The organism is Serratia sp. C2(1) (assembly GCF_036352655.1).
GTDB classification, from domain to species: domain Bacteria; phylum Pseudomonadota; class Gammaproteobacteria; order Enterobacterales; family Enterobacteriaceae; genus Serratia; species Serratia inhibens.
In genome coordinates this window covers 402,159-459,829 of the sequence record NZ_JAZFBA010000002.1, presented here as the reverse complement: position 1 = coordinate 459,829, position 57,671 = coordinate 402,159, and the positions used below count along the sequence as shown (strand labels likewise).

Genomic DNA, 57,671 nt, shown 5'->3' with positions numbered 1-57,671 from the left:
ATATCGGGTTGCCCAGCGCCGACCAGCAGCCAATCAGGGTTTCGCCCTGCAACAGGGACTGGCGGAAGCGGTTGGGGAGAAGGCTAGTCTTCATGGCGTTTCCTTGGGTTAAGATTGAAATGTTATGCACCGGGGCCTTAACGCACCAGGCATGGGCGCTTGGGATCAAAGACCCAGCCCGGCACCAGATATTGCATGCCCTGAGCATCGTCTCGGGCGCCCAATCCGTTGGCCTTGTACAGCTCATGGGCCTTCATCAACCGATCGCGATCCAGTTCTATGCCCAGCCCCGGTTTCTTCGGCACCTCAATGCGGCCGCCGACAATCTGCAAGGGTTCGCGGGTCAGGCGCTGATCGCCCTCCTGCCAGATCCAATGGGTATCGATAGCGGTGATTTTGCCCGGCGCGGCGGCGGCGACATGAGTAAACATCGCCAGCGAAATATCAAAGTGATTATTGGAGTGAGAACCCCAGGTCAGCCCGAACTCGTGGCACATTTGCGCCACCCTCACCGAGCCTTGCATCGTCCAAAAATGCGGGTCCGCCAGCGGAATGTCCACCGACTGCAATTGCAGCGTATGGCCCATCTGCCGCCAGTCGGTCGCGATCATGTTGGTGGCGGTCGGCAAGCCGGTGGCGCGGCGAAACTCCGCCATCACCTCGCGGCCGGAGAACCCTTGCTCGGCGCCGCAGGGATCTTCTGCATAAGCCAGCACGTTGCGCAGCTGCCTGCCAAGGGAAACCGCTTCGTCCAGCGACCAGGCACCGTTGGGATCAAGGGTAATGCGCGCCTGCGGAAAACGCTCGGCCAGCGCGGTCGCCGCCTCGGCTTCTTCTTCCCCGGCCAGCACCCCGCCCTTGAGCTTGAAATCGTTGAAACCGTATTTTTCATAGGCCGCCTCTGCCAGCCGCACCACACTCGCCGGCGTCAGCGCCTCTTCATGCCGCAGTCGGTACCAGTCGCAGCGCTCATCCGGTTGGCTGCGATATGCCAGCGGCGTCTTGTTGCGATCACCGAGGTAGAACAGATAGCCGAGCATTTCCACCGAGTCGCGCTGCTGGCCGTCCCCGAGCAGCGCCGCTACCGGCACGTCGAGAAACTGCCCGAGCAAATCCAGCATCGCCGCCTCAATGCCGGTCACCACGTGAATGGTGGTACGCAGATCGAAGGTTTGCAGACCACGCCCACCGGCATCACGCTCGGCAAAGCGGCTGCGTACCGCCGCCATCACGTTTTTGTATTCCCCCAAGGTTTTGCCCACCACCAACGACCGGGCCTCTTCCAGCGTGTGGCGGATTTTCTCGCCACCCGGCACTTCGCCCACGCCGGTGTGGCCGGCATTATCCTGCAGGATCACGATGTTACGCGTAAAAAATGGCGCATGAGCGCCGCTCAGGTTTAGCAGCATGCTGTCATGGCCGGCGACCGGCACGATCTGCATGGCGGTTATTTTGGCTGCGGTACTGAGTGAAATCATAAGGTTATCCTTTAAGAAAAATCAGCGGCCAAAGGCCGGGCGTTTGGCATCGAACTGCCAGCCCGGAACCAGGTACTGCATGGCAACCGCGTCGTTGCGAGCGCCTGACGGAAGTTGCTGGTGCAACCGATGCGCCTGTTCCAGCGCGGCCCAATCCAGATCAACCCCCAGCCCCGGTCGATCCGGCACGGCAATGCGGCCGTTGACGATCTGCAGCGGGTTTTTCGTCAGGTGCTGGCCTTCCTGCCAGATCCAATGGGTGTCGATGGCGGTGGGATTACCGGGTGCGGCGGCGCCGACATGGGTAAACATCGCCAGCGAAATATCGAAGTGATTATTGGAATGGCAGCCCCAGGTCAGCCCCCAATCGTTGCACAGCTGGGCTACCCGCACCGCGCCGTGCAGGGTCCAGAAATGCGGATCCGCCAGGGGAATATCCACCGCTTGCAGCATCACCGCATGGCACATCTCGCGCCAGTTGGTGGCGATCATGTTAGTGGCGACCGGCAAGCCGGTGGCGCGGCGGAACTCCGCCATCACTTCACGACCGGAGAACCCCTGTTCGGCACCGCAAGGATCCTCGGCATAGCTCAGAATGCCCTGCATGCCCTTGCACAAGGCGATAGCCTCGTCGAGCAGCCAGGCGCCATTGGGATCAACGGTAATGCGGGCATCCGGGAAATGCTTCGCCAGGGCGCACACCGCGTCAATTTCCCGTTCGCCCGGCAACACGCCGCCTTTCAGCTTGAAATCCCGGAAACCGTAACGATCCCTGGCTGCCGCGGCCAGTTCGACGATCGCCGGCGTATCCATTGCCTGCTGATGTCGCAGTTGGTACCAGGGGTGCCGGCCGCGTTGAGCGGGTTGATAGGGCAAATCCGTTTTCCCGGCGTCGCCGATATAAAACAGGTAACCAAGCACCGCCACCTCGTCACGCTGCTTGCCGGGGCCGAGCAACTCCGCCACCGGCACGCCGAGGAACTGGCCGAGCAGATCGAGCAGCGCGGCCTCCAAAGCCGCCACCGCGTTCACCCGCAGTTCAAAGGTCCAGGCCCCCTGGCCGAAGGCGTTAAAATCGGCTTCCTGATTGCCGCTGTGAATGTCGTGTATCAACCGGTTCATGCGCGCAACCTGCTGGCCGATGACCCGGGGAATAACCCCCATCAGCGTGCGATAAATCACTTCGCCGCCCGGTGCCTCCCCTACGCCGGTATGGCCTGCGCTGTCGGTCAGCACCACGATGTTGCGGGTGAAACAGGCTCCGTGCGCGCCACCGATATTCAGCAGCATGCTGTCGTACCCGGCCACCGGGATCACGCGCATTTCGGTGATCACCGGCGTGCTTTGCGTGTTGCTCATGCTCATTTCCTCACCCGTGCAAGGGTTTCAATTCGATGCGTTTGATTTCGCCGACAATGAACAGGTAGCTCGCCACCGCCAGCAGGGCGTGGATACCGACATACACCAGCGCACCGTTAAAGGATCCCGTGGTGCCGATGATGTAGCCGATAGCGATCGGCGTGACGATGCCGGAGACGTTGCCGAACATATTGAACAGCCCGCCGCTCAGGCCACTGATCTCTTTTGGCGCGGTATCCGCCATAACCGCCCAGCCGAGCGCCCCCACCCCTTTGCCGAAGAACGCCAGCGCCATGATGCCGACCACCATCCATTCGGTGTCGACGTAGTTGCAAAACACCATCGACATCGACAGCAGCATCCCCAGCACAATCGGTGCCTTGCGGGCGAAGGTCAGTGACTGCGTGCGGCGCATCAGGTAATCGGAGATCACGCCGCCGAGCACGCCGCCGACAAAACCGCAGATGGCCGGCACCGAAGCCACCATCCCGGCCTTAAGGATCGACATGCCGCGCGCCTGCACCAGATAGACCGGGAACCAGGTGATGAAAAAATAGGTCAGTGCGTTAATGCAGTATTGGCCGATATACACCCCGACCATCATGCGCGACTGCAACAGCTGTTTGATCTGGTGCCACTTCTCGCCCTTCGCCTTCACCTGCTGCGACCGCGGTTGATCCATGTTGATCAGCGCGCCGCCGGCCTCGATATAGTCCAGCTCGGCCTGGTTTACGCCGGGATGCTCTTTGGGATTATGGAGCACTTTCAGCCAGATAAAGCTGAGCACGATGCCAAGCCCGCCCATAAAGAAGAACACGTGCGACCAGCCCACAGCGTGGGTCAGCCAACCCATGATCGGCGCGAAGATCACCGTGGCGAAATATTGCGCCGAGTTAAAGATCGACACCGCCGTACCGCGCTCGTGCGCCGGAAACCAGGCGGCTACAATGCGGCTGTTGCCGGGGAAGGACGGCGCTTCCGCCAGCCCTACCAGGAAACGCAGGGCGAACAGCGCCACCACGATGCCAAAGCCGCTGAAGATATCCACGAATCCCTGCAACAGGGTGAACAGCGACCAAATGAAGATGCTCCAGAAATAGACGCGCTTCGATCCGAAGCGGTCGAGCAACCAGCCGCCGGGGATCTGGCCGATGACGTAAGCCCATGAGAAAGCCGAGAAGATATAGCCCATCCCAACGGGATCCAGACCGATATCCTTGGCCATCGACGAGCCGGCGATCGACAGGGTGGCGCGATCGCCGTAGTTGAACGAGGTAACGATAAACAGCATCACCACGATCCAGTAACGCGCATGGGTTCTTTTAATCGAACTCGTTGCGGAGCTGATGGTAGACATTGTGTTCTCCTGAATGATAGCGGCTTGCTATATTCATCCTGAACCACAGATATATCCCCTATGGATTTCAAGTGGCCGCCAATCGGCCATTCGCACATTTCATGCAATTGAAATACAACGGGCATGTAAATATCTCAGAACGAAATCGATTAAATTAGATTGCGCCAACAATGAGCGGTGCGGTTAATACGCCAGCGACAATATTTAAATCCAATGAATTTCACTACGCAGAAAAGTATATGCGCCGTAAATTCATATCTCATCAGGCAATACAACAAGGATTACGGGGATATCGCGGGTAATTTATGGCATTTGCCCAATGCAGTGGCGACTGGCTCACGAAACGCCGCCCATGAAGCTTTCCTGCCCTCTGGCGTTCAATCTGCAACCCGGCCGCCGCCTGGAAGTGAAGGGGTATCCGTGAGCCGCCTCACAGCAGACTGGTCCGATGCCAAAGAATCCATGCCGAATGCCCGCTAATCCCGGTCATTTGCATAATGCCCCTCGGCCGTACCGCACATATACTGTTTAATGAGCAACCGTGCCGGTTATTACCTACAGCCTACCCAAAATAAATCGACTCAGGATAATAAGCATGTCCGATATAAACGAGAGGCCGCTTTATATTAAGGTTCACGACTCGGATAATGTCGCCATCGTGGTAAACGATCGCGGCTTGCCGAAAGGCGCATTATTTCCCTGCGGGCTGCAATTGCTGGAACATGTACCGCAGGGGCACAAGGTAGCGCTGAAAAACATTGCCGCCGGCGGCGAGATTGTCCGCTACGGCGAGATCATCGGTCATGCGCAACGTGCCATTTTGCGCGGCTGCTGGATCGACGAATCGCTGGTATCGCTGCCGGAGGCCCCCGAGCTGCAGCGCCTGCCACTGGCCAATAAGGTTCCCGCCCCGCTACCGCCACTCGAGGGTTACCGCTTCGAGGGCTACCGCAACGCCGACGGCAGCGTCGGCACCAAAAACTTGCTCGGCATTACCACCAGCGTGCAGTGTGTCGCCGGCGTGGTTGACTACGTGGTGAAAATCATTGAACGCGATCTGCTGCCGCGCTACCCCAATGTGGATGGCGTGGTCGGCCTCAACCATCTTTACGGTTGCGGCGTGGCGATCAACGCACCGGCGGCGGTGGTGCCGATCCGCACTATCCACAATCTGGCGCTGAATCCCAATTTTGGCGGCGAGGTGATGGTGGTCGGCCTGGGCTGTGAAAAACTGCAGCCGGAGCGCCTGTTGCAGGGCACACCGGACGTGCAGGCGATCTCGCTCGACGAGGGCCAGATTGTCCGTTTGCAAGACGAAAAGCATCGGGGTTTCAGATCGATGGTTGACGACATCCTGACGCTCGCCGAGCGCCACCTTCAACGCCTGAATCGCCGCCAGCGCGAAAGCTGCGCAGCCTCAGAATTGGTGGTCGGCATGCAGTGCGGCGGCAGCGATGCGTTTTCCGGCGTGACGGCCAACCCGGCGGTAGGTTTCGCTTCCGATCTGCTGGTACGTTGCGGCGCGACGGTGATGTTCTCTGAAGTCACTGAAGTGCGCGATGCGGTGCATCTGCTGACGCCGAGAGTGGCGGATGAACAGGTTGGCAAGCGCTTGCTGGAGGAGATGGCCTGGTACGATGCCTATCTCGAGGCCGGGCAAAGCGATCGCAGCGCCAATCCGTCTCCGGGCAATAAAAAAGGCGGGTTGGCCAACGTGGTGGAAAAAGCATTGGGGTCGATCGCCAAATCAGGTACCAGCGCTATTGTAGAGGTACTGTCCCCCGGCCAGCGCCCCACCAAGCGCGGCCTGATCTACGCCGCCACGCCCGCCAGCGACTTTGTCTGCGGCACCCAGCAGTTGGCCTCCGGCATCACTATCCAGGTCTTCACCACCGGACGCGGTACGCCCTACGGCCTGACCGCCGTGCCGGTGATTAAAATGGCGACCCGCAGCGCGCTGGCGGATCGCTGGTACGATTTAATGGACATCAACGCCGGCACTATCGCTACCGGCGAAGCCACTATTGAACAGGTGGGCTGGCAACTGTTTGAACTGATTCTGGATATCGCCAGCGGGCGCAAGAAAACCTGGTCGGATCAATGGGGGCTGCATAACGCGCTGGCGGTATTTAATCCGGCACCGGTGACCTAGATCAGGCGTCAGCATCCAGTTGCAACCCGATATACAACAGCAGACGATCGTCAAAACTGGCGAGGTTCAACCCGGTCAGTTCTGCAATGCGGTTGAGCCGATACTCCAGCGTATTACGATGAATATACAGTGCCTTGGCGGTGACGGTCGGTTGTACGTTATGCAGGAACCAGGCAGCCAGCGTACGGCGCAGCAGGCCGTTGCCGTCCATCGCCTTGAGCTTCATCAACGGGCGGGCCAGCTCATCTGCCTGCCAGCCGCCGCGCAGGCTATCCAGCAATACCGGCAACATCAGATCCTGATAGTAATAAGTGCGTTGATCCCCCATCCTCTGCTTGCCGACCATCATGGTGGTGCGCGCGGTGCGATAGGAGCGGGCGATGCTGCCCGGTCCGGTGAAGTAATTGCCGAGTGCGATGCGCACCCGCAGCCGGCTGCTCTCATTCATCCTCGACAACAGGTTATCCACCCGTCGCCGGTGATCTTCCGCATCCCAGCGCCCATGGCCATTGAGCGCAGGTTTCAGCACCACCATTTCGCTCAACGAAACGATGGCGATCAGGTTGTCGCGCTCCGGCATGGTCAGCAGCGTCTGCAATTGCTGCAGTTCGGCCATTGCACTGTCTACGCCAAGCTGGCCGCTGTCCACCTCCACCACCGCCGCGACCCGCGGCTGGTTGGGATCGATCCCCAGCCGCTTCGCCCACTCCATCAGCGCCGGAGTGAGTTCGTCGGTACGGATCAGGTTCAGCACCAATTCTTCCCGCAGCCGGCTGTCCTGCGCCAGCATATGCAACAGCCGAGCCTGCTCCAGCATCATTTCGGCGGTCATGCAGACCAGCTCGCCATACTGCCGCAGCTGGCCAGGATTGCCGGTCAGGCCGATAACCCCGACGATGCGCCCGTCAATGCGCAGCGGCAGGTTAACGCCGGGGCGCACGCCATGCAGGTGACGCGCCACCGCTTCGTCAATATCCACCACCCGCGCCTGTGACAGCACCAGCAGCGCACCTTCGTGCAGTTCCCCCACCCGCTCACGATCGCCGCTGCCGATAATCTTGCCGCGCGCGTCCATGACATTGACATTGCTGTCGATGATCTGCATGGTGCGCGCAACGATCTCTTGCGCCAGTTTGCCATCGAGATGGTATTCCGACATGCCGTTTTCTCCTGCCCGGAAAGGTGCCAATTCTTCAGCATACCGACGGCGATCCTCTGGCACATTGTGCAGTTGCACAAAGCTTGGTGACCATTGCTGAAGTTGCGGCAAGGTTCACAGTTTTCATGACATAAAAAAGGCACGCCGTGGCGTGCCTTGAGAGCGGAGACCGGGAAGAAATTACTGCATCAACAGATACAGCTGGGTATCGCCGCGTTGGATGTTCAACGCCAGCACTGATGGCTTGCTGTCGAGAATTTTGCGCAGTTCGCCCAGGTTCTGGATAGGCTGCTGGTTAACCCCGAGGATAATATCGCCTTTTTTCAGGCCGATGCGCGCAGCGGCACTGCCGGCTTTGACGTTATCCACCTTCACGCCTTTCTGGCTGCCGACCTGGGCATTGCTCAGTTCGGCCCCTTCAATGCCGGTGTAGATATTGCCGGACTCAACCTGAGTCTGGGCGCTTTGCTCCAGCGTGACGTCCACGGTGACCGGTTTGCCGTCGCGGATGATGCCCAGCGACATTTTGCTGCCGACCGGCAGCGTACCGATTTCCGCACGGAACGAGGCAAAGCTGGAGATGGCTTTACCGTTCATGGTGACGATAACGTCACCGGCCTTGATGCCCGCCTTGGCGGCGGAGGATTTCGGCATCACCTGGCTGACAAAGGCACCGCGCTGGGCGTCCACCTTCATCGCTTTCGCCAGTTCAGAGTTCAACTCGGTGCCCATAATGCCCAGCTCGCCGCGTTTCACCTGGCCGAACTCAACCATTTGCGCCGTCAGGTTTTTCACCATGTTGCTCGGGATGGCGAAACCAATGCCGATGTTGCCGCCGTCCGGCGCCAGGATCGCGGTGTTAATGCCGATCAGTTCACCGTTCAGGTTAACCAGCGCGCCACCGGAGTTACCGCGGTTAATCGCCGCATCGGTCTGGATAAAGTTTTCGTAGTTTTCGATATTCAACCCGCTGCGGCCCAGGGCGGAAACGATACCGGAAGTCGCGGTTTCGCCTAATCCGTACGGGTTGCCGATCGCCACGGTGTAATCGCCGACGCGCAGTTGCTCGGAATCCGCCATCTTGATTGCCGTCAGGTTTTTAAAGTCTTTCAGTTGGATCAACGCGATATCGGAACGCGGATCCTTGCCTATCACCTTGGCGTCAAACTTGCGGCCGTCGCTCAGTTGCACCTGAATTTTGTTGGCATTATCTACCACGTGGTTATTGGTCACCACATAGCCCTTGGCGGCATCAATCACCACCCCGGCGCCCAGCGCCTGGAATTTTTCCTGGCTGCCTTGGCCAGGCGCCCCCGGCCCACCGCCCTGACACATCGGCGAAGCCTGGAACGGCGAACCGTCCTGGCAGAAAGGCGAATCTTCGCCGAAGAACTGTTGGAACTGCGGCGGCATCTTCTGCGCATTGACGGTGGTGCTGCCTTCAACGTTAATGCTCACCACGGAGGGCATCACTTTTTCCAGCATCGGCGCCAGGCTGGGCAGTTGTTGGGTGCTTGAAGAGGCGGTTTCTGCGGCGCCGGCCGTCATCGGGCCCATTGCCATACCAATACTGAAAGCCAGGGCGCTAAGAACTAATGCGGTTTTTTTCATCTGTGTGTCTCTTATAAAGTCGTTCAGAAAGTATTGCGTTCTTTGTGCATAGTCAGAGCTTATTAATAGCCCGAAGTTCCGGCGCAGGTTATTGGTAATAGTAAACAAATATTGTCCGTCTTTACAAAACTCGAAATATTCACTGTGACCTGCAACGCAAGCGTTCAAATAATATTTATTAACTGAATGAATTATTCAGCTGCCATTAATTTTCTATATTCGTCGTAGGCATAAAGATCGGTCATGCCGCTGATATAATCTTGCAGCAAACGTGCGCGGAAATAGTATTCCCGGATCGCCTGTTGCTCCGGCGACAGGTGCTGCAACCCTTCAACCGCTTCGACATACGCCAACCGATGTTTGGTGGAGAGCTTGTGGAACAGCCGCGTTTCGATCGGGTAAGCGCGATGGCTGTCTTCCTGCACCAGCTGGGTAAAATCCGCCAGCGACATCGCCAGCAAGGGGCTGTAGATGTCCAGCAAGCCGCTGATCACCCGGTAACCCTGCAGCTCAAGCTGCTCCACTTCGGGGTGGTTGAACACGTGCTTGAAGGCCACATTCTTGAAGATCTTCAGCAGTTGATACGCCGGGCTGGAGTCTTCCAGCAACGCCTGATTAAAGTTGCCCTGATAAACCGCATCCAGATTATCAATAAAACGCTGCGCCGCATGCGGCACCAGCCGCGCCACGGTGAACACCCGCAAATACATGAAGAACTGATCTTCGCTGCTGCGCCGCGCGCCGCCGCGATCGATCTTGCGAAAAGCGCTGGCCACGGTTTTATCAAACAAATCGCCCGGCGATACCTCGCCCCATTCCTGGGTTAAATGCTGATAAAGTTGTTCAACGGTGAAAATGTTTTTTTCCACCGCGTCTTCCAGATCGGCGACGCAGTAAGAAATATCGTCCGCCGCCTCCATGATATAAGTCAGCGGGAAACGATCGAACTCGCCCATATTCAGCTCGCGCCGCAAGCGATCGACAAATGCCTCTTCCGCCAGATAAAAGCCCGGTTTTTTCATCAGGTAGCTGTGGCTGGCGGGGATCTCGCTGGCCCAATACGCCGGACGGGTATATTTCAGAATGCAGCCCACCTGCGCATAGGTCAGGTTGAGCTTCAGTAACGTATGCACCAGCCTAATCGCCTGGGCATTGCCCTCGAAATGGCTGAGATCGTGGCGGATGCGACTGCGCAGGCGGTTGAGATCGCCTTCGCCTTCATGCAGGCGCAGCACGCCGATCTGGCAACGATCGTTGCTGGCGGGCTCGATTCCGCAGCTGGCGGGATCGAGCCGCTGGGCAAACCAGTCGTTAATCGCCGACTCGCCGAAGTGCCCAAACGGCGGGTTGCCGATGTCATGCATCAGGCAGGACATTTCAACTATGCTTTCAAAAGGATCGAGTAATTTGGTCAGACCGAGCGCGTCGATCCGCCGTTCCTGTTTGAAACGGTTGAGGATCTCTTTGGCAATATGCCGCCCGACCTGCTGCACCTCCATCGAGTGCGTCAGACGGCTGCGCACCGCGGCGTTGCGCTCCAGAGGGAACACCTGGGTTTTTTGCTGCAGACGGCGAATGGCGGCCGAATTGACAATACGCCCGCGATCGCTCTCAAACTGCCGCACGATGTCATATTCTTCCTCAGCTTCAATAGGCTTGCTGAAAGGCCGCTGGAAACTGATTTTTTGCTTAAAGTCGATCCCGGACATCTGTTTCTCCTCCGTTGCGCCCAGCCCCCGTGATAACAATTCCCGACGGCATATGCAACGGATTATCTCTCTATGAGAGCCATGATAGACTATGACGCAATTCCCACACCCAATCAGCGAGTGTTATTTATGAAAGTAGGCATCATCGGCGCCATGGAGCAGGAAGTTACCCTGCTGCGCGAACAAATTGAAAACCGTCAGGCCATTCAACGCGCGGGTTGTGAAATTTATACCGGCCAAATCGGCGGCGTTGACGTGGCACTGCTGAAATCCGGTATCGGTAAAGTTTCTGCGGCACTGGGCACCACCCTGCTGCTGGAACACTGCAAGCCGGATCTGGTGATCAACACCGGTTCCGCCGGTGGCCTGGCCGCCACGCTGAAAGTGGGCGATATCGTGGTTTCCGAAGAGGTGCGCTATCACGACGCCGACGTCACCGCCTTTGGTTACGAGCCAGGCCAGATGGCCGGCTGCCCGGCGGCGTTCGTGGCGGACGAAGCGCTGATCGCGCTGGCGGAAAGCTGCATCAAGCAGTTGGATCTGAACGCGGTGCGCGGCCTGATCTGCAGCGGCGACGCCTTCATTAACGGCGCAGAACCGCTGGAACGCATCCGTACCACTTTCCCAAGCGTTGCCGCGGTTGAAATGGAAGCCGCCGCCGTCGGCCACGTTTGCCACCTGTTCGGCACGCCGTTTGTGGTGGTGCGCGCCATCTCTGACGTTGCCGACAGTGAATCGCACATGAGCTTTGACGAGTTCCTTGTCGTGGCCGCCAAGCAATCAACGCTGATGGTCAACGCGATGCTGCAAACCCTGGCCAAGCGCGGTTGATGTGAAACCCTGCTTTTCAGCCCTGCTGTGGCTGCTGACATTTTGGGTGGCGCTGCCTGCCGGTGCCGCTCAACGCGTGATCAGCCTGGCGCCCAATACCACCGAACTTGCCTATGCCGCCGGCATGGGCGATACCCTGCTGGCGGTGAGCGCCTTCTCCGATTACCCGCCGGCGGCCAAGAAGCTGGAACAGGTAGCGTCCTGGCAGGGGATCAACCTGGAGCGGGTGCTGGCGCTGAAGCCGGATCTGATCCTCGCCTGGCGCGGCGGCAATCCGCAGCGGGTACTGGATCAGCTCGCCGCCTTCGGCATCCCGATTTTTTATGCGGATGCCACCACGCTCGATGACATCGCCCAGTCGCTGGATGACCTGGCCAAATACAGCCCGCATCCGGAGCAGGCACACCAGGCTGCGGGCACCCTGCGCCGACAGATCGCCGCGCTGAAAGCCAAATACCCGCGCAACCAGCCGCGCCGGGTCTTGTTGCAGTTTGGCACCCAGCCGCTGTTCACCAGCTCCGGCGCCACCCTGCAAAGCCAGGTGCTGTCGCTGTGCGGAGCGGAGAATATCTTTGCCGACAGCCGCATGCCATGGCCGCAAATCAGCCGTGAGCAGGTGCTGGCCCGCCAACCTCAGGCCATAGTGATTACCGGCGAGGCAAAAGAGATTGCCAGCGTGAAGGCCTTTTGGGCGCCACAGCTGCAAGTGCCGGTGGTTGCGCTGAACGGCGACTGGTTCAACCGCGCCGGCCCGCGCATCATGCTGGCCGCACAGCAACTGTGCAGCCAACTGGCGGAACTCCGCTGATGTTGGTGTTTTGGCTGGATATTCTCGGTACCGCAGTATTTGCTATTTCCGGCGTCTTGCTGGCCGGCAAGCTGCGCATGGATCCGTTCGGCGTGTTGGTGCTCGGCGTGGTCACGGCGGTCGGCGGCGGCACTATCCGCGATATGGCGCTGGCCAATGGCCCGGTATTTTGGGTGAAAGACCCGACCGATCTGGTGGTGGCGATGATAACCTGCGTGCTGACGCTGCTGCTGGTACGCCAGCCGCGACGCCTGCCGAAATGGATCCTGCCGGTGCTGGATGCCGTCGGGCTGGCGGTGTTCGTCGGCATCGGCGTCAATAAAGCCTTCGCCGCCGATACCGGCCCGCTGGTGGCGGTCTGCATGGGCGTCATTACCGGGGTTGGGGGCGGTATTATCCGGGACGTCCTGGCGCGGGAAATTCCGATGATCCTGCGAACCGAAGTTTACGCCACCGCCTGTATTGTCGGCGGTATCGTCCACGTTACCGCTTTCGCCACCTTCGGTATGCCGCTGCAGCAGGCGATGATGCTTGGCATGAGCATCACGCTGGCGATCCGGCTGGCGGCCATCCGCTGGCACCTGAAGCTGCCGGCGTTTATCCTCGAACAGTAACGATTGCCGGCCGCAATCGAAACGATGCAGATCCGGTTCGGGCCAGAGTGAAATGGCGACCATAAAAAAACCCGCAAACCGGTGAGGTTGGCGGGTTTTATGCTGCTGCAGGCGGGATCAGACGCTGAACGAAGAACCGCAGCCGCAGGTGGTTTTGGCGTTAGGGTTGGTTACCACGAAACGTGAACCTTCCAGCCCTTCGGTATAATCGACCGAACCGCCCACCAGATATTGCAGGCTCATCGGGTCAACCACCAGCGCAACGCCCTGCTTCTCGATGGTCATATCGCCGTCGTTGACCTTGTCGTCAAAAGTGAAGCCGTACTGGAATCCGCTGCAGCCGCCACCGGTAATGTAAACCCGCAACTTCAGATTCGGATTTTCTTCGTCAGCAATCAGGACCTTAACCTTGCTTGCTGCTGCCTCGGTAAATTGCAGGGGCAGTGCTGTTTCATCACTCATACTCTTTACTCCCAACATTGTTCTGCATCAGGCCGCTACAATGGCAGCCTGATTAATGTTTTGATTATCCAATACCTGAGTGCTGCGTTCAAGTATTCACCGCATTTGTTGTATTTTCTTTACCTGTTTTATCTGCCGCCTCACGCGCCTGCAACGCTTCCTGCCGTCGCAACGTACGGGCCAATATCGACGAATACAACGGCTTACCCCCGAGAAACTGCGCCACCAGCGTAGCACCAAAGCAGGTAATGATCATTGGCAGTATGCGCTGATAATTATCGCTCATCTCCAACACCGGTACGATCCCGGTCAAGGGTGCCGGCGACATAGCGGCAAAGGTGTGCCATCCCAAAATAGGTATCTGACTGTGATCGTTTCATATCGGCGAACACTTCACTAGAATAGCGCGGTCAAATCATTCAAAAGAGAATCCAGGAGCCGATTTATGAGCTTACACAGCAAGTCCGAAAGTCTGTATGCCCAGGCACAACAGGTTATCCCAGGTGGGGTTAACTCTCCGGTGCGCGCATTCAGCGGCGTTGGCGGTGTGCCGCTGTTTATCGAGCGGGCAGACGGGGCTTACCTGTTCGACGTCGACGGCAAAGCCTATATCGACTACGTCGGTTCCTGGGGCCCAATGGTGCTGGGTCACAACCACCCGGCGATCCGCAACGCGGTCATCGAAGCCGCACAGCGCGGCCTGAGTTTTGGCGCCCCCACCGAGATGGAAGTCAAAATGGCGGAGCTGGTAACCGAACTGGTGCCGACCATGGATATGGTGCGAATGGTGAATTCCGGCACCGAAGCCACCATGAGCGCCATTCGCCTGGCACGCGGCTATACCAACCGCGATAAAATCATCAAGTTCGAAGGCTGCTACCACGGGCATGCAGACTGCCTGCTGGTAAAAGCCGGTTCCGGCGCGCTGACCCTGGGTCAGCCGAACTCGCCGGGCGTGCCGGCCGATTTCGCCAAGCACACGCTGACCTGCACCTACAACGATCTGGAGTCGGTCCGCACCGCTTTCGAGCAGTACCCTTCCGAGATCGCCTGCATCATCGTCGAGCCGGTTGCCGGCAACATGAATTGCGTGCCGCCGCTGCCGGAATTCCTGCCCGGCCTGCGTGCGCTGTGCGACAAATACGGCGCATTGCTGATTATCGATGAAGTGATGACCGGCTTCCGCGTCGCGCTGGCCGGGGCGCAAGCCTATTACGATGTGAAACCCGACCTCACCTGTCTGGGCAAAATCATCGGCGGCGGCATGCCTGTCGGCGCGTTCGGCGGCCGTCGCGAAGTGATGGCGGCATTGGCGCCAACCGGCCCGGTCTATCAGGCGGGGACGCTGTCCGGTAACCCGATTGCGATGGCGGCCGGTTATGCCTGCCTGACCGAGGTTTCGCAGGTCGGTATCCATCAGACGCTGACCGAGTTGACCGATATGCTGGCGGCAGGCCTGCTGGACGCAGCCAAAGAAGAAAACGTCCCGTTGGTCGTCAACCACGTCGGCGGCATGTTCGGCCTGTTCTTTACCGATGCACCGGCGGTGACCTGCTACCAGGACGTGATGCAGTGCGATGTGGAACGCTTTAAGCGCTTCTTCCACCTGATGCTGGATGAGGGGGTTTATCTGGCGCCTTCCGCCTTTGAAGCCGGCTTTATGTCCGTTGCGCACAGCAAGGAAGACATTCAACGCACCATCGATGCTGCACGCCGCTGCTTCGCCAAACTGTAATAGTTCGCGGCCAAACAAAAACGGGCGCCAGTGTGAACTGAGCGCCCGTTTTTATTTTCATCATTAAAATTAGAGCAAGGTACCGTAAATCGTCAACAGCGCCACTACCACTACAATAATCATCGTCACCTTACGCGCCAGAGTGACCGCCGCACGTGGAGTTTGCACCGGGTCCCGATGCGGCTCACGCGCCAGAGAGAATTGTGCCAGGCGAGTCAGTACCTGATATTGCGAGGTATGGCGATCGCCCAACGACGCAAACCATGCCGGCAAGGCTTTTTCACCGTGCCCCAGCAGCGCGTAGGCCACGCCTGCCAGGCGCACCGGGATCCAATCCAGCCAGTGCAACAGATGATCGATGCCGGACTGCGAACGCTCCAGCGGGGTATTGTGGCGCGCCAGCCAGGTTTGATAAGCACGCAGGAAAGCATAACCCGCCAGTGCGATTGGCCCGTATGGCCCACACACCACAAACCAAAACAGCGGTGCCAGATAATAACGGAAGTTAATCCACAGCAGCGCATTTTGCAGTTCGCGCAGGCGCAACTCTTCGCTGCAATCCACCGGCAAACCGTGGATCAGCGCCAGCTCCTCCGCCATCTGGTCGCTGGCATGAGCATCTCCCTGCCGTGCAGCCTTAAGGTAGGCACGATAGTGTTTGCGCTTGATACCGGCGCCTACACACAGCAAATCAATAATAATCCACAGCAGCAGCGTCAACACGCCGAAAAACAGCCCGTTAGCCAACCACAGAATGCCCCACACCACCACCATCCAGGCAACGGTCAGCAGCAGCGTCTGCGCCAGCGAAACTCGATGCAGCCGATGGAAGACCACTTCCAGGCGATGATCCAGCTGCCAGTGTTCCCCCAGCTTGAATAAACGTTCCCACGCCAGAACCAGTAACAGCGTAAACAGCGTCATTAGCGACTCCTCTCCCTTTCCATTTTCCCAAGCATAGCGCCATCGGGCTCGCCGGGTTGTTCCAGAGATGCCAGATAAAAACCCCAGTCAAACGCCGGGCCTGGATCGGTTTTGCGGCCAGGGGCAATGTCACTGTGCCCGGTAATGCTCGCCGCCGACATCGGATAATACCTGATTAGCAGCGCGGTCACCGCTTGCAGGCTCTGATATTGCTGTGGCGTGAACGGCAGTTGGTCGGTACCTTCCAGTTCAATGCCAATCGAAAAATCGTTGCAGCGTTCGCGCCCCTGATACTCGGAAACGCCGGCGTGCCAGGCGCGCTTGTCGAACGGCACATACTGAATGATTTCACCCTCGCGACGGATCAGACAATGCGCCGAAACCCGAAGCTGATGGATACCGGAAAAATAAGGGTGTTCTGCGGGATCGAGCGTGCCGGTAAACAGCCGATCGATATAGGGGCCGCCAAACTCGCCGGGCGGCAGGCTGATATTGTGGATCACCAACAGCGAAGGGGCTTCATCATTCGGGCGAAGATCGCAATGCGGCGAAACAACCCGTTTCACCCCCACAATCCAGCCATGTTCTAACTGCATCAGACACCTCTCTGCGGTGGTACTTATCACGGCAACAGAGTAGCATGTTCCCCCTACGATCTTACCGTCCATTTCGGAGTTTTCCATGCCGACACGCCGCTACGATGCCGACAGTCGCCGCACCGAGCTTCTTGAACGAATTGAAAGCGATATCCCCTATGCCGTTGCCCAGGCGCTGCGCGAAGACCTGGGAGGCGAAGTCGATGCCGACCGCGATATTACCGCACAATTGTTACCGGCCGACAAGCAGGCAGAAGCCACCATTATCACCCGTGAACCCGGCGTATTTTGCGGCCGACGCTGGTTGAGCGAGGTCTTCATCCAACTGGGCAACCAGGTGAAGGTGGAATGGCTGGTGGCGGATGGCGATAGCCTGGTGCCTGACCAGCCGCTGTGCAAGCTGAGCGGTCCGGCGCGGGTGCTGCTGACCGGCGAGCGCACCGCGCTGAACTTTGTGCAGACGCTTTCCGGCGTAGCGACCGAAGTCCGCCGTTATGTGGCGCTGTTGCAGGGGACGCAAACCCGCCTGCTGGATACTCGCAAGACGCTGCCAGGGCTGCGCACCGCGCTGAAATATGCGGTGTTGTGCGGCGGCGGCAGCAACCACCGGTTGGGGCTATCCGATGCCTTCCTGATCAAGGAAAACCACATCATCGCCTCCGGTTCGATCAAAAATGCGGTCGAGAAAGCGTTTTGGCTGCATGCCGATGTGCCGGTCGAGGTGGAGGTTGAATCCCTCGAGGAGTTGCAGCAGGCGCTGGACGCCGGCGCCGATATCGTCATGCTGGATAACTTCAGCGTCGAGATGATGCGTGCCGCCGTGGCGCAAACCCAAGGCCGCGCACAGCTGGAAGTCTCCGGCAACGTGACCAGCGAAACCCTGCGCACCTTCGCCGAAACCGGCGTGGACTACATCTCCGTTGGCGCGCTGACCAAACATGTCACCGCGCTCGATCTGTCAATGCGCTTCAAATAATCTCTGCCATTCACACCGCCCTGGCAAACTGGGGCGGTGCTTTTGCGTCAACATTGCGAACCCCGCCGCAACTATTTTCATGCCGCTGCAAACTGAACAACTTGCCATGGAAGCGTGCCGCAGAGCGCTGACTCCCCGCTAGAAGCCCGCCGCCTGAGCCGCTACCGTTACCTCCACATTCACAAGGAGGTAATAACAAATGGAAACACAGCGCGGTTTTACTCTGATCGAACTGATGGTGGTGATCGCCATTATCGCGATATTGAGCGCCATAGGCATACCTGCCTACCAACGCTATATCCAGAAAGCGGCGATGACTGACATGCTGCAAGTCATGACGCCTTACAAGCTGGCCGTGGAGCTGTGCGTGCTTGATGGCGGCGCACCAGCGGGTTGTAATGCCGGCAGTAAAGGCATTCCTGCCGGTGGCACCTCACGTTACGTCAGCGCCGTTAAGGTCAGCCAGGGCGTGATCACACTGACCGGCACGCAAACGCTGCAAGGGCTGACAGTAGCGCTAACCCCCACCCAAAACGCCAGCGGCCTGACGCGCTGGACACGCCAGTGCACCAGCGAGAACGTCAATCTGCAGGAGACCTGCCAGGAAGTCTTCCGCTTTGACGATACGGCGAAGGGGGCGTAGCAATGAGCATCGGTATCAGCGATGAAATTCACGCCCTGTGCCAACGCTACCAAGCACTGGCACTCAGCGAAGACGACGACAGCCTGACCGTGGCTCTGAGCGCTGACGTACCGCAGGGGCTGCTGCCGGCCCTGCGTTTCGCCACCGGCAAACGCATTCATCTTGAGCAGTGGCCTGCGGCCCGGTTGGAGCTGGAACTGAACCGCCGGCAGATGCAGGGCGACCGGCTTGGGCAAAACACGCAGGAGGCCAAACCGGACGCGCCCTCGTTGAATGACGACAACGACGCACCCGTGGTGCAGTTTATCAACCAGACGCTGCGCATCGCCCTGCAACGACGCGCCTCGGACATTCATTTCGAACCTTATCAGCAGACACTGCGTATCCGGCTACGTATCGACGGCGTGTTGCAGGCCGTAGCTTCACCGCCTTTCCCGCTTGCCGCCCCCCTTGTCGCCCGGCTGAAGATCATGGGGCAGTTGGATATCGCCGAGCGCCGCCTGCCGCAGGATGGGCAGCTCAGCGTGCAACTGGATAACGCCGGTTACTCGATGCGCATCGCCACCCTGCCGACGCTGCACGGTGAGAAAGTGGTGCTGAGGATCCTGCAAACCGAACGCCAGGAGCTGCCGTTGGATCAATTGGGTATGAGCCAAACGGCGCTGGCGCAGTATGCTGAGGCTCTGTCTTGTCCGCAGGGCATGATCCTGGTCACTGGCCCGACCGGCAGCGGTAAAACCGTCACGCTGTACAGCGGCCTGCGGCAATTGAATGACGCGCAAAGCAATTTATGCAGCGTCGAGGACCCGATTGAAATCCCGCTGTTCGGTGTTAATCAAACCCAGATAAACCCCAAGACTGAGTTGGATTTTTCTCGCGTATTGCGCGCCTTGCTGCGCCAGGATCCGGACGTCATCATGATCGGTGAGATCCGCGACCGGGAAACGGCGGAAATCGCAGTGAAAGCCGCTCAGACCGGTCATTTGGTCCTCTCGACGCTGCACACCAATTCCACCAGCGAAACCCTGACGCGCCTGACCCATATGGGCATTCCGGGTTATCTGATCGCCGCCTGTCTGAAGCTGGTTATCGCCCAGCGACTGGTACGCAAACTGTGCAGCCACTGTCGTTATCAACAGAACCAGCCAGTGCACTTTCCCGCCGCCATTTGGGCCACTCCCCTGATCCCCTGGCAGGCTGACGGATGCGAGCACTGTTTTAGCGGTTACTATGGCCGTACAGGGGTTTATGAACTGCTGATGATCACACCGGAAGTGCAAGCCGGTCTGTTGCAGGGCGCAGCTCCCGATCGACTGGCCGATATCGCCCGACAACAAGGGCAGATAACGCTACTGCAAGCTGGATTAACGCTGGTTTCTCAAGGCCTCACTTCGCTGGAAGAGGTATATCGCATTGTCGGCTTCTCCGCCGAAAGCGGAGCCGCACCGTGAAAACACAACGCCTTTTCCTTTGGCAAGCCGTCGATCCGCACGGCCAGTTGCGCCTGGGTGAACGGATGAGCGACGAAAAACAACGGGTCAGCCAGTGGCTTATTGAACAGGGATTGCAGCCCTGCCAGATCAATAGCGGGAAACGCATTTCCCCCGCCCACTGGCGTGGCGAACCCATGATCCAATTCACCCGCCAGCTCGCCACCCTGCTGCAAGCCGGGTTACCGCTGGTCAACGGATTACAACTGCTGGCGGAGGAACATCCGTCTGCCGCCTGGCGCTGCCTGCTGCGCGAGATAACCGAACAGGTACGGCAGGGGCAACCCTTCTCCGACGTTATCGCCGGACAACATGCCATTTTCCCGCTCATCTACCGCCAGTTGATCGCCATCGGGGAACTGACCGGCAATCTTGACGCTTGTTGCCTGCAACTGGCCCAACAACAAGAGGCGCAACAAAAACTGCAAAAAAAGGTGATTAAGGCGCTGCGTTACCCGCTGTTTATCTGCGCAGTAGCACTGTTGGTGAGTATTCTGATGCTGGTGATGGTGCTCCCGGAGTTTGCCGGCGTTTACCAGTCGTTCGATGCGCCATTGCCCTGGTTTACCCAGGGGCTATTGAACCTGTCCGCGATCTTGATCCGCAGCGGGCCATGGTTGGCGTTGATAATGGCCGGCGCGGTGCTTTCTTATTTCCGTTGGCTGCACCCACAGCCACAGTGGCGAAGGCGCGAACAGGCGACCCTGTTGCGCTTGCCGCTGATCGCGCAGCTGATCAAGGGTGGCTGCCTGAGCCAAATATTCCGTATCCTGGCCATGACGCAGCAGGCGGGGCTAACGCTGGTTGAGGGGCTGAACGCCGCAGCGCTGTCGGTAGACAGCCTGTTTTACCGCCAGGCGATTGAGACAGTTAGGCAACAGATTGCACAGGGGCATACCTTCTACAGCGCCCTGGGCCAACAGGTGCTCTTTCCCCCATTATGCCAACAGTTGGTGCGGGTGGGCGAAGAGTCCGGCTCGCTTGACACCTTGCTGGGCAAGCTGGCGCTGTGGCATGAGCAGCAAACCTTTGAACTGGCCGATACGCTGGCGCAAACGCTGGAGCCGATATTGATGTTGGTGGTGGGCGCAATAGTCGGGACGCTGGTGATCGCCATGTATCTGCCGATCTTTCAATTGGGGAATGTTTTGGGATAAGCAGAGCGGTCTGGAGCACAGCAAAATATGAACTGTGCCCCAGGAAGTAACTCCCCTACAGGTTACTTAGCGCCAAATACGCGGTTTTCCTGCTCCGCTACGCGGATGAAGGTGGTGCGCTTGGTCAGCTCTTTCAGGCGTTCTGCGCCAACATAGGTGCAGGCGGAGCGCAAGCCACCGAGGATATCACGCACGGTAAACTCAACCTCACCGCGCAGGGGCAACTTGACGGTTTTTCCCTCGGCGGCACGGTATTCGGCAACGCCGCCCACGTGGCGCTTCATCGCCGACTCGGAGCTCATGCCGTAGAACAGCATGAATTTTTCGCCGTTCTCTTCCACTACTGTGCCTTCACATTCGTCATGCCCGGCCAACATACCGCCCAGCATGACAAAATCAGCACCGCCACCAAAGGCTTTGGCCACGTCGCCCGGCACAGAACAGCCTCCATCGCTGACGATTTGACCACCGAGACCGTGTGCCGCATCGGCGCACTCAATCACAGCAGACAACTGCGGATAACCTACACCGGTTTTTACCCGAGTGGTGCAAACCGACCCCGGGCCAATGCCGACTTTTACGATATCGGCGCCGGACAGGATCAGTTCTTCCACCATTTCGCCAGTGACCACGTTACCGGCGCAGATCACATGGTTCGGGCAAGCTTCGCGCGCTTTCTGCAAGAAGGCGACAAAATGCTCCGAGTAACCGTTGGCCACGTCGATGCAGATAAACTTCAGATCCGGTGACAGTGCCAGAATCTGCTTCATCTTCACAAAGTCGGCTTCTGAGGTGCCGGTTGAAACCATAACATGGCGCAGCAACGATGTCGGTACGCGCTGCACGAATGCGGCCCATTGTTCAACGGTGTAGTGTTTGTGTACGGCGGTGAGAACATCGAAGGAAGCCAGGGCTTCTGCCATGCTGAAGGTGCCGACCGTGTCCATGTTGGCGGCAATAATCGGCACACCGGACCAGTTCCAGCCAGAATGTTTGAAGGTAAACTGACGCTCCAGTTCAACCTCAGAACGGCTTTTCAACGTGGAACGCTTTGGGCGAATCAGCACATCTTTAAAGCCTAACTTCAAATCTTCTTCAATACGCATGACTTATGATTTCCTGGTTTTTGGCGACGGATCGCAAGAACGCAATGGCTTGAAAAGCGACGGGGTATACCCTAAATAATTCGAGTTGCAGGAAGGCGACAAGAGTGAGAGTCCCGATGAGCTTACTCACGTAAGTGATTCGGGTGAACACTCGCAGTCAACACACCTGCAACTTGAAGAATGACGGGTATAGATTAATGCCAGTTCCAGTGACGCTATCATACGCGGGAAAAATCACCGGACAAGACTGCGAATTCACCTTTATTTACGTTACAATCCGACAAATTTACCTACGAACATGCGGTGTGATTTATCACTCATTTTCCTGTCCCTGTCGCGTTTTTTATCACCATACAATGCAACCTGCCAGGCTAGCGCTCCCTACCGACTTGCACTTCTGCACGATCGCTTTATGATTCGTCTATTATTTTTTTATGAATATCGGATGCATTTTATACCATGGCCTACATTGTAGCGTTGACAGGGGGTATCGGCAGCGGTAAGTCCACCGTAGCAGACGCCTTTGCCCGCCACGGCGTGGAGATTGTCGACGCTGACGTCATTGCACGGCAGGTGGTCGAACCCGGCACCCCGGCTTTAGCCGCTATCGCCGAACGTTTTGGTAATGAAATGTTGCTGGCTGACGGCACGCTTAACCGTTCCGCACTGCGTCAACGTATATTCAGCAACCCGGATGAAAAACGCTGGCTGAATCAATTGCTGCATCCGCTGATTCATCAGGAAACCCAACGCCGGTTGGCGCAGGTCGCCAGCCCCTACGCGCTGTGGGTAGTGCCGCTGCTGGTGGAAAATAACCTGCAAGCGCGTGCAGATCGCGTGCTGGTAGTCGATGTCGACAGCGAAACGCAATTGGCAAGAACCGTCACTCGCGACGGAATCAACCGCCAACAGGCGCAAAACATCATGTCTGCACAGGCCACGCGTGACCAGCGCCTGGCCGTTGCAGACGACATAATCGATAATAGCGGTACCGCTCAGGGGATAGAGCCATTTGTTGCCGCACTGCATCGCCGCTACCTTGAACTGGCGGTATCAGCGACCCGACAGGATTAAACTGAATGAATGATGTTTTCCCAAGCGTTCTTTTTGAACATCCGTTGAATGAAAAAATGCGCACCTGGCTGCGTATCGAGTTTTTACTGCAACAATTGCATGGCCAGCGGGCATTGAGCGAAACCGCCATTGCGCTGACCTTCTTCCGCACCGTTTCGGACCTGCTGGACGTATTGGAACGCGGCGAAGTGCGCACCGAGCTGCTGAAAGAGCTGGAGCGTCAACAGCAGAAGCTGTTGGCATGGGCCGATGTGCCGGGCGTCGATATGTCCGTGATGGATCAGCTGCGCGGCCAACTGAAGGAACGCGCTGCGGCGCTGATGTCCGCGCCGCGTCTCGGGCAGGCGCTGCGCGAAGATCGGCTGATTAGCCTGGTGCGCCAACGTCTGAGCATCCCCGGCGGTTGCTGCAGCTTTGACTTGCCCACGTTGCACATGTGGATGCATGCGCCGCAGCAAGAGCGAGATACCGACGTCACTGATTGGCTGCTGACCCTGGAGCCGTTGAATCTGGCGCTGACGATGGTGCTGGATCTGATCCGTCAGGCCGGGCCATTCCGCAACCAAATCAGCTTGAACGGCTTCTTCCAGGATAACGCTGAAGGCGCCGATCTGTTGCGTTTGCGCATTAACCTGGCACACCAGCTTTATCCGCAGATTTCCGGCCATAAAACACGTTATGCGATCCGTTTCCTGCCGTTGGACAGCGAGCTTGGCGTAGTGCCGGAACGGTTAACCTTTGAGTTGGCCTGTTGCTAACCCAATGATATAAAACCTTTCACGCGTGGAAGGGAGTAAGGAACAGAAGATGACTACCGTAGTGAAATGCCCAACCTGTGGCAAAGGCGTGGTATGGGGTGAAGTGAGCCCGTTCCGCCCATTTTGCAGCAAACGCTGCCAGTTAATCGATCTCGGCGAATGGGCCGATGAAGAGAAGCGCATTCCCAGTAACAGCGATCTGTCGGAAAGCGAAGAATGGAGTGAAAAGGACGATCTCTGATCGTCCCTGCGGGCCCGGCACCCGCCGGGCCTTTGGTCTTATTGCGCTGCGGTGGCCTGCTGCACCAGCAGTTTGATAATGCTGATATTGGCTTCGGGGAACTCTTCCTCACGCAAATCCGCCTGCTTCACCCAGCGCATGGGCTGGCCTTCCCGGCCAAACGGCTCGCCCTGCCAACTTTCTACCAGATAGAAGTTCAGCGTGACGATGCGGTCGCTAAAGCGGTGTTCCAGCACTTCCAGCAGCGCTGCGCGTTCGGTTTCAATACCGGTTTCTTCGCGTAATTCGCGGCTCAGCGCCTGTTCTGGGGTTTCCCCTTGCTCAATTTTACCGCCGGGAAACTCCCAGAAACCGGCCATATGCGAATCGGCAGCCCGACGGGTGATAAAAATTTCCTGCCGGGCATTGCGAATGATACCGACGGCGATGTTCAGATGCTTCATCGCATCCTCCTGATTGATTCATAAGGGCGCGGGCTTTGGCCCTAAAAAACAGGGGCTCAGCATGCTGAACCCCTGGGTTTGAGTCGTTAAAGGCTACCGGGCTTACTTCTGCAGGCGGCCGTGGCACTGTTTGTATTTTTTACCTGAACCGCACGGGCAAAGATCGTTACGGCCTACCTTGCGCTCCGCGCTTGCAGGCGCATTAGGATCCTCGGTGACCAACGAATTTTCTTCGTAGTGGCTCAACTGTTGCTGTGCCGCCAGGCGCTCCGCTTCTTCACGGCGCTGCAGCTCCATTGCCTCAACCTCTTCCGGCATCCGCACCTGCACTTTGCTCAATACGCTGATCACTTCGTATTTCAGCGATTCCAACATGGTCGCAAACATGTTGAAGGATTCACGCTTGTACTCTTGCTTCGGGTCTTTCTGCGCATAGCCACGCAGGTGGATGCCCTGACGCAGGTAGTCCATTGCCGCCAGATGCTCCTTCCACAGAGAATCCAGCGTCTGCAGCATCACGCCCTTCTCGAAGTTGCGCATCATATCCGTGCCAACCACTTCTTCTTTGCGCAGATACTCTTCCTTGGCCTTTTCCAGAATACGCTCACGCAGCGTTTCCTCGTGCAGATCCGGCTCTTTATCCAGCCATTCGGCGATAGGCATATCCAGGTCGAAATCGTTTTTCAGGCGCTCTTCCAAACCCTGAATATCCCACTCTTCTTCCAGCGACTGCGGCGTAATGTAGCTGTCAATGGTGGTCTTGAAGACGTCTTCGCGGATGCTGGCAATGGTTTCGCTCACGTCGGACACGTCCAGCAGCTCATTACGCTGGCTGTAGATAGCGCGACGCTGATCGCTGGCCACATCATCGTATTCCAGCAGTTGCTTACGAATATCGAAGTTACGGCTTTCCACTTTACGCTGTGCGTTGGCAATCGCCTTGGTGACCCACGGGTGCTCAATGGCCTCACCCTCTTTCATGCCCAGTTTACGCATCATGCCGGAAACGCGATCCGAGGCGAAAATACGCATCAGAGCATCTTCCATCGACAGGTAGAAGCGAGATGAACCGGCGTCACCCTGACGACCGGAACGGCCGCGCAGCTGGTTATCGATACGGCGCGATTCATGGCGCTCGGTACCGATGATGTGCAAACCACCCGCCTTCAATACCGCTTCATGGCGGATTTTCCAGGCTTCTTTAATCGCCGCGATTTGCTCTTCGGTTGGCTCTTCCAACTGGGCAATCTCTGCCTGCCAGCTGCCGCCCAACACGATATCGGTACCACGGCCCGCCATGTTGGTGGCGATAGTCACCGCACCTGTCTGGCCAGCCTGCGCCACGATGTCCGCTTCCATGGCGTGGAATTTGGCGTTCAGTACCTTGTGGTCGATGCCGGCCTTCGCCAGTTCGCGGGAAACGACTTCGGATTTTTCGATCGAGATAGTCCCCACCAGTACCGGCTGGCCGTTGGCGGTACGCTCGCGGATATCTTCAATGATGGCGCCAATCTTCTCCAGCTCGGTCATATAGACCAGATCCGGCATGTCTTTACGCAGCATCGGGCGATTGGTCGGCACCACGATGGTATCCAGCTTGTAGATGGAGCTGAATTCGAACGCTTCGGTGTCGGCAGTACCGGTCATGCCGGCCAGCTTCTCGTACAGACGGAAGTAGTTCTGGAAGGTGATGGAGGCCAGCGTCTGGTTCTCGTTCTGGATTTCTACGCCTTCTTTGGCTTCCACCGCCTGATGCAGACCATCGGACCAACGGCGGCCCTGCATGGTTCGGCCGGTATGTTCGTCAACGATGATCACTTCACCGTCTTTCACGATGTAGTCAACGTCGCGGGTGAACAGCACGTGCGCGCGCAAAGCGGCGGTCACATGGTGCATCAACATGATGTTGGTCGGTGAGTACAGTGACTCGCCTTCTTCCATAATGCCGGCTTCCACCAGCATTTCTTCGATCAGGATCAGGCCGCGTTCGGTCAGGTGCACCTGGCGCGCTTTCTCGTCTACCGAGAAGTGGCCTTCGCCCTGGAAGGAGTCTGAATCCTCTTTTTCCTGACGGATAAGTTTTGGAATCAGCTTGTTAACCTTGATGTACATTTCTGAGCTGTCTTCGGCCGGGCCGGAGATGATCAGCGGAGTACGGGCTTCATCGATCAGGATGGAGTCAACCTCATCCACCAGCGCATAGTGCAGCTTGCGTTGAACGCGCTCTTCCGGGCTGAACGCCATGTTGTCGCGCAGATAGTCGAAACCGTATTCGTTGTTGGTGCCGTAGGTAATATCGGCGGCATAGGCTTCGCGCTTGGCCGGCGCAGGCATGCCCGGCAGGTTGATACCGATGCTCAGGCCAAGGAACTCGAACAGCGGGCGGTTGTTTTCGGCGTCACGCTGTGCCAAATAGTCATTGACGGTCACTACGTGCACACCGCGGCCGCTCAGGGCGTTCAGGTAGGCAGGCAGAGTTGCGGTCAGCGTTTTACCTTCACCGGTACGCATTTCCGCGATGCAGCGATCGTTCAATACCATACCGCCGAGCAGTTGCACGTCGAAATGGCGCATCCCGAATACGCGCTTGCTCGCCTCGCGTACCACGGCGAAAGCTTCCGGGAGCAGATTTTCCAGCACTTCGCCCTTTTCCAGGCGCGCACGGAACTCGTTGGTCTTGGCTTTCAGTTCGTCATCGGACAGCTTTTCCATGTCCGGTTCCATGCGGTTGATAAGTTCAACCGACTTGCGCATGCGACGCAGTGTACGATCGTTACGGCTACCAAAAACTTTGGTCAATAATTTCACTAACATGATGTTTAATATCTCTGTCATGACGGCCAACACAGGCAGTCAACTTGCTGTTATTTTTAGGTTTTTTGTCGCCCAGAGGGCAAAGAATCAGCTTGACGCCATCGGCCCGGCGCGGATGCCCCGCACCTGCGCGAGCCACAAGCCGGTCTGATGCTGCGCAAAAGCGGGCAGCACGGCATGATGGGTATTACGAATGATGGTCGGCGGCTTCGGCTCATGCGTCAGCAGCGCGTTGAGTGTGGAAAGCAGCGCCAGCTGCGCCACCTGCAGCGGAGGTTCAGCGACTTCCACCTCGCTTTCCTGCACCCGTGCGTAAACTGCCTGCGGCGCAAGCGCAAAAGAAAGGTGACGAATGACGGTACGAAGCGCATGCTGGTGCCAATAGTCGACGCTGAAGGTCGGGCGACGGTGCGCTTCTTGCAGCAACGCCAGGCTATTAAAGGCGCCGCTGGCGGAATTTTGCCGGTTCAGGCTGGACGAGGTGCTCGGCAGAGCGGCTTGATCGGAGTTGCCTGACAGATTTGAAGGTACGCCAAGCGTGGCCGCGACCATCCCTAACAGGAGATGGGGCCAGAAATAACGTCTGCCAAATTGTCGCCAACGATTTAGAATACCGATCACGAGTTTATAATCCGCCGGAGCCCATTATGCGCGATAGCCGTCCACAATTATTAGATGTCCTGTTCGACGACGCGTCTGCAGAAGACAAAGGGCCGCTGCATAACGTCCAGCAACGCGCTGTGGCGCTGCTTAAGCTTAACCGTGCAGTGAAAGGCGTATTGCCCGTTCAACTGCATCCCTGGTGCCGCGTCGCGAATTTCCGACAGGGTATTTTAGTGCTAGAAACGGCCAATGCCAGCTGGTTGATGCGCCTGCGCTACGAACAACCGGCTCTATTATCTGCACTACGAGCGCAAATTCTACCATCATTGTCGTCGATCGACATCAGGATTAATCCGGCCTTGATGGCAAAAGGGAGCAACCTTGTGCAGGACGCCGCAAAAACCTTGGGAAATACGCAGACAAAAGTGCCCATGCGGCATCTGAGTCAGGAAAGTGCTGAGGAATTAAGAGGATTGGCGAGCCGGAGTCCGGAAAAACTGCGCAAGGTATTGGAACGACTGGCGTCGTTGGCCGGAGAGAGTGCCAACGCTACCAGTCGTAAGAAGTAATCAGCGGTATCGGCTTATGCCAATACGGTGGACGGGGCTTTGAATGCCAAGGGCATTTCGGCTTCGTCCTGGAAGGTGACGTATTCCCACGCTTCCTGTTTCGCCAGAACGGCTTGCAGCAGCTTATTGTTCAGCGCATGACCAGACTTGTACGCGGTAAACGCGCCAATGATGTTGTGGCCGCACATGAACAGGTCGCCGATGGCGTCCAGCATTTTGTGGCGTACGAATTCGTCTTCAAAGCGCAGGCCGTCTTCGTTCAGAACGCGGTAGTCATCTACCACGATGGCGCAGTCAAAGCTGCCGCCCAGAGCCAAACCACGTGACTGCAAATACTCGATGTCACGCATAAAACCGAAGGTACGCGCACGGCTGATTTGACGCACGAACGAGTCGGCGGAAAAATCCAGGCGGTAGCGTTGCGTGCTGGCGTCGATCGCCGGGTGGTTGAAGTCGATGGTAAAGTCCAGACGGAACCCGTTATGCGGGGACAGTTCTGCCCATTTGTCGCCATCTTCAACACGCACGGTGTCTTTCAGACGCAGGAATTTCTTCGCTGAGTTCAGTTCTTCGATGCCGGCGTCCAGCAACAGATAGACGAACGGACTGGCGCTACCGTCCATGATTGGGATTTCGGCGGCGTCAACTTCAATAATGATGTTGTCGATACCCAGCCCAGCCAGCGCAGCATTCAGATGCTCAACGGTAGAAATACGCACGTCATGCTCATTGACCAGGCAAGTACAGAGCATGGTATCACGCACGGATTTTGCATCAGCCGGAAAATCAACCGGTGGATTCAAGTCAGTGCGACGATAGATGACCCCGGTATTAGCCGACGCTGGGCGCATTGTCAGCGTGACCTTCTTGCCGGTATGCAAACCGACACCAGTCGCCTGAACAATACGTTTTAATGTCCTTTGTTTGATCATCGTTTTATCTCGCAATGTTATCCATCCTACCGACCAAGCATACAGCATGGCCGGCGGGACAGTTTAGCACAAAGAGCGGAGATTCCAAATTCTCAGGATATTCTTAGTCCGCCTGCTTGCGCAGGAAGGCAGGAATATCAAGATAGTCGGGCTCTTTATTAGGCTGCGCAGTCGGATCGTTGACCACCTTGGCGGCTGGTTTCACTTCCTGCGGCAACGGCGACATGCCGTGCTGCTGGTAGCGATGATCCATCACTGGCTGGCTAACCTGTTTATTGGTCACCAGAGTGATTTCAGGACGTTTGTCCATGCCGATACCGGTCGCAACCACGGTCACGCGCAGTTCGTCGTTCATTTCCGGATCCAGCGAAGTCCCGATAACCACGGTAGCGTTGTCGGAAGCGAAAGCACGAATGGTGTTACCCACGGTTTCGAACTCATCCAGACGCAGGTCGAAGCCGGCGGTGATGTTGACCAGAACGCCGCGAGCGCCGGACAGGTCGATGTCTTCCAGCAGTGGGCTGGAGATCGCCATTTCCGCCGCTTCTTCAGCACGGTCTTCACCACAGGCAACGCCGGAACCCATCATCGCGTAGCCCATTTCGGACATCACGGTGCGCACGTCGGCGAAGTCGACGTTCATCAGGCCCGGACGGGTGATCAGCTCGGCGATCCCCTGCACCGCGCCTTTCAGCACGTCGTTGGCCGCGCCGAACGCGTCCAGCAGAGAAATGCCGCGACCCAGAACTTTCAACAGCTTGTCGTTCGGGATAGTGATCAGTGAGTCCACATGCTTGGACAGCTCTGCAATACCCTGCTCAGCGAACGCCATGCGTTTCTTGCCTTCAAAATTGAAAGGCTTGGTAACCACGGCCACTGTCAGAATACCCAGATCTTTAGCAACTTCAGCCACAACAGGTGCTGCACCGGTACCGGTACCGCCGCCCATGCCGGCTGCAATGAAGACCATGTCTGCACCATCGAGCGCGGCGCGCAGAGCTTCACGATCTTCTTCCGCTGAATTGCGACCCACTTCAGGGTTCGCGCCAGCACCCAGACCTTTGGTAATACCGCTACCGATCTGGATGGTTTGGCCAACTGCCGTTTTACGAAGCGCCTGAGCGTCTGTATTAACGGCGAAGAATTCAACACCTTCGATGCGCTCGCGCACCATGTGTTCAACGGCGTTGCCACCGCCACCGCCGACGCCGATGACTTTAATCACCGCGTCATTGGTTAGTTCCATTGGTTCAAACATAGTTTCTCTCCGTTTTGTGCCTGTCGCTGCGAGATCATAAAAAGATTACTCAGCATGATCTCTTTGTTGAAACATTAAAACTCTTTTCTCAGCCAGCTATTGATACGTTTAAACCAATTGCCCACCGAGGCGCGTTTTTCTACTTCTGCCTCACCACTCAGGTGAGACTCTTTTCCATAGTGCAGCAGACCTACCGCCGTAGAGTAGTAAGGCTCCTGCGCATAATCCGTCAGACCCGTGATGTTCAAGGGTTGGCCGATGCGTACCTGGGTGTGGAACACCCGTTGCGCACAAGCTGCCAGGCCATCAATTTGGGCGGCGCCACCGGTCAGCACAATGCCCGCTGCCAGATGATGCTTCACCCCTTGCTGACGCAGTTGCTCCTGCAATTGCAAAATTTCATCGTTAACCAGATTCAACAGTTCGGTGTAGCGTGGCTCAATCACTTCAGCCAGTGTCTGTCTTTGCAGACTACGAGGAGGACGTCCCCCAACGCTTGGCACCTCTACACTTTCATCCTTGCTAACAATCGACCCAAGCGCACAGCCGTGTCGAACTTTGATCGCTTCCGCGTCTGTCGGCGGCGTGCCGAAGGCGTAAGCGATATCGCTGGTGACCACGTTCCCGGCGTAAGGGATCACTTTGGTGTGGCGCAGCGCACCGCCGGTGTACACCGCCATATCCATGGTGCCGCCGCCGATATCCACCACACAAACGCCAAGTTCGCGCTCATCCTCGGTCAGTACCGCATAGCTGGCGGCCAGACCGGCGAAAATAAGTTGGTCAACTTTCAGACCACAGCGTTCTACCGCTTTGACAATATTCTTTGCCATATCGTTATGGCAGGTAATCAGGTGCACCTTGGCCTGCATGCGCACGCCGGACAACCCAACCGGGTTCTTGATGCCTTCCTGATAGTCGATGGCGTATTCCTGAGGGATAACGTGCAGGATGCGGTGTTCGTCACGTACGCGTACCGATTTAGCGGTATGCACCACGTTCTCCACATCTTCCTGCGTCACTTCCTCTTCGGAAATAGGAACCATCCCTATCTCGTTTTGACAGCTGATGTGTTTGCCCGATAATGCCAGGTAAACCGAAGAAATCTGGCAATCCGCCATCAGCTCGGCCTGATCGATAGCACGCTGTACGCATTTGACTACCGACTCCAGGTCGTTAACGCCACCCTTATCCATACCGCGAGACGGGCAACTGCCCACCCCGATAATGTTGACCATGCCATCGGGCAGAACTTCCCCTACCAATGCGGAGACTTTTGCAGTACCGATCTCCAGTCCAACTACCAGTTTTCTGTCCGTCGACTTGATCATTGTTGTTTTGCCTGTGCCTGATTCTGTTGCTGATTACTGTTCTGCTGACCGCCTACCGCCTGCGGGTCGATCAATATCGGCGTCCAACCTACCGAGGCGCCGGACTCGTAGCGCAAATCGACATAGTTGACGCGCTTGCTTTCTGCCTGCCCCTGCTGCAGCAATACCGGATAGAGCTCGATAAACCGCTGCAGGCGTCCGGTACGATCGTCGCGTCCCAGCTCCAGCCGAACATCATTATCCAAAGCCAGCTGCCAGGAATGGCGGGCGCTCATGGCCGCCATTTTCAGCGTAAATTTGCTGGCCGCTAACATGTTGCTCATGGCCTGATAACCTTCCAGAACATCCTGTTCGCTCCCTTCCGGGCCATAGAGCAACGGCAATTTTTGTTTGCCGATTCGTTCTGCCGGTACGCTGAAGGATTTGCCTTCGGCGTCCACCATATGTAAATCATTCCAGCGCGCCACCGGGACATACTCGACCAGGTGGATCTTCAGCTCGTCCGGCCACTGCTTGCGCACGCTGGCCTGCTTGATCCACGGCAGGCGTTCAATCTGCTGCTGGATGACATCGACATCCTGCGTCATGAACGTGCCCGGTGCTCCCAGCGCCAGAATCGCCTGGCGAATATCATCGTTAGTGGTGTAATGGCGCTCGCCGGTAACCACCAACCGTGAGAGCGGCAGCCGACTGGCGTCTTTCATCCAGCCAATGACCATCCAGCCACTCCACAGGACCGTTCCCAGCACCATCAGCAGGAAAACCATTCCCGCCAATTGGGTTCCATTGCTGCGGCGCGGGTTGTTATCCACCTCGCGTTCACGCGCATTCAGGGCAGCTTGCGACATATCAGTCGGCCAACTCCAAAATTCTCGCTACCAGCTGCGAGAAGCTTAAACCAGACTGGCGCGCTGCCATCGGCACCAGGCTATGACTGGTCATGCCCGGCGAGGTATTCACCTCAAGCAGATAGAAGCTGCCATCGCTATCCTGCATCACATCCACGCGGCCCCACCCGCTGCAGTCCAGCCCACGGTAGGCACGTAAGGCCAATGCGGCCATTTCGGCCTCTTGTTCAGCGCTCAGGCCACTTGGACAGAAATACTGGGTATCGTCCGAAATGTACTTGGCTTGGTAGTCGTAAAATACGCCGGCCGGCTGAATGCGAATAGAAGGCAGCACCTGGTCGCCCAGCATGGCTACGGTGTATTCAGGGCCGCTCAGCCACTTCTCCACCAGCACGTCGTCGTCATGTCGGAAACCTTCTTCCAACGCGGCCTCAAGGGCATCGCGTTCGGTTACCTTGCTCATGCCAACGCTGGAGCCTTCGCGGCTCGGCTTGACGATCAGCGGCAGGCCCAGAGCCTCCACGCGAGCAATCAGGCTCTGTTTCTCTGCGCCGGCATATTGCCGGCGGTTCAGCGCCACATAAGGTGCGACCGGCAGCCCCATCGACTGCCACACCATCTTGGTGCGCCACTTGTCCATGGTCAGCGCCGACGCCATCACGCCGCTGCCGGTATAAGGCAGTTCAAGGAATTCCAACATCCCCTGCAGGGTGCCATCCTCGCCGCCGCGCCCGTGCAGCGCGATAAACACTTTGGTAAAACCATGTTCTTTAAGCTGGGTTACCGGGAAATCGCGGATATCGATGCCGTGGGCGTCGATACCGGCTTCCCGCAGCCCTGCCAGCACGGCAGCGCCCGATTGCAATGACACTTCACGTTCGGCGGAGGTGCCACCCAGCAGTACGGCAACTTTATCAGCCATGATGTTCCTCCTCTTTTTTCTGTGGCTGCAGCTTCAGCTCAGCCAGTTTACGGGCGATTTTGCCCACGTTGCCGGCGCCTTGCACCAGCACCAGATCGTCGGCTTGCAGCAGTTGCGCCAAAGTTTCCGGTACGATGTCCGCATCGGAAACCAGGATCGGATCCAGCTTGCCGCGGCTGCGTATGGTGCGGCACAGCGAGCGGCTGTCCGCCCCCGGAATTGCCGCTTCCCCCGCGGAGTACACATCGAGCATCAGCAGCACATCGACCTGTGACAGCACGTTGGCGAAGTCGTCGTAGAGATCGCGGGTACGCGTGTAACGATGCGGCTGGAAAATCATCACCAGACGTTTTTCCGGCCAGCCGGCGCGTGCGGCTTTCAGCGTGACGTCGACTTCGGTCGGATGGTGGCCATAGTCGTCGACCAGCATCGCGGTGCCGCTTTTGCCGTTCACCGGCTCCAGCGGGAACTCGCCCAGGAAATCAAAGCGGCGACCGGTGCCCTGGAAGCCTGCCAGCGCGCGCAGGATATCCTCGTCGTCAATGCCCTCTTCTGTCGCCACCGCCACTGCCGCCGCTGCATTCAACGCGTTGTGGCGGCCCGGAGCGTTCAGGGTCACCGTCATCAAGGGTTTATCCTGGCGGCTCAGAGTAAAGTGGCCCTGCGGCCCAACCTGGCGATAGCTCTCAATGCGCACATCGGCATCTTCGTTGAAGCCGTAGGTAGTGATATGGCGGCCCACGCGTGGCAGCAGTTCGCGCACCACCGGGTCATCAACACACATCACCGCACGGCCGTAGAACGGCAGGTTGTGCAAAAAGTTGATAAACGTCTGCTTCAGATTCTCGAAGTCGCCCTGATAGGTATCCATATGGTCGGGTTCGATATTGGTGACAATCGCCACCATCGGTTGCAAATGCAGGAACGACGCATCGCTCTCATCCGCTTCCGCGATCAGGTAACGGCTGGACCCCAGACGCGCATGGGTCCCGGCCGCTTTCACCAGCCCGCCATTGACAAAGGTCGGGTCCAGACCGGCTTCGGCGTAAATGCTCGACACCATCGCCGTGGTCGTGGTCTTGCCGTGCGTGCCGGCGACGGCAATGCCGTGACGGAAACGCATCAGTTCGGCCAGCATCTCCGCACGGCGGATAACCGGGATACGCGCTTCACGGGCGGCGACAATCTCCGGGTTGTCGGCGGAAATCGCGGTGGAGACCACCACGACGCTCGCATCCTGCACGTTTTCCGGGCGGTGATGGAAATAAATCGTCGCCCCGAGCGCGCTCAACTGTTGGGTTACCGGGTTAGGCGCCAGGTCGGAGCCGCTGATCTGATAACCTTCGTTAGCCAACACTTCGGCGATACCACCCATGCCGGCGCCACCGATGCCGACAAAGTGAATGTGCCGGACGCGTCGCATCTCGGGCACGATAGTACGTAGTTTCGCCAGTTGTTGTGTATTCATCACTCTCTCTAATCCGGGTCCGGCATGCCGGGCCCCTACATGACATTTCTTTGATTCAGGCCCGGCGTACCGAACCCCTGCATTATTTATTTGGCAACCCGCACCAGCTCAGCCGCCACACGCTCGGTGGCGTCCGGAATCGCCACGGCACGCGCTTTTTCTGCCATCGCCAGCAACTGCGGGCGATCCCAACCTGCCAGTAACTCAGCCACCGCATCAGCATTGAACTGCGGCTGTTCGATGATCTTCGCCGCGCCGGCTTCTTCCAGCGGGCGGGCATTCCAGTACTGCTGCCGGTCTTTATGTTGGAACGGCACAAATATCGCCGGCAGGCCAGCGGCAGCGATCTCGCTGACGGTCAGCGCGCCGGAGCGGCAAACCACTACGTCAGCCCAGGCGTAAGCTGCGGCCATGTCATCGATAAACTCGGTCACCTTATGCTGCGTCTGCCCTACCCTCTCGTAGTCGCGCAGCACGTTTTCCAGTGCACCTTTGCCTACCTGATGCCAGAGCGTAATTCTATCGCCCAATCTCGCCGCGACTTCAGGAACTGTCTGATTCAGCACTCGCGCGCCCTGACTTCCGCCAATCACCAGCACGCGGATGGGCCCTTCACGTCCGGTCAGTCGTTCTGCCGGCAGCGGCAGCGCCAGTACGTCGGTACGTACCGGGTTGCCCACGACGTCCGCGTTCGGGAACGCGCCAGGGAACGCCTGCAATACTTTTTTGGCGATGCGCGCCAACCAGCGGTTGGTCAGCCCGGCAATGCCGTTTTGTTCATGCAGCACCACCGGGATACCGCACAACCACGCCGCCAAACCGCCAGGGCCGGAAACGTAGCCGCCCATGCCGAGCACCACATCCGGCTGGTAGCTGCGCATAATCGCCTTCGCCTGGCGTACCGCATGCCAGATACGCAACGGCGCGCTCAGCTGTGCTTTCAGTCCTTTGCCGCGCAAGCCGGAAATACGGATGAAATCAATCTCGATCCCGTGCTTTGGCACCAGATCGGCTTCCATTCGGTCTGCGGTTCCGAGCCAGCGCACCTGCCAGCCCTGCGCCATCAGATGATGCGCGACCGCCAGTCCCGGGAACACGTGTCCGCCGGTACCGCCTGCCATCACCATTAAACGCTTAGGTTTCCCGCTCATCCCTTACCTCTTCACAAACGCCTGGGCTTTGGCCAGACGCGTTTCATAATCAATACGCAGTAACAGCACGATCGCCGTCGACATAATCAACAGGCTCGAACCGCCGTAACTTATCAGCGGCAGCGTCAGCCCTTTGGTTGGCAGCATGCCGGCTGCGGCGCCGACGTTGACCAGTGCCTGGAAGCTGAACCAGACGCCGATCGAGCAGGCCAAAAAGCCGGAAAAGCGCTGATCGATCTCCAGCGCGCGGCGGCCAATCGACATAGCGCGAAAAGCGACGAAGAATACCATTAACAATGCGAAAACCACACCGATATAGCCGAGTTCTTCGCCCAAAATCGAGAAGATAAAGTCGGTGTGCGCTTCAGGCAAATACTCGAGTTTCTGTACCGAGTTACCCAGCCCCTGCCCCCAAAATTCACCGCGGCCAAAGGCCATCAGCGACTGGGTCAACTGGTAGCCGCTGCCGAACGGATCGGCCCACGGGTTCCAGAACGACGTCACGCGGCGCATACGGTAAGGTTCGGCAATGATCAAGAGCACCACCGCGAAGGCACCGGAGCCGATAATCGCCAGGAACTGCCACATTTTAGCGCCGGCCAGGAACAGCATTGCCAGAGTTGTGATAAACAACACCACCACGGTACCGAGGTCCGGCTGCGCCAGCAGCAGTACCGCCAGCACTACCATTACGCCCATCGGCTTGCAGAAGCCCCAAAAGTTGGTACGCACTTCTTCTACCTTGCGCACCAGGTAGCTCGCCAGATAGCAAAACAGCGACAGCTTGGACAGCTCCGCCGGCTGAATACGCAACGGGCCCAGCGCGATCCAGCGTGATGCGCCGTTTACCGAGCTGCCGACCACCAGTACGATCAGCAACATCACAATCGACAACAGCAGCATCACATTGCTGTAGCGCTGCCAAACTTCCATCGGGATGCGCAGCGTCACCATCGACAGGCCAAAGGCCAGCCCGAGATACAGCGCATCACGCTTGGCAAACAGGAAAGGATCGTCCGCCAGGCGCTGGCCAATCGGCATTGACGCCGAGGTCACCATAACAAAACCGATAATGGCCAACCCGAAGGTCAGCCATAGCAGGGTACGGTCGTACAGCACCATATTCACGGAATCGTTCTCACGCGATCCCATCACCCAGTCTTTCAGTCTTTCGGTCAACCCGAACGTCGGCACCCGTAGTTTCATCCGCCAAGCTCCTGTGCCAGGCGGGCAAACTCGTCGCCACGCACTTCAAAATTACGGAACTGGTCCAGGCTGGCGCACGCCGGTGACAGCAGCACCATATCGCCTGGCTGCACCCGGCCGGCGATCGTTTGCATCGCCTGTTCCATCGTGTCGGTCAGCGTAGCGATTTCCGGCCGCAGCTCTGCCAGTTGTTCGCCATCGCGGCCGAAGCAATACAGGCGGACATTATCGCCCTGCAGATAGCGCCCCAACGGGGAGAAATCGGCAGACTTGCCGTCACCGCCCAGCAGCAGGTGCAAGGTGCCGTCCACCTGCAAGCCATTCAACGCCGCTTCGGTGCTGCCGACATTGGTGGCTTTCGAATCGTTAATCCAACGTACGCCGTTATGTTCCCAGGCCAGTTGGAAACGGTGCGCCAACCCGGTAAAGGTGGTGAGCGCTTTCAGGCTGGAGGCGCGCGGGATATTCACCGCATCGGCCAACGCCAGTGCCGCCAGCGCATTGGTGTAGTTGTGACGGCCAGTCAGCTTCATCTCGCGGGTATTCAGGATTTTCTCACCGCGCACGCGCAGCCAGGTTTCGCCCTGTTGACGATTGAGGTGGTAGTCGCCCACGTCGGCACCGAAGCTGATGCAGCGTTGGTCTGCGCCGCGCACCGGCATGGTCAGCGCGTCATCCGCGTTAACCACGCACAGGTTGGCATTTTCATAGACCCGCAGTTTGGCGGCGCGATACTGCTGCAGGCCAAACGGATAGCGGTCCATATGATCTTCCGTCACGTTCAGGATGGTCGCCGCAGCCGCTTTCAGGCTGAAGGTGGTTTCCAGTTGGAAACTTGACAGTTCCAGCACATACAGTTGGCATTCCTGGCGCAGCAGGCTCAACGCAGGCAGGCCAATGTTACCGCCCACGCCCACCGCCCAACCGGCCGCTTTCGCCATCTCGCCCACCAGAGTGGTGACGGTGCTTTTACCGTTAGAACCGGTAATCGCTACGATCGGTGCCTGGGCTTCGCGGCAGAACAGTTCGACGTCGCCGACGATCTCCACACCTGCATCCGCTGCAGCGCTCAACGCCGGGTGAGCCAGCGCCATGCCCGGGCTGGCAACGATCAAATCCGCCGCCAGTAACCAGTCCAGATTCAAATCGCCCAAATGCCGTTCAACGCTTTCAGGCAGCTTGTCCAGCCCCGGCGGCGAAATGCGGGTATCCATAACGCGCGGCGTTACGCCACGCGCCATAAAGAAATCAACACAGGACAGGCCGGTGAGGCCTAACCCGATGATGACCACTTTTTTACCCTGATAATCCGCCATAATTACCGTACCTTCAGCGTCGCCAGGCCAATCAGCACCAGCATCAGCGAAATAATCCAGAAGCGCACGATCACGCGCGGTTCCGGCCAGCCCTTCAATTCATAATGGTGGTGAATCGGCGCCATGCGGAAAATACGTTGCCCGCGCAGCTTGAACGATCCCACCTGCAAGATCACCGACAACGTTTCGACCACGAACACGCCACCCATAATCAATAACAGGAACTCTTGACGCAGCAGCACCGCGATAGTGCCCAGTGCGCCGCCCAGCGCCAGTGAGCCGACATCTCCCATAAAAACCTGTGCCGGGTAAGTGTTGAACCACAAAAAGCCCAGACCGGCGCCGACGATGGCGGTACAGACGATCACCAGCTCACCCGCATGACGCAGATAAGGAATGTGCAGGTAGTTGGCGAAATTCATGTTACCGGTCGCCCAGGCCACCAGCGCAAAGCCCGCGGCCACGAACACCGTTGGCATGATCGCCAGGCCATCCAACCCGTCGGTCAGATTGACCGCGTTGCTGGTGCCGACCACCACAAAGTACGCTAACAGTACGTACAACAGGCCGAGCTGCGGCATGATGTCCTTAAAGAACGGCACAACCAGCTCGGTGGCTGGCGTGTCTTTTCCTACGGCATACATGGCGAAGGCGAAAATCAGCGCAATCACCGACTGCCAGAAGTATTTCCAGCGGGCAATAAGCCCCTTGGTGTCTTTACGCACCACTTTGCGGTAATCATCGACAAAGCCGACGATGCCGTAGCCCACCAGCACGAACAGTACGCCCCACACGTAAGGGTTGGACGGATAAGCCCACATCAGCACCGAAATGGTGATGGAGGTCAGGATCATGATGCCGCCCATGGTCGGCGTACCGCGCTTGCTGAAATGCGACTCCGGGCCATCGTTGCGCACGACCTGGCCGAAGGACATCTCCTGCAGGCGTTTAATCACCCGCGGGCCCATCCATAAGGAGAGAAACAGCGCGGTCAGCAGGCTGACAATGGCCCTGAACGTCAGATAGGAGAAGACGTTGAAGCCGGAATAATATTTGACCAAATGCTCGGCCAGCCAAACTAACATGGTGCTTTCTCCTGTAACGCGCGTACTACCTGCTCCATTGCGGCACTACGTGAACCCTTGATTAACACGGTAATTACCGCATGTTCCGACAGTAATTCCGCCACGCGCGCGATCACTGCTGCCTTGTCCTGAAAATGTTCGCCGTTACCGGAAGCTGCGCACAGCGCCTGGCTTAACGGGCCGATACCTATCACTTTATCGACGCCGGCCAACCGAGCGGCTTCACCCACCTGACGGTGACATTCTTCCGCATCCGCCCCCAGCTCAGCCATATCGCCAACCACCATTACGCGGTAGCCCGGCATCTCTGCCAGCACCTGCGCTGCGGCGGTCATAGAGCCGACGTTGGCGTTATAGCTGTCATCGAGCAGCAGTTTGTCTTCGGCAAGCGCAATCGGGAACAAACGCCCCGGCACCCCCTGCAATTGTTTCAGCCCCTGACGCACGGCTTCGAGCGATGCGCCAACCGACATAGCGAGCGCCGCAGCGGCCAGCGCATTGGCCACGTTATGGCGGCCCGGCAACGGTAGCGTTACCGCCGCAGTGCCGAACGGGCTGTGCAGCGTAAATTGCGTGCCCCGGGCGTTCACCAGCACGTCGCTGGCAAAGAAATCTACGCCTTCCGCCGCCTGAGGAGAGAAGCGCCAAACGGTTTTATCGTTCAGCATGCTCTGCCAGTGTGGCCAGTCATTATTGTCAGCGTTGATGATTGCCACGCCGTCAGCCGGCAAGCCGGCAAAAATTTCACCTTTCGCCTGGGCGACGCCGGCCAAAGAGCCAAAGCCTTCCAGGTGGGCAGCCGCCAGATTATTCACCAAAGCAGTCTGTGGCCGCGTCAAGGCCGTGGTATAGGCAATCTCGCCAATATGGTTGGCACCCAGCTCAATCACGGCAAAATCATGCTGCGGCTGCAAACGCAGCAGCGTCAGCGGCACGCCGATATCGTTATTGAAGTTGCCCGCGGTATACAGCACTTCACCGCATTCGCGCAAAATGGCAGCGGCCATTTCTTTCACCGAGGTCTTGCCCGATGAACCGGTTAACGCCACGACGCGGGCCGGCACTTGCCGGCGCACCCAGGCAGCCAGTTGCCCCAGCGCCAGACGCGTGTCTTTCACCACCAGTTGCGGTACGTCCACCAATAAGCGCTTACTCACCAGCAGCGCCCCGGCGCCTGCGGCTACAGCATCTGCAGCGAAGGCGTGAGCATCGAAACGCTCGCCTTTCAGCGCCACAAACAGGCAACCTGCGGTTACCTGGCGGGTATCTGTCGTCACCTCAATAATTTGGCAATCGGCGCCGATCAACTCAGCGCTCAATACATCGGCCAGTGCCTGAAGGGAGACAGGAATCATGCTATTACCCCCAGCAGACGTGCGACGGTGGTACGATCGGAGTAATCCAGGCGTCGGTTGCCCACCAATTGGTAGTCCTCGTGACCTTTACCCGCCACCAGCACCACATCTTGTTCTTTAGCCTGCATAATCGCGCTGGTTACCGCTTCGGCACGGCCGTGGATCACCAGTGCACGCCCGGCATCCAGCAGCCCGGCCAGGATATCGGCGATGATCGCCTGCGGCTCTTCGGTGCGCGGGTTATCGTCGGTGACCACTACGCGATCGGCGAACTGCTCGGCGATGCCGCCCATCAGCGGGCGCTTGCCTTTGTCGCGATCGCCGCCGCAACCGAACACGCACCACAGCTGCCCCAGGCAGTGCAGGCGCGCCGCTTCCAACGCTTTTTCCAGCGCGTCCGGGGTGTGGGCGTAATCCACCACTACCGTCGGTTTGCCTGGCGCGTTGAACACCTCCATACGGCCACACACAGGTTGCAGCCGATTGCCGGTTTCTACCAGTTTGTCCAGCGGATAGTCCAGTGACAGCAACGTAGCCAGCGCCAGCAACAAGTTGCTGACGTTGAAGGCCCCCATCAGGCGGCTTTCAATTTCGCCGTCGCCCCAGCTTGAGCTGAAGCGGACGGTGGCGCCATTATCGTGATAGCTGACCGCAGTGGTTTTCAACCAGCGGCCATGGCAACCCGGTTGCAGGTTATCCTGCATGGTGACCGCCACCGCATCCGGCAATTTGCTCAGCCAGCGCTGACCCACTTCGTCATCGGCGTTGATGATCGCCTGCCCCACTTCGTGGCCGGCAAACAGCGACCACTTGGCCGCCTCGTAATTGGCCATGTCGCCGTGGTAATCCAGATGATCGCGGCTCAGGTTGGTGAACACCGCGGCGGCAAACGGCAGCGCCGCCACGCGGTTTTGCACCAGCCCGTGGGAAGAGACTTCCATTGCGGCGAAGGTGGCGCCCCGATCGACCAGCTCGTTTAATACGTGTTGAACATCCACCGCAGAACCGGTGGTATTCTCAGTCGGGCACACCTGGCCCAGCAAACCGTTACCGACGGTGCCCATCACTGCGCTGGTTTCACCCAACAGTTGACTCCATTGCGCCAGCAGTTGCGTGGTGGTGGTTTTGCCGTTGGTGCCGGTCACGCCCACCAGACGCAGGCGCTCTGCCGGTTGATGGTAAAAACGCCCGGCCAGGGCGGACAAGCGCTGGTTAAGCTGGCTTAGGTAAATCACCGGCACACCGTGCATTTCCGTGATCGTGCCGTCTTCGGCCTGGCCTTCAGCTTCGGCAATCACTGCGGCGACACCCTGCGCGATAGCCTGCGGAATATAGCGGCGGCCATCCGTCTGATGGCCTACAACGGCGACAAACAGATCCCCGGCAGCCGCAATACGGCTGTCTAATGTCATTTCCCGCAGCGCGCGCCCGGGCGCCGTCGGCACCCATGGAGCGAGTAAATCGCGCAAATTACGATCTGCCACCTGAACCCTCTTTTTTATTAATCACTAATTCGCTTTTATCAGCGGTGGGCAACGCGTCCGGTTCGACGTTCATGGTGCGCAATACGCCGCCCATGATGGCGCCGAACACCGGTGCGGAAATTGCACCGCCATAGTACTTCCCACCCTGTGGATCGTTAATCACCACCACCAGAGCGAAACGGGGATTACTGGCCGGCGCGACGCCGGCGGTATAAGCGAGATATCGGTTGACGTATTTGCCATCCGGGCCGACCTTTTTGGCGGTACCGGTTTTAATAGCGATGCGGTAACCCTTGATGGCGGCTTTCACGCCGCCGCCGCCCGGCAGGGCCACGCTTTCCATCATGTGCACCACGGTGCGCACCAGAGGTTCAGGGAAGATGCGTTCGCCGGCAACCGGAGGGTCAACCTTGGTGATCGACAACGGGCGATACACGCCCAGGCTGCCGATCGTTGCGTAGACTCGCGCCAACTGTAACGGAGTTACCATTAGCCCGTAGCCGAAAGAGAAGGTGGCCCTCTCTATGTCAGACCACCGTTGTTTTTTTGGGTATATGCCACTGCTTTCTCCGACCAGCCCCAAATTGGTCGCTTTTCCCAGTCCAAAACGAGAGTAAGTATCTACTAACGCCGAGGACGGCATCGCTAACGCCAGCTTGGTAACGCCAACGTTACTCGACTTCTGCAAGATCCCGGTAACCGACAGCTCCGCATAACGCGCCACGTCTTTAATTTCGTGGCCCTGAATGCGGAAAGGAACGGTGTTCAGCACGCTGTTTTCTTTTACCACACCGTTATGTAACGCTGTCATCACCACCATCGGTTTCACGGTGGAGCCGGGCTCAAAAATATCGGTAATAGCACGGTTACGCATGGTGTCTTTCGGCGTACCGGCCATATTGTTCGGGTTGTAGGACGGGCTGTTGGCCATCGCCAGCACTTCGCCGGTGTTCACGTCGATCAGCACCGCCGTGCCGGATTCAGCCTTGTTGAACGCCACTGCGTTGTTCAGTTCGCGATACACCAGCGCCTGCAGGCGTTCATCGACGCTCAATACCAGGTTATGCGCCGCCTGGCTGTCGACCGAGGAGATATCCTCAATCACCCGGCCATAGCGGTCTTTACGCACGGTTCGTTCACCCGGTTGCCCGGTCAGCCAGCGGTCGAAGCTCTTCTCGACGCCTTCGATGCCCTGGCCGTCAATGTTGGTCACGCCGATAATGTGCGAGGTGACCTGGCCGGCCGGATAGTAACGACGCGACTCCTGACGCAGGTAAATCCCCGGTAGCTTCAGCTTGCGAATGTAATCGCCTACCGCCGGATTCACCTGGCGTGCCAGGTAAACAAAGCGCCCTTTCGGGTTGGCGTTAACTCGGGTAGAAAGCTGATCCAGAGGGATATTCAACGCGTCGGACAGCGCTTTCCAACGGCTGTCCAGCGTAATGCCGCCACGCTCGTTCAGCTCTTTAGGATCCGCCCAAATGGCGTTGACCGGTACGCTCACCGCCAACGGCCGGCCGGCGCGATCGCTGATCATGCCGCGTGAGGTGGGCACCTCTTGAACACGCAGCGAACGCATGTCACCTTCTTTCACCAGGCGGTCCGGATTGATGACCTGCAGATAGGCCACGCGCAGCATCAATCCCACCAGCGCCAGCAAAATACAGCCGCACAGCAACGCAAAACGCCAGCTTACAAAGCTGGCCTGATTTTCCGGGCGTTTCAACTTACCGGGGCGTGCTGCTTTCATGCGTTCCCTTTCTTCTCCGTGTCATGATTTCAGTTAAACTATTCATTGTTTAACTATGATGTTTTCCTGCGATGGATCAACATGTTGCATCTGCAGTTTCTCGGTGGCGATACGCTCGACCCGGCTATGGTCGCCGAGGGCGTTCTCCTCCAAAATCAGGTTGCGCCATTCAATATCCAGAGCATCCCGCTCAAGCACCAACTGCTCGCGTTCAGCGGTCAGCAGGCGGGTACGGTGTGCGGTCGTCACCACAGAAATCGCAGAAATCAGTGAAGCGACCAGTAAAATCAATGGGATCTTGGCATTACGCAGCAGATCGCCGCCAATCACCCCCACTAAACCGTGGCGTTCGTTGCCAATCACGCGGGCATCCTCTCGGCAATGCGCAGTACTGAACTGCGCGCACGTGGGTTTTCCGCCACTTCATCTTGCGAAGGCATCATCTTGCCCAGCGCTTTCAGCGTACGCCCGCCCATACTGCGCAGTTGCTCTTCCGTCAGTGGCAAACCTGCCGGCACCTGGGCGCCACGACTGTGGTGACGCATAAAGCGTTTAACGATGCGATCTTCCAACGAGTGGAAGCTGATGATCGACAGGCGGCCCTGCGGGGCCAGCACTTCCAGCGCACCGTCCAGCGCACGCTCAATCTCTTCCAGTTCACTGTTGATGTAGATGCGAATCGCCTGGAAACTGCGCGTTGCCGGGTGCTTGTGTTTTTCCCGGAACGGACTGGCATTGGCGATCAGATCGGCCAGCTCTTTGGTGCGCGTCATCGGCTCGACACGGTTTCTTTCCACGATCGCGCGGGCAATGCGCTTGGCGAAACGCTCCTCACCGAAGGTTTTCAGCACCCAGGCAATGTCTTCCGCTTCCGCTTTCAGCAACCATTCGGAGGCTGACTGGCCGCTTGATGGGTCCATGCGCATATCCAGTGGGCCGTCACGCATGAAGGAGAAACCGCGTTCTGCGTCATCCAACTGCGGCGAAGAAACGCCCAGATCGAGTAAGACGCCATCAATCTGCCCCACCAATTCGCGTTCCCGCACATAGTGTGACAAATCTGAAAATGGGCCGTGTACGATGGTAAAACGAGGATCTTCAATAGACTTGGCGGCTGCAATCGCCTGTGGATCGCGGTCAATTGCCAACAAACGTCCTTCCGGCCCCAGTTGGGACAGAATCAGACGAGAATGGCCACCGCGACCAAAAGTACCGTCGATATATATGCCGTTACTGCGAATATTGAGACCATTGACCGCCTCATCCAACAGTACGGTGGTGTGTTTATAGTTTTCCAACATGCTTATAGCGACAAGTCCTGTAGCCGCTCAGACAACGGTTCCTGAGTCGACTGTTCTGCGTCAATATCATCCTTGACTTGTTGATACCAGGTCTGTTCATCCCACAGTTCAAACTTGTTGAACTGCCCGACCAGCATCACTTCTTTTGTAAGCCCGGCGTGTTGACGTAGCGTAGTAGCTAGCAACAACCGACCGGCGCTATCCATCTGACACTCACTGGCATGCCCCAACAATAAGCGCTGAACGCGGCGCTCTGCGGGATTCATGCTCGACAGACGGGATAATTTTTGTTCAATAATTTCCCATTCGGGCAATGGGTAAAGCAGCAGGCAGGACTGATGGAGGTCAATGGTACAGACCATTTGGCCTTGCGATTGCTCGTTCAGCAAATCCCGATAACGGGTGGGTACGGCAAGCCGCCCTTTGCTGTCGAGATTAACCATCGTTGCCCCACGGAACATTCCTGAGCTACCCCTTCATGACCGTTTTCACCACTTTACACCACAAATTCCCACATAAGGGAGTTTACGGAGGGTATGAAAACCTTGTCAAGCCAGAGCACCGGCGCTTTGGCAATATTTCTCCCGTCATTTTGGGAGCTGACTCGCGAAAGGAACGTTCTTTATTCAATGAATAAAAATTAACACCCTGATAAACGGGGAGAATTTTCTTAGCGGAAAGAGGGTGATTAAAAACCTGACAAATTGGCGATTAATTAACTCATTACTTCCTTCTGCAATCGATGTCTCATTTTTTAGCTCGGCAATCACAATGCTGTAACCCGCCGCGACCCGCACCGCCCAAGGCCCGGCGTTAACTCCCGCCGTTGACGAAATACGGCATAAGCCATTGAGTTAATAACGCTCAAGGGTTATTGCACTTTAGGTCGGGCGCTATTTTACTTCAATTAAAGCGCCAGTGATAAGCCCGATGAAAAAATAAATCACTCGGATATTACGAGGCTAGCTATTTTCGATTTAAATCAGTTTGGTAAGATTATTCTCAAAATACCTGTTTACAATTATGGTTTCATTTCCTTACATCATTTATTCCCACAATTTTTGCCGTAAAAAAGCCCTTTATAGAGAAAACAAACGTAACGATTTGTTTTTTAATGACAAAACTAAAAAAACTTCATTTTAATCCTTTCGCGCCAGATTCTACCGCCCTCTCCCAGGATAGAAATCAGCCAAGAGCTATAAATAAAAATATTCAGCCACAAAAAAAATATAATCACAGAAAATAGAACCATAAAAATAACAAAAAAAAGAATAAATAACTTAAATAAACAAAACAAACAGAATATCAACCTGCAATTACCGAGGTTTCACCATGCTTTCGCCTGTCTCTTATTGGCGCAGCACCGCCGCCGATACTTTTGCGCTGGGGGTGTACTGCTTCATCGTCGGCATGGCGATAGAAATCCTGGTTTCGGGCAGGCGTTTTCATCAATCACTTTAGTCACTTTCCTCCCGCCTGGTATCGATCCCGGTGAATACCCTGATCGCCTGGCTCTATGGGCACTACCGCGACCTGTCATTCGTCTCGCGAAACGCTTTCATCGCGGGCTATGGCTACAGCGCAACCTCGCCGATTTGCTGGCTTAGGTCAGTTTTCAATCACCAGCGTATGGTGCCATATTATGGAGCCTAGGTGCAGACGAGCAGTAAATTATGACTGCGGTGGCCGGGAATGCAGTGGTATCGATGGTGATGGGCGTAGCCTATGGCTACTTTCTTGACGACTGCAGAAAGCTGTTTCGGGTAACCGGCTATGTGTAAAGCGAAGAGGCAGGCCGCTACGTAGCTATCCTGCCTGTAGTATTTATTTACGGCTCAGACTACCGCGACGGAACAAATTGCGCCGAATGCGCGTCAGGCCAGGTTTAGGCTTGCGCGGCTCATCCAGGCTGGCCAGCACCAGTTCCAGCACCCGTTCAGCGACATCACGGTGGCGCTGCGCTACCGCCAGTACCGGGCACTCAAGAAAGTCCAGCAGTTCGTGATCGCCGAAGGTGGCGATCGCCAGATCGGTCGGCAAACGACCGCGCTGTTTCAACGTCACATCCATGACTCCCTGCAACAGAGAGAACGAGGTGGTGAAAAGCGCCTGCGGCATCGGATGAGTTTTCAACCATTCAGCAAAGAGTACGCCGGCAGCCTCGCGTTCATAACTGTTGGCGTACAGGTAATCGACAGGCCGTTCATCGCCTTCCCATGCCTGGCGAAAACCCTGCTCACGCAGGAAACTGACGGAAAGCTCCGGCAACGCACCCAGATACAGCACCGACTCCGCAGGAAAAGTGCGAAGTTCCTGCGCCAGCGCGAAGGAATCCTCTTGGTCGGCCCCCACCACGCTGATGAAATGCTCGCGATCCAGTGCCCGGTCCAGAGCGATAATCGGCAAAGGATCCTTGGCCCAACGCTGATAGAACGGATGTTCCGGCGGTAAGGCAGTGGAAACGATAATGGCGTCGACCTGGCGTTGCAGCAAGTGTTCAATACAGCGCATTTCGTTATCCGGCTGATCTTCCGAACAGGCAATCAATAGCTGGTAACCGCGCTGACGTGCCTGACGCTCCAGGTAGTTGGCGATGCGGGTATAGCTGGTGTTTTCCAAATCCGGTATCACCAGGCCGATAGAACGCGTTCGTCCGGCGCGCAACCCTGCCGCGACGGCATTCGGGTGATAGTTATGCTCCCTGACCACGGCCATCACTTTTTCGACGGTTTTATCGCTGACACGATACTGCTTCGCTTTGCCGTTGATGACATAACTGGCCGTAGTGCGCGAAACGCCCGCGAGACGCGCGATTTCATCCAGTTTCACGTTAACCCCTTAATGACGCTGAAAATAGAAGTGAAAGCTATGCTCGGATTAACCATCGCATCCCGTGCGGTTATTCAATCCAGCCTCTGCGATCTAACAGCAGAAAACACTGCCTAGCAACCGCTTTTGCCGAAAGGTGCCAGCTAACAGACAAAAAACACCGAAAAACAAAAGGCGCAGCCATGCCGCGCCCTCAGATTATGCCAATATCACGCCTCAGCGCATGATTTTATCGCCGCGCGACACGCCGACGACGCCGGAACGTGCCACTTCGACAATTTCAGCCACTTCACGCACCGCATTGAGAAAAGCATCCAGCTTGTCGCTGGTGCCGGCCAGCTGAACGGTGTAAAGCGTCGCCGTGACATCGACAATCTGCCCACGGAAAATATCGGCGCAGCGTTTTACTTCTTCACGACCATAACCGCTGGCCTGGAGCTTCACCAGCATGATTTCGCGTTCAACATGCGCCCCCTGCACCAATTCGCTGACGCGCAGCACGTCCACCAGCTTATGCAGTTGCTTTTCGATCTGCTCCAGCACTTTCTCATCGCCGACGGTTTGGATGGTCATGCGTGACAGCGTGGGATCGTCGGTCGGCGCCACCGTCAAGCTTTCAATGTTGTAACCACGCTGGGAGAACAGCCCCACCACACGCGACAACGCGCCGGATTCGTTTTCCAGCAATACCGATAAAATACGCCGCATGATCAGGTCCTCTCCGTTTTGCTTAACCACATTTCGTCCATGCTACCGCCGCGGATCTGCATGGGGTAAACATGCTCGGTCTCATCGACGGTGACATCGACAAACACCAGTCGTTCTTTCTCGGCCAATGCCTGAGCCAGTTTGCTTTCCAGCTCATCCGGCGTGCGAATGGCGATGCCAACGTGACCGTAAGCCTCCGCCAGTTTGACGAAATCAGGCAGGGAATCCATATAAGATTGCGAATGACGGCCGGAGTAGATCATGTCCTGCCACTGCTTCACCATGCCCAAATAGCGGTTGTTGAGGTTCACCACGATCACCGGCAGGTTGTACTGCAACGCGGTAGAAAGCTCCTGAATGTTCATCTGGATACTGCCGTCGCCGGTCACGCATACGACGGTCTCATCAGGCAACGCCAGCTTCACGCCCAGCGCAGCCGGCAGGCCGAAGCCCATGGTGCCCAAGCCGCCGGAGTTGATCCAGCGACGCGGTTTGTCGAACGGGTAGTAGAGCGCAGCGAACATCTGGTGCTGGCCCACATCGGAGGTGACGTAAGCGTCGCCTTTGGTCAAACGATGCAGGGTTTCGATCACTGCCTGCGGCTTGATGGTACCGCTGTTTTTGTCATAGCTCAGGCAATCGCGCGCGCGCCATTGCTCTATGGACTGCCACCAGTCGCGCAGCGCATCGAAATCCTGCACCTTATCGTCCTGCGCCAACAGTTCCAGCATCTGGGTCAGCACCTGTTTGGCATCGCCCACAATCGGAATATCGGCGTCGACCGTCTTGGAGATCGAGGTAGGATCAATATCGATATGCAGTACGGTGGCATCCGGGCAGTATTTTGCCAGGTTGTTGGTCGTGCGATCGTCAAAACGCACGCCGACGGCAAAGATCACATCGGAATGGTGCATGGTTTTGTTGGCTTCATAAGTGCCATGCATACCGAGCATGCCGACGCTCTGGCGGTGCGTACCGGGGAAGGCGCCCAGCCCCATCAGGGTGCAGGTCACCGGCAGGTTCAGCTTCTCGGCCAGTTCCAGCAATTCTGCGTCGCAGGCCGAGTTGATCGCCCCGCCGCCAACGTACATAACCGGCTTTTTAGCCGCCAAAATGGTTTGCAGCGCACGCTTTATCTGCCCGCGATGGCCCTGCACCGTCGGGTTATAGGAGCGCATACTCACTTCCTGCGGGTAGGCGTAAGGCATTCTGACCGCCGGGCCAACGATATCTTTCGGCAGGTCGATCACGACCGGCCCCGGGCGGCCGGTTGAAGCCAGATAAAAGGCTTTTTTCAGGATGCCGGGGATATCTTCGGTGCGCTTCACCAGGAAACTGTGCTTTACCACCGGACGGGAAATCCCGACCATGTCGCACTCCTGGAAAGCGTCATAACCAATCAGCGAGCTTGGAACCTGGCCGGAGAGCACCACCATCGGGATAGAGTCCATATAAGCGGTCGCAATGCCGGTAATCGCATTGGTCGCACCAGGGCCGGAAGTCACCAGCACCACACCTACCTCACCGGTTGCGCGCGCATAGCCATCGGCCATATGCACTGCGCCCTGCTCATGACGCACCAATATGTGATCGATTCCTCCGACCGTATGCAGGGCATCGTAAATATCAAGTACCGCCCCGCCCGGATATCCGAATACATGCTTAACGCCCTGATCGATCAACGATCGGACGACCATCTCGGCTCCTGACAACATCTCCATGGGTTTGCCTCCAGGCTTACTTATTCTTGTCTGGCGCCGGAACGTAGCGCCTGTTATGGGGCAATGCCCCAAAATTTTTGTGGATTGATTCTAACTGATTAACATAACGTCAGAATATTGGGCAGGCAAACGGCAAAAAAACTCAACAATAGAGTGGTTATTGCCATGCAGCTGGGGATCAGGGGTTTACAAAAACAATGCACTAGCCGCTGGCGGATCGGGCTAGGCATTGTTTCGAGCAGGCAGGGAATTACAGAACTATATCAGGCAAGAATTATGCTGTTTTTTTAGCCGGACTCGTTGCCCGGCGGCATCCTTAAGCCTGATCCCGGTACATCGAGTCAATTTCATGCTGGTAGCGCTGTAGAATCACCTTACGGCGCAGCTTCAGCGTTGGGGTCAGCTCCCCCAACTCCATCGAAAAGGCCGCCGGCAGCAGGGTAAACTTCTTCACCTGCTCAAAGCGCGCCAGCTCTTTTTGCATGTCGCGCAGGCGGTTCTCGAACATCTCTATAATGTGGCTATTGCGCAGCAGCTCAAGCCGATCCTGATATTTCAGATTGATGGATTTCGCATACTCTTCCAGCGACTCAAAGCTGGGTACTATCAAGGCCGAAACGAATTTACGCGCATCGGCGATGATCGCCACCTGCTCGATAAAGCGATCCTGAGCCAGCGTGCCTTCGAGCATCTGCGGGGCAATGTATTTTCCACCGGAGGTTTTCATCAAATCCTTCAGACGTTCGGTAATAAACAGGTTACCGGCCTCGTCAATCGCCCCGGCGTCACCGGTTTTCAGCCAACCGTCCTCGGTAAAAGAAGCGGCGGTTTCCAGTGGCTTATTGAAATAACCACGCATCACAATGGGGCCGCGTACCTGGATCTCATTCTCTTCGGCAATACGTACCTCAACTCCCGGCAAGGGTTTGCCGATGGATCCAAAGCGGAAATTGCCCTCTTCCCAGCAGGAAACGGTAGCGCAAGTCTCGGTCATGCCGTAACCGTATTTGATGTTGACGCCCATCGCCTGGAAAAAAAGAATGACATTGTCGTCAAGTTTGGCGCCTGCCGCCGGCAAGAAACGCACCCTTCCGCCGAGGATCCCGCGCAACTTGCTCAAGACCAGCTTGTCGGCCCAACGGTGTGAAAGGCTGAACAACTTGCCCAACGGCTTACCGGCGCGCTCCTGCAGGAACTTGCGTTCACCACAGACGATCGCCCAATGGAACAGCGCACGACGCAACCAGGGCGCATGCGCTACCTTTTCATGCACCGCACTAAATATTTTTTCGTAGAAACGGGGTACCGCGCACATCAACGTCGGGCGTACCGCCGTCATGGCTTCACGCACCCAGTCAGTATTCGGCAGATACACATTCTGTGCGCCACTGTGCATGATGAAGAAGCTCCAGATGCGCTCAAATACGTGTGATATAGGCAGGAAGCTGAGGGAAACATCCTCCTCGTTCACCGTTAGCCGTTCGTCATGCAGATAAAGTTGCGCGGCCAAATTGCTGTAATCCAGCATCACTCCCTTTGGCTCGCCGGTGGTGCCGGAGGTATAGATCAGGGTGAACAGATCCCGCAAATCGCATTCCGCAACACGCTGCAGCAGCTGAGGTTTGAAGGCCTCAACATCTGCCCCGCGCTCAAAGGCGCTCAGGCGTTGAGCAATATCGCACCCGCGCAGATCGGTAGCGTCGTCAAACACGATGATATGTCTCAACTGCGGGCATACGCCACGCAGCGCAATGGCCGCATCTAACTGCGCCTGCTCGCCGACGAAGAGAATGCGGATATCCGCATCATTAATGATAAATGCCGCCTGGGCAGGCGTATTGGTGGCATAAAGCGGTACGCTCACCGCCCGCAATTGCAGAATAGCCAAATCCGCCAGCGACCACGCCATGCCATTATTGGCAAAAATCGCGATGCGTTCTTGCACTTCTGTCCCCAGCGCCAGCAATGCACTGGCGATGCGGGTAATGTGGGTATCGACCTGCCCCCAGGTGAGTTGCGTCTCGCCATCAGGAGACCATTGGCGAAAAGCTGTGCGATCGGCACGATGGGAAACTTGGCGCTGTATACGCTGAGTCAGATGGTATTGCAGCAAATTATTGATCATAGCGCTCTAAGCCTGAAATGAATCAAACAGTTAACCTCGAACAGAACATTTCACTCTGCATCTCAGCTTACACGTGTTTACTTTTTTCGCGCAGTCTACCTACTCTCTGGCGGGGGGAAAAGAGATTTCAGCGTAGAAGTGTGAGCCAAAACTCAGCTTAAGTTCATCCTCCTTCAGATTGGGCAAAGCGGCAGTGAAAAGATTTTATACCGGCGACAAAATGCGGCCCCTGCGGGCCGTCGATTCGAATCAGTTTAAAACACCAATAAAAATAATAAATACAGAATATAAATTCATGTTAATTATTTTTCATAAAATAGACACATCAGCCGTAAAAAAGTTATTTCCCTGACTAAAAACCAGAAACATCTTAATAAAAAGCAAGATAGTTCCTAGCTTTTAAACACGCGAATACTCCCTCATGGAAATGTTGTCTTTCTTTAGGAAGAGTACTTCCTGAATTTATCCTGGATTGCCGGCCTCAGTCAGAACGGATTTCATCCATTGATGCCCTTTATCACGCTCGGAAGACTCATGCCAGGAAAGATAGCAGGTCGCTTTATTGCTTGTCATACATAAAGGAACCGCTTTTATTTTCAGTGATGCAGCTTGTTGCTGTACCAACCATGCAGGAGCGATGGCCACCATTTCCGTTTGGGAAACCAGGTTTAATACACTATATAAATCGGTACACTGCTGAGTAACGGCACGCTGCATGGCCTCCTCTATATAATAAGGCTTGCTGAAAGCCCCATAACTTTCCAGAGAGACCACAGCATGTTGCTCAGACAAAACTTGCTCAGGCGTGAGACTGGAAGTTATTCTCGGGTGTGCCTGCGCCACTGCCAGCACCAGTTCATCGTCGAACAACGCCACACTGCGAAACTCCATCGATTCAAATCGACTGTAGCCAATAACGAATTCAACGTCCTGATAGCGTAGCTGATGCTCAATATTATTGTTAATATATGACTTAATTTGCAAATTAAGCTGAGGGGCAATCAGTCTGACATGGTTGATTATCTTGGCCCCCAATCGCAAATCAAGCGGGCTGCAGAGAGACATTGAGAAAACCCGCGAGCTGGTAAGCGGTTCAAACTCCGAGCCAGGCAGCTCATTTTGCACCAATTGCAGCGCCTGGCGCACCGGCCCAAACAACTGCCGGGCCCGCAGAGTGGGTTGTATCCCCCGCCCGCTGCGCACGAACAGCTCATCATTGAACATCATCTTCAGGCGTGCAACGGCATTGCTCACCGCCGGTTGCGACATCCCCAAAGAAGTAGCGGCCCGCGTAATATTCTGCATTTGCATCACCGCGTCAAAAACAGTCAGTAAATTAAGATCGACGCTGCGTAAATGAATGTCCGCAGGCTCTTTTACCATGGCAACTTCTGAATCATATTCAGCCATATATCACTCCACTAAATCCTGTGTAGATAATCCTATCCCTATGCAGGACAAACAATGTGAAACCACACTGTGTTATTCCCATAAGATAAAATCAGTTATTCCTTCAATCGACCGATAGAAACCATCGTTATACTGCCGTGGCGCAAGCCGCATATGGGGTGCATATCAGAGAATTTCGCCGCAGCGGGGAGAAATGGCACCAAGACACTACTACTAAATAGGTATCAAAAATGATCAATACTATTAAGCAACGAAGTTTCATTTTTAAGCCATACTATAAAAACATACCACTAACCGTCTAAAACAGAAATTTGCTTATGTAAAATGGGTTAATTTGTTATCTTTCTTTCAACTGATAAATAAATCATATCTTTTATAATGAAACCATTTACCAGGAAGATACCCCCTGCGCCCTCCGATTGTCAGATATCTTTACCGTTTCACGATAAATTTTAACCCAATAAGATGCAGAAGCAATTACCGCTGCCTATATTCGATTAATTTATGCTAAGTAGCGCGCAAAACCCCACCTGTTTTTTCGCTAACCAGAAGCGTTTTCACCGGATTATCCTCTACTGGCATCGTTGTCCAATTCACGGACAACGGATTGCCCTTTATTCAATCAGGTGTTGACATCGCCAGGCCAATAACGTATCAAATTAGGAACGACACAATTTAAGAGAAGCTGAACCCTCATGATCCGTACTCACCGTCTACTAAGCCTACTACTTAACGCATCTTTTTTGCGCGGTATGCTGGTGGACAGAGTTCAGAGCTGATTCAGTCCCTCACTCATAACAAACCCGCGCTACTGCGCGGGTTTTTTTTTACCCGCTTAGCGTGAAATAAACACGATAAGGAACGCCCTGATGAGCCAACAAGTCATTATTTTCGATACCACGCTGCGTGATGGTGAACAAGCGCTGCAAGCCAGTCTGAGCGTAAAAGAGAAGATTCAGATAGCCATGGCACTGGAGAGAATGGGCGTCGACGTAATGGAAGTCGGTTTCCCGGTTTCCTCTCCGGGTGATTTTGAATCGGTGCAGACCATCGCCCGCCAGATCAAAAACAGCCGCGTATGTGGCCTGGCCCGCTGCGTAGATAACGATATCGACGTCGCCGCCGAAGCGCTGCGCGTCGCCGAGGCCTTCCGCATTCACGTGTTCCTGGCCACATCGACCCTGCACATCGAATCCAAATTGAAGCGCTCGTTCGATGAAGTGCTGGAGATGGCGGTACGCTCGGTGAAACGCGCCCGCAACTACACCGACGACGTGGAGTTCTCTTGCGAAGACGCCGGCCGGACGCCAATCGATAACCTGTGCCGTGTCGTGGAAGCCGCCATCAATGCCGGTGCCACCACCATCAATATTCCGGACACCGTCGGCTATACCACGCCGAACCAGTTCGGCGGCATCATCACCACCCTGTATGACCGCGTCCCGAACATTGATAAAGCCATTATTTCGGTCCACTGCCACGACGATCTGGGCATGGCGGTCGGCAACTCCATCGCCGCCGTACAGGCAGGTGCGCGCCAGGTAGAAGGTACGTTGAACGGTATCGGCGAACGCGCCGGCAACACCTCACTGGAAGAAGTGATCATGGCGATCAAAGTGCGCCAGGACATCATGAACGTGCACACCAACATTAATCATCAGGAAATCTTCCGCACCAGCCAATTGGTCAGCCAACTGTGCAACATGCCAATTCCGGCCAACAAAGCGATCGTGGGTTCCAATGCCTTCGCCCACTCCTCCGGCATTCATCAGGACGGCGTGCTGAAGAACCGCGAAAATTACGAAATCATGTCGCCGCAGACCATAGGTCTGAAAGACGTGCAGTTGAACCTGACCTCCCGTTCCGGCCGCGCTGCGGTAAAACACCGCATGGAAGAGATGGGCTATAAGGAACAGGACTACAATCTGGACACCCTGTACACCGCGTTCCTGAAACTGGCAGACAAGAAAGGCCAGGTATTCGATTACGACCTGGAGGCTTTAGCCTTCATTAACAAGCAGCAGGAAGAGCCGGAGCATTACAGCCTGGGCTATTTCAGCGTGCAGTCCGGCACCAACATCATGGCCACCGCCTCGGTGAAACTGATCTGCGGCGATGAAGAAAAAGCCGAAGCGGCAACCGGCAACGGCCCGGTCGACGCGGTTTATCAGGCCATCAATCGCATTACCGATTACCCAATCGAATTAGTGAAGTATCAACTGACCGCCAAAGGCCAGGGCCGCGATGCGCTGGGCCAGGTTGATATCGTGGTGTCCTACAACGGCCGCCGCTTCCACGGCGTGGGTCTGGCGACCGACATCGTGGAATCCTCCGCCAAGGCGATGGTTCACGTATTGAACAATATTTGGCGCTCCCAGCAGGTAGAAAAAGAAAAACAGCGTCTGCAGCAAAGCAAACATCAAAATAATCAGGAAACGGTGTGAACATGACGAAGACTTACCATATTGCCGTCTTGCCCGGAGACGGAATCGGCCCGGAAGTAATGGCTCAGGCGCACAAGGTGTTGGACGCAGTGCGTCAGCGCTTTGATATCCGCATCACCACCAGCGAATACGACGTCGGTGGCATTGCCATCGATCGCCACGGCAGCCCGCTGCCGCAGGCTACCCTCAGTGGGTGCGAACAAGCCGATGCGATCCTGTTCGGCTCGGTAGGCGGCCCGAAATGGGAACACCTGCCGCCGGCAGAACAGCCTGAGCGCGGTGCATTGCTGCCGTTACGCAAGCACTTCAAACTGTTCAGCAACCTGCGCCCTGCCCGTCTGTACCAAGGGTTGGAAGA

50 protein-coding genes and 2 pseudogenes (2 of these 52 cut by a window edge) are annotated in these 57,671 nt (G+C 56.7%); 16 read left to right on the top strand and 36 right to left on the bottom strand.

Going from position 1 to position 57,671, the window contains the following annotated elements; genetic code table 11:
• The 4 genes in view from garL to V2S86_RS17675 are tightly spaced (at most 43 nt apart) and all read right to left on the bottom strand, a layout consistent with a single transcriptional unit that may run on beyond the window.
• Positions 1-94, bottom strand: the 5' portion of a protein-coding gene (garL, locus tag V2S86_RS17690) for a 2-dehydro-3-deoxyglucarate aldolase (protein ID WP_330763504.1). Its footprint begins 677 nt before the window's first position; only the first 94 of its 771 coding nucleotides appear in the window; it begins with the start codon at positions 92-94; the stop codon falls past the left edge of the window.
• Positions 95-137: 43 nt separating this feature from the next.
• A complete protein-coding gene (gene gudD, locus V2S86_RS17685) occupies positions 138-1,478 on the bottom strand; it encodes a glucarate dehydratase (protein ID WP_330763503.1) in 1,341 nt (446 codons plus the stop codon).
• Positions 1,479-1,499: 21 nt separating this feature from the next.
• Entirely contained in the window at positions 1,500-2,837 is a 1,338-nt protein-coding gene (locus V2S86_RS17680; protein ID WP_330763502.1) for an enolase C-terminal domain-like protein, read from the bottom strand.
• A 10-nt stretch (positions 2,838-2,847) separates the two neighbouring features.
• The gene (locus V2S86_RS17675; protein WP_330763501.1) at positions 2,848-4,194 is read right to left on the bottom strand and encodes an MFS transporter; all 1,347 of its coding nucleotides are present in this window, start codon (positions 4,192-4,194) and stop codon (positions 2,848-2,850) included.
• Between the two features lie 595 nt (positions 4,195-4,789).
• On the opposite strand from V2S86_RS17675, the gene garD reads away from it, so the two are divergent.
• Positions 4,790-6,346, top strand: a complete 1,557-nt coding sequence (gene garD / locus V2S86_RS17670) for a galactarate dehydratase (protein ID WP_330763500.1) — start codon at positions 4,790-4,792, stop codon at positions 6,344-6,346.
• Position 6,347: 1 nt separating this feature from the next.
• Here the strand turns inward: garD and V2S86_RS17665 are convergent, their stop codons facing one another.
• The 3 genes from V2S86_RS17665 to dgt all read right to left on the bottom strand — a co-directional run bounded on the left by V2S86_RS17665 (position 6,348) and on the right by dgt (position 10,825).
• Positions 6,348-7,505 (bottom strand): CdaR family transcriptional regulator, encoded by a 1,158-nt coding sequence (locus tag V2S86_RS17665; RefSeq protein ID WP_330763499.1) that lies wholly within the window; start codon positions 7,503-7,505, stop codon positions 6,348-6,350.
• Between the two features lie 180 nt (positions 7,506-7,685).
• Positions 7,686-9,116 carry a serine endoprotease DegP gene (gene degP, locus V2S86_RS17660; RefSeq protein ID WP_330763498.1) on the bottom strand — a complete coding sequence of 477 codons (1,431 nt, stop codon included), beginning with the start codon at positions 9,114-9,116 and terminating at the stop codon, positions 7,686-7,688.
• Positions 9,117-9,307: 191 nt separating this feature from the next.
• A complete protein-coding gene (gene dgt / locus V2S86_RS17655; protein ID WP_330763497.1) occupies positions 9,308-10,825 on the bottom strand; it encodes a dGTPase in 1,518 nt (505 codons plus the stop codon).
• A gap of 129 nt (positions 10,826-10,954) precedes the next feature.
• Between dgt and mtnN the strand changes: the two genes are divergently transcribed.
• Genes mtnN through V2S86_RS17640 form a run of 3 tightly spaced genes read left to right on the top strand, consistent with a single transcriptional unit; the run spans position 10,955 to position 13,078 of the window.
• Complete coding sequence (mtnN, locus tag V2S86_RS17650; protein ID WP_330763496.1) at positions 10,955-11,656, top strand: 5'-methylthioadenosine/S-adenosylhomocysteine nucleosidase; 702 nt, start codon at positions 10,955-10,957, stop codon at positions 11,654-11,656.
• 1 nt (position 11,657) lies between these two features.
• Complete coding sequence (btuF, locus tag V2S86_RS17645; RefSeq protein ID WP_330763495.1) at positions 11,658-12,464, top strand: vitamin B12 ABC transporter substrate-binding protein BtuF; 807 nt, start codon at positions 11,658-11,660, stop codon at positions 12,462-12,464.
• Entirely contained in the window at positions 12,464-13,078 is a 615-nt protein-coding gene (locus V2S86_RS17640) for a TRIC cation channel family protein (RefSeq protein WP_330763494.1), read from the top strand. Before btuF ends, V2S86_RS17640 begins: the two co-directional genes overlap by 1 nt.
• 117 nt (positions 13,079-13,195) lie before the next feature.
• On the opposite strand, the gene erpA is transcribed toward V2S86_RS17640, so the two are convergent.
• Positions 13,196-13,540 (bottom strand): iron-sulfur cluster insertion protein ErpA, encoded by a 345-nt coding sequence (gene erpA / locus V2S86_RS17635; protein WP_004950184.1) that lies wholly within the window; start codon positions 13,538-13,540, stop codon positions 13,196-13,198.
• 88 nt (positions 13,541-13,628) lie between these two features.
• A pseudogene (locus V2S86_RS17630) lies at positions 13,629-13,877 on the bottom strand (chloride channel protein); the annotation flags it as partial.
• Between the two features lie 108 nt (positions 13,878-13,985).
• On the opposite strand from V2S86_RS17630, the gene hemL reads away from it, so the two are divergent.
• On the top strand, positions 13,986-15,275 hold the full coding sequence (gene hemL / locus V2S86_RS17625) for a glutamate-1-semialdehyde 2,1-aminomutase (RefSeq protein ID WP_330763492.1): 1,290 nt from the start codon (positions 13,986-13,988) through the stop codon (positions 15,273-15,275).
• Positions 15,276-15,344: 69 nt separating this feature from the next.
• Here hemL and ampE read toward each other — a convergent pair whose 3' ends face one another.
• On the bottom strand, positions 15,345-16,199 hold the full coding sequence (gene ampE, locus V2S86_RS17620) for a beta-lactamase regulator AmpE (protein WP_330763491.1): 855 nt from the start codon (positions 16,197-16,199) through the stop codon (positions 15,345-15,347).
• Positions 16,199-16,795 (bottom strand): 1,6-anhydro-N-acetylmuramyl-L-alanine amidase AmpD, encoded by a 597-nt coding sequence (gene ampD / locus V2S86_RS17615; RefSeq protein ID WP_330763490.1) that lies wholly within the window; start codon positions 16,793-16,795, stop codon positions 16,199-16,201. The genes ampE and ampD overlap by 1 nt, the downstream gene beginning before the upstream one ends.
• A gap of 85 nt (positions 16,796-16,880) precedes the next feature.
• Here ampD and nadC point away from each other — a divergent pair, with 85 nt between their 5' ends.
• The 4 genes from nadC (at position 16,881) to hofC (ending at position 21,061) form a co-directional block, all read left to right on the top strand.
• Positions 16,881-17,771: a carboxylating nicotinate-nucleotide diphosphorylase gene (gene nadC, locus V2S86_RS17610; protein ID WP_330763489.1), complete on the top strand. Its 891-nt coding sequence runs from the start codon at positions 16,881-16,883 to the stop codon at positions 17,769-17,771.
• 199 nt (positions 17,772-17,970) lie between these two features.
• Positions 17,971-18,414 (top strand): prepilin peptidase-dependent pilin, encoded by a 444-nt coding sequence (gene ppdD, locus V2S86_RS17605; protein WP_330763488.1) that lies wholly within the window; start codon positions 17,971-17,973, stop codon positions 18,412-18,414.
• 2 nt (positions 18,415-18,416) lie between these two features.
• Positions 18,417-19,865, top strand: coding sequence for a type II secretion system protein GspE (gene gspE / locus V2S86_RS17600; RefSeq protein WP_330763487.1), 1,449 nt, complete (start codon positions 18,417-18,419; stop codon positions 19,863-19,865).
• Positions 19,862-21,061, top strand: coding sequence for a protein transport protein HofC (gene hofC / locus V2S86_RS17595; protein WP_330763486.1), 1,200 nt, complete (start codon positions 19,862-19,864; stop codon positions 21,059-21,061). The genes gspE and hofC overlap by 4 nt, the downstream gene beginning before the upstream one ends.
• Before the next feature lie 62 nt (positions 21,062-21,123).
• On the opposite strand, the gene V2S86_RS17590 is transcribed toward hofC, so the two are convergent.
• Positions 21,124-22,167: a GMP reductase gene (locus tag V2S86_RS17590; RefSeq protein WP_330763485.1), complete on the bottom strand. Its 1,044-nt coding sequence runs from the start codon at positions 22,165-22,167 to the stop codon at positions 21,124-21,126.
• A gap of 459 nt (positions 22,168-22,626) precedes the next feature.
• Between V2S86_RS17590 and coaE the strand changes: the two genes are divergently transcribed.
• The 3 genes from coaE to yacG are packed head-to-tail and all read left to right on the top strand — an operon-like array spanning position 22,627 to position 24,240.
• Complete coding sequence (coaE, locus tag V2S86_RS17585; RefSeq protein ID WP_330763484.1) at positions 22,627-23,241, top strand: dephospho-CoA kinase; 615 nt, start codon at positions 22,627-22,629, stop codon at positions 23,239-23,241.
• Between the two features lie 5 nt (positions 23,242-23,246).
• Complete coding sequence (zapD, locus tag V2S86_RS17580; protein WP_330763483.1) at positions 23,247-23,999, top strand: cell division protein ZapD; 753 nt, start codon at positions 23,247-23,249, stop codon at positions 23,997-23,999.
• A 49-nt stretch (positions 24,000-24,048) separates the two neighbouring features.
• A complete protein-coding gene (gene yacG, locus V2S86_RS17575; RefSeq protein WP_004950159.1) occupies positions 24,049-24,240 on the top strand; it encodes a DNA gyrase inhibitor YacG in 192 nt (63 codons plus the stop codon).
• Between the two features lie 38 nt (positions 24,241-24,278).
• Here yacG and mutT read toward each other — a convergent pair whose 3' ends face one another.
• From mutT to secM, 3 genes are all read right to left on the bottom strand, one after another.
• Positions 24,279-24,683, bottom strand: coding sequence for an 8-oxo-dGTP diphosphatase MutT (gene mutT, locus V2S86_RS17570; RefSeq protein ID WP_330763482.1), 405 nt, complete (start codon positions 24,681-24,683; stop codon positions 24,279-24,281).
• Between the two features lie 102 nt (positions 24,684-24,785).
• Positions 24,786-27,497, bottom strand: a complete 2,712-nt coding sequence (secA, locus tag V2S86_RS17565; RefSeq protein WP_330763481.1) for a preprotein translocase subunit SecA — start codon at positions 27,495-27,497, stop codon at positions 24,786-24,788.
• An 87-nt stretch (positions 27,498-27,584) separates the two neighbouring features.
• Positions 27,585-28,118 carry a secA translation cis-regulator SecM gene (gene secM / locus V2S86_RS17560; RefSeq protein WP_330763480.1) on the bottom strand — a complete coding sequence of 178 codons (534 nt, stop codon included), beginning with the start codon at positions 28,116-28,118 and terminating at the stop codon, positions 27,585-27,587.
• Between the two features lie 26 nt (positions 28,119-28,144).
• Here secM and V2S86_RS17555 point away from each other — a divergent pair, with 26 nt between their 5' ends.
• Positions 28,145-28,669 (top strand): DUF721 domain-containing protein, encoded by a 525-nt coding sequence (locus tag V2S86_RS17555; protein ID WP_006317619.1) that lies wholly within the window; start codon positions 28,145-28,147, stop codon positions 28,667-28,669.
• Between the two features lie 14 nt (positions 28,670-28,683).
• Here the strand turns inward: V2S86_RS17555 and lpxC are convergent, their stop codons facing one another.
• The 16 genes from lpxC to mraZ all read right to left on the bottom strand — a co-directional run bounded on the left by lpxC (position 28,684) and on the right by mraZ (position 46,537).
• Entirely contained in the window at positions 28,684-29,601 is a 918-nt protein-coding gene (gene lpxC / locus V2S86_RS17550) for a UDP-3-O-acyl-N-acetylglucosamine deacetylase (RefSeq protein WP_006317618.1), read from the bottom strand.
• Between the two features lie 103 nt (positions 29,602-29,704).
• Positions 29,705-30,859 carry a cell division protein FtsZ gene (gene ftsZ, locus V2S86_RS17545; protein WP_006317617.1) on the bottom strand — a complete coding sequence of 385 codons (1,155 nt, stop codon included), beginning with the start codon at positions 30,857-30,859 and terminating at the stop codon, positions 29,705-29,707.
• 74 nt (positions 30,860-30,933) lie between these two features.
• Positions 30,934-32,190, bottom strand: a complete 1,257-nt coding sequence (gene ftsA / locus V2S86_RS17540; RefSeq protein ID WP_004950148.1) for a cell division protein FtsA — start codon at positions 32,188-32,190, stop codon at positions 30,934-30,936.
• The gene (gene ftsQ / locus V2S86_RS17535; protein WP_330763479.1) at positions 32,187-33,038 is read right to left on the bottom strand and encodes a cell division protein FtsQ; all 852 of its coding nucleotides are present in this window, start codon (positions 33,036-33,038) and stop codon (positions 32,187-32,189) included. The genes ftsA and ftsQ overlap by 4 nt, the downstream gene beginning before the upstream one ends.
• 1 nt (position 33,039) lies before the next feature.
• Positions 33,040-33,960, bottom strand: a complete 921-nt coding sequence (locus V2S86_RS17530; protein ID WP_330763478.1) for a D-alanine--D-alanine ligase — start codon at positions 33,958-33,960, stop codon at positions 33,040-33,042.
• The gene (murC, locus tag V2S86_RS17525) at positions 33,953-35,428 is read right to left on the bottom strand and encodes a UDP-N-acetylmuramate--L-alanine ligase (protein WP_330763477.1); all 1,476 of its coding nucleotides are present in this window, start codon (positions 35,426-35,428) and stop codon (positions 33,953-33,955) included. The genes V2S86_RS17530 and murC overlap by 8 nt, the downstream gene beginning before the upstream one ends.
• An 86-nt stretch (positions 35,429-35,514) precedes the next feature.
• Entirely contained in the window at positions 35,515-36,579 is a 1,065-nt protein-coding gene (gene murG, locus V2S86_RS17520) for an undecaprenyldiphospho-muramoylpentapeptide beta-N-acetylglucosaminyltransferase (RefSeq protein WP_119805375.1), read from the bottom strand.
• A 3-nt stretch (positions 36,580-36,582) separates the two neighbouring features.
• Entirely contained in the window at positions 36,583-37,785 is a 1,203-nt protein-coding gene (gene ftsW / locus V2S86_RS17515) for a cell division protein FtsW (protein WP_006317607.1), read from the bottom strand.
• A complete protein-coding gene (murD, locus tag V2S86_RS17510; RefSeq protein ID WP_330763476.1) occupies positions 37,782-39,101 on the bottom strand; it encodes a UDP-N-acetylmuramoyl-L-alanine--D-glutamate ligase in 1,320 nt (439 codons plus the stop codon). Before murD ends, ftsW begins: the two co-directional genes overlap by 4 nt.
• Positions 39,102-39,103: 2 nt before the next feature.
• On the bottom strand, positions 39,104-40,186 hold the full coding sequence (gene mraY / locus V2S86_RS17505; RefSeq protein WP_004950137.1) for a phospho-N-acetylmuramoyl-pentapeptide-transferase: 1,083 nt from the start codon (positions 40,184-40,186) through the stop codon (positions 39,104-39,106).
• On the bottom strand, positions 40,180-41,541 hold the full coding sequence (murF, locus tag V2S86_RS17500; protein WP_330763475.1) for a UDP-N-acetylmuramoyl-tripeptide--D-alanyl-D-alanine ligase: 1,362 nt from the start codon (positions 41,539-41,541) through the stop codon (positions 40,180-40,182). The genes mraY and murF overlap by 7 nt, the downstream gene beginning before the upstream one ends.
• The gene (gene murE, locus V2S86_RS17495; protein ID WP_330763474.1) at positions 41,538-43,025 is read right to left on the bottom strand and encodes a UDP-N-acetylmuramoyl-L-alanyl-D-glutamate--2,6-diaminopimelate ligase; all 1,488 of its coding nucleotides are present in this window, start codon (positions 43,023-43,025) and stop codon (positions 41,538-41,540) included. Before murE ends, murF begins: the two co-directional genes overlap by 4 nt.
• Positions 43,012-44,775 carry a peptidoglycan glycosyltransferase FtsI gene (locus V2S86_RS17490; protein ID WP_006317603.1) on the bottom strand — a complete coding sequence of 588 codons (1,764 nt, stop codon included), beginning with the start codon at positions 44,773-44,775 and terminating at the stop codon, positions 43,012-43,014. Before V2S86_RS17490 ends, murE begins: the two co-directional genes overlap by 14 nt.
• Before the next feature lie 42 nt (positions 44,776-44,817).
• The gene (gene ftsL, locus V2S86_RS17485; protein WP_330763473.1) at positions 44,818-45,138 is read right to left on the bottom strand and encodes a cell division protein FtsL; all 321 of its coding nucleotides are present in this window, start codon (positions 45,136-45,138) and stop codon (positions 44,818-44,820) included.
• Positions 45,135-46,076 (bottom strand): 16S rRNA (cytosine(1402)-N(4))-methyltransferase RsmH, encoded by a 942-nt coding sequence (gene rsmH / locus V2S86_RS17480; protein WP_006317602.1) that lies wholly within the window; start codon positions 46,074-46,076, stop codon positions 45,135-45,137. Before rsmH ends, ftsL begins: the two co-directional genes overlap by 4 nt.
• Positions 46,077-46,078: 2 nt before the next feature.
• Complete coding sequence (gene mraZ / locus V2S86_RS17475; protein ID WP_004950128.1) at positions 46,079-46,537, bottom strand: division/cell wall cluster transcriptional repressor MraZ; 459 nt, start codon at positions 46,535-46,537, stop codon at positions 46,079-46,081.
• 871 nt (positions 46,538-47,408) lie between these two features.
• Between mraZ and alaE the strand changes: the two are divergent.
• A pseudogene (gene alaE, locus V2S86_RS17470) lies at positions 47,409-47,857 on the top strand (L-alanine exporter AlaE).
• A gap of 43 nt (positions 47,858-47,900) precedes the next feature.
• On the opposite strand, the gene cra reads toward alaE, so the two are convergent.
• The 5 genes from cra to leuO form a co-directional block, all read right to left on the bottom strand.
• On the bottom strand, positions 47,901-48,905 hold the full coding sequence (cra, locus tag V2S86_RS17465) for a catabolite repressor/activator (RefSeq protein WP_004950124.1): 1,005 nt from the start codon (positions 48,903-48,905) through the stop codon (positions 47,901-47,903).
• Positions 48,906-49,121: 216 nt separating this feature from the next.
• Entirely contained in the window at positions 49,122-49,613 is a 492-nt protein-coding gene (gene ilvN, locus V2S86_RS17460; protein ID WP_004950121.1) for an acetolactate synthase small subunit, read from the bottom strand.
• A gap of 2 nt (positions 49,614-49,615) precedes the next feature.
• Positions 49,616-51,334, bottom strand: coding sequence for an acetolactate synthase 3 large subunit (gene ilvI, locus V2S86_RS17455; protein ID WP_330763472.1), 1,719 nt, complete (start codon positions 51,332-51,334; stop codon positions 49,616-49,618).
• Positions 51,335-51,650: 316 nt separating this feature from the next.
• On the bottom strand, positions 51,651-53,459 hold the full coding sequence (locus tag V2S86_RS17450) for an AMP-dependent synthetase/ligase (protein ID WP_330763471.1): 1,809 nt from the start codon (positions 53,457-53,459) through the stop codon (positions 51,651-51,653).
• Positions 53,460-53,921: 462 nt separating this feature from the next.
• Positions 53,922-54,869: a transcriptional regulator LeuO gene (leuO, locus tag V2S86_RS17445; RefSeq protein ID WP_330763470.1), complete on the bottom strand. Its 948-nt coding sequence runs from the start codon at positions 54,867-54,869 to the stop codon at positions 53,922-53,924.
• A gap of 869 nt (positions 54,870-55,738) precedes the next feature.
• Between leuO and leuA the strand changes: the two genes are divergently transcribed.
• Both leuA and leuB read left to right on the top strand, forming a co-directional pair.
• Positions 55,739-57,313: a 2-isopropylmalate synthase gene (gene leuA / locus V2S86_RS17440; protein ID WP_004950113.1), complete on the top strand. Its 1,575-nt coding sequence runs from the start codon at positions 55,739-55,741 to the stop codon at positions 57,311-57,313.
• Between the two features lie 2 nt (positions 57,314-57,315).
• Positions 57,316-57,671, top strand: the start of a protein-coding gene (gene leuB, locus V2S86_RS17435) for a 3-isopropylmalate dehydrogenase (protein WP_311994018.1). Its footprint extends 736 nt past the window's final position; 356 of the gene's 1,092 nt are visible here — the first part of the coding sequence; the start codon lies at positions 57,316-57,318; its stop codon lies off the right edge, out of view.

Excerpts from the sequence above, each read along its gene's own strand:
- V2S86_RS17665 (WP_330763499.1), bottom strand. The coding sequence starts at position 7,505 with ATGTCGGAATACCATCTCGATGGCAAACTGGCGCAAGAGATCGTTGCG.
- ftsA (WP_004950148.1), bottom strand. The coding sequence starts at position 32,190 with ATGATCAAGTCGACGGACAGAAAACTGGTAGTTGGACTGGAGATCGGT.
- V2S86_RS17675 (WP_330763501.1), bottom strand. The coding sequence starts at position 4,194 with ATGTCTACCATCAGCTCCGCAACGAGTTCGATTAAAAGAACCCATGCG.
- V2S86_RS17490 (WP_006317603.1), bottom strand. The coding sequence starts at position 44,775 with ATGAAAGCAGCACGCCCCGGTAAGTTGAAACGCCCGGAAAATCAGGCC.
- rsmH (WP_006317602.1), bottom strand. The coding sequence starts at position 46,076 with ATGTTGGAAAACTATAAACACACCACCGTACTGTTGGATGAGGCGGTC.
- garD (WP_330763500.1), top strand. The coding sequence starts at position 4,790 with ATGTCCGATATAAACGAGAGGCCGCTTTATATTAAGGTTCACGACTCG.
- mutT (WP_330763482.1), bottom strand. The coding sequence starts at position 24,683 with ATGAAGCATCTGAACATCGCCGTCGGTATCATTCGCAATGCCCGGCAG.
- ampE (WP_330763491.1), bottom strand. The coding sequence starts at position 16,199 with ATGACGCTGTTTACGCTGTTACTGGTTCTGGCGTGGGAACGTTTATTC.
- ampD (WP_330763490.1), bottom strand. The coding sequence starts at position 16,795 with ATGCAGTTAGAACATGGCTGGATTGTGGGGGTGAAACGGGTTGTTTCG.
- ftsQ (WP_330763479.1), bottom strand. The coding sequence starts at position 33,038 with ATGTCGCAAGCTGCCCTGAATGCGCGTGAACGCGAGGTGGATAACAAC.
- murF (WP_330763475.1), bottom strand. The coding sequence starts at position 41,541 with ATGATTCCTGTCTCCCTTCAGGCACTGGCCGATGTATTGAGCGCTGAG.
- degP (WP_330763498.1), bottom strand. The coding sequence starts at position 9,116 with ATGAAAAAAACCGCATTAGTTCTTAGCGCCCTGGCTTTCAGTATTGGT.
- yacG (WP_004950159.1), top strand. The coding sequence starts at position 24,049 with ATGACTACCGTAGTGAAATGCCCAACCTGTGGCAAAGGCGTGGTATGG.
- murC (WP_330763477.1), bottom strand. The coding sequence starts at position 35,428 with ATGAATACACAACAACTGGCGAAACTACGTACTATCGTGCCCGAGATG.
- mraZ (WP_004950128.1), bottom strand. The coding sequence starts at position 46,537 with ATGTTCCGTGGGGCAACGATGGTTAATCTCGACAGCAAAGGGCGGCTT.
- secA (WP_330763481.1), bottom strand. The coding sequence starts at position 27,497 with ATGTTAGTGAAATTATTGACCAAAGTTTTTGGTAGCCGTAACGATCGT.
- V2S86_RS17640 (WP_330763494.1), top strand. The coding sequence starts at position 12,464 with ATGTTGGTGTTTTGGCTGGATATTCTCGGTACCGCAGTATTTGCTATT.
- murD (WP_330763476.1), bottom strand. The coding sequence starts at position 39,101 with ATGGCGGATTATCAGGGTAAAAAAGTGGTCATCATCGGGTTAGGCCTC.
- V2S86_RS17450 (WP_330763471.1), bottom strand. The coding sequence starts at position 53,459 with ATGATCAATAATTTGCTGCAATACCATCTGACTCAGCGTATACAGCGC.
- V2S86_RS17680 (WP_330763502.1), bottom strand. The coding sequence starts at position 2,837 with ATGAGCAACACGCAAAGCACGCCGGTGATCACCGAAATGCGCGTGATC.
- ppdD (WP_330763488.1), top strand. The coding sequence starts at position 17,971 with ATGGAAACACAGCGCGGTTTTACTCTGATCGAACTGATGGTGGTGATC.
- mraY (WP_004950137.1), bottom strand. The coding sequence starts at position 40,186 with ATGTTAGTTTGGCTGGCCGAGCATTTGGTCAAATATTATTCCGGCTTC.
- gspE (WP_330763487.1), top strand. The coding sequence starts at position 18,417 with ATGAGCATCGGTATCAGCGATGAAATTCACGCCCTGTGCCAACGCTAC.
- hemL (WP_330763492.1), top strand. The coding sequence starts at position 13,986 with ATGAGCTTACACAGCAAGTCCGAAAGTCTGTATGCCCAGGCACAACAG.
- ilvI (WP_330763472.1), bottom strand. The coding sequence starts at position 51,334 with ATGGAGATGTTGTCAGGAGCCGAGATGGTCGTCCGATCGTTGATCGAT.
- ftsZ (WP_006317617.1), bottom strand. The coding sequence starts at position 30,859 with ATGTTTGAACCAATGGAACTAACCAATGACGCGGTGATTAAAGTCATC.
- lpxC (WP_006317618.1), bottom strand. The coding sequence starts at position 29,601 with ATGATCAAACAAAGGACATTAAAACGTATTGTTCAGGCGACTGGTGTC.
- V2S86_RS17555 (WP_006317619.1), top strand. The coding sequence starts at position 28,145 with ATGCGCGATAGCCGTCCACAATTATTAGATGTCCTGTTCGACGACGCG.
- zapD (WP_330763483.1), top strand. The coding sequence starts at position 23,247 with ATGAATGATGTTTTCCCAAGCGTTCTTTTTGAACATCCGTTGAATGAA.
- V2S86_RS17590 (WP_330763485.1), bottom strand. The coding sequence starts at position 22,167 with ATGCGTATTGAAGAAGATTTGAAGTTAGGCTTTAAAGATGTGCTGATT.
- leuA (WP_004950113.1), top strand. The coding sequence starts at position 55,739 with ATGAGCCAACAAGTCATTATTTTCGATACCACGCTGCGTGATGGTGAA.
- leuO (WP_330763470.1), bottom strand. The coding sequence starts at position 54,869 with ATGGCTGAATATGATTCAGAAGTTGCCATGGTAAAAGAGCCTGCGGAC.
- ftsW (WP_006317607.1), bottom strand. The coding sequence starts at position 37,785 with ATGAAACTACGGGTGCCGACGTTCGGGTTGACCGAAAGACTGAAAGAC.
- nadC (WP_330763489.1), top strand. The coding sequence starts at position 16,881 with ATGCCGACACGCCGCTACGATGCCGACAGTCGCCGCACCGAGCTTCTT.
- ilvN (WP_004950121.1), bottom strand. The coding sequence starts at position 49,613 with ATGCGGCGTATTTTATCGGTATTGCTGGAAAACGAATCCGGCGCGTTG.
- dgt (WP_330763497.1), bottom strand. The coding sequence starts at position 10,825 with ATGTCCGGGATCGACTTTAAGCAAAAAATCAGTTTCCAGCGGCCTTTC.
- gudD (WP_330763503.1), bottom strand. The coding sequence starts at position 1,478 with ATGATTTCACTCAGTACCGCAGCCAAAATAACCGCCATGCAGATCGTG.
- erpA (WP_004950184.1), bottom strand. The coding sequence starts at position 13,540 with ATGAGTGATGAAACAGCACTGCCCCTGCAATTTACCGAGGCAGCAGCA.
- mtnN (WP_330763496.1), top strand. The coding sequence starts at position 10,955 with ATGAAAGTAGGCATCATCGGCGCCATGGAGCAGGAAGTTACCCTGCTG.
- V2S86_RS17530 (WP_330763478.1), bottom strand. The coding sequence starts at position 33,960 with ATGGCTGATAAAGTTGCCGTACTGCTGGGTGGCACCTCCGCCGAACGT.
- murG (WP_119805375.1), bottom strand. The coding sequence starts at position 36,579 with ATGAGCGGGAAACCTAAGCGTTTAATGGTGATGGCAGGCGGTACCGGC.
- coaE (WP_330763484.1), top strand. The coding sequence starts at position 22,627 with ATGGCCTACATTGTAGCGTTGACAGGGGGTATCGGCAGCGGTAAGTCC.